The sequence below is a fragment of the Macrococcus sp. CoH-51_TC_04 genome (assembly GCF_058188655.1).
The window spans coordinates 1-57,447 of the sequence record NZ_JBVGOY010000010.1 but is presented as its reverse complement, the minus strand read 5'-3'; the positions used below and the strand labels follow the sequence as shown (position 1 = coordinate 57,447).

General features: G+C 40.2%; 59 protein-coding genes (1 of these 59 only partly in view). 45 read left to right on the top strand and 14 right to left on the bottom strand.

Annotated elements, in window-relative coordinates:
* The 10 genes in view from purK to purD are tightly spaced (at most 11 nt apart) and all read left to right on the top strand, a layout consistent with a single transcriptional unit that may run on beyond the window.
* A protein-coding gene (gene purK / locus ACZ2V4_RS09520) for a 5-(carboxyamino)imidazole ribonucleotide synthase (protein WP_133421618.1) crosses the window boundary here: on the top strand, window positions 1-191 show its end. Its footprint begins 928 nt before the window's first position; only the last 191 of its 1,119 coding nucleotides appear in the window; its start codon lies off the left edge, out of view; its stop codon occupies window positions 189-191.
* Window positions 188-889 (top strand): phosphoribosylaminoimidazolesuccinocarboxamide synthase, encoded by a 702-nt coding sequence (purC, locus tag ACZ2V4_RS09515; protein ID WP_419895483.1) that lies wholly within the window; start codon window positions 188-190, stop codon window positions 887-889. The genes purK and purC overlap by 4 nt, the downstream gene beginning before the upstream one ends.
* 1 nt (window position 890) lies before the next feature.
* Window positions 891-1,151: a phosphoribosylformylglycinamidine synthase subunit PurS gene (gene purS, locus ACZ2V4_RS09510; RefSeq protein ID WP_490514780.1), complete on the top strand. Its 261-nt coding sequence runs from the start codon at window positions 891-893 to the stop codon at window positions 1,149-1,151.
* On the top strand, window positions 1,151-1,813 hold the full coding sequence (gene purQ / locus ACZ2V4_RS09505; RefSeq protein ID WP_133421616.1) for a phosphoribosylformylglycinamidine synthase subunit PurQ: 663 nt from the start codon (window positions 1,151-1,153) through the stop codon (window positions 1,811-1,813). The genes purS and purQ overlap by 1 nt, the downstream gene beginning before the upstream one ends.
* 2 nt (window positions 1,814-1,815) lie before the next feature.
* Window positions 1,816-4,002 (top strand): phosphoribosylformylglycinamidine synthase subunit PurL, encoded by a 2,187-nt coding sequence (gene purL / locus ACZ2V4_RS09500; RefSeq protein WP_490514779.1) that lies wholly within the window; start codon window positions 1,816-1,818, stop codon window positions 4,000-4,002.
* Entirely contained in the window at window positions 3,981-5,399 is a 1,419-nt protein-coding gene (purF, locus tag ACZ2V4_RS09495; RefSeq protein WP_420496485.1) for an amidophosphoribosyltransferase, read from the top strand. Before purL ends, purF begins: the two co-directional genes overlap by 22 nt.
* Window positions 5,400-5,401: 2 nt before the next feature.
* Window positions 5,402-6,433, top strand: a complete 1,032-nt coding sequence (purM, locus tag ACZ2V4_RS09490) for a phosphoribosylformylglycinamidine cyclo-ligase (RefSeq protein WP_490514778.1) — start codon at window positions 5,402-5,404, stop codon at window positions 6,431-6,433.
* On the top strand, window positions 6,426-6,992 hold the full coding sequence (purN, locus tag ACZ2V4_RS09485) for a phosphoribosylglycinamide formyltransferase (RefSeq protein WP_490514777.1): 567 nt from the start codon (window positions 6,426-6,428) through the stop codon (window positions 6,990-6,992). Before purM ends, purN begins: the two co-directional genes overlap by 8 nt.
* An 11-nt stretch (window positions 6,993-7,003) precedes the next feature.
* Window positions 7,004-8,482, top strand: coding sequence for a bifunctional phosphoribosylaminoimidazolecarboxamide formyltransferase/IMP cyclohydrolase (gene purH / locus ACZ2V4_RS09480; protein WP_490514776.1), 1,479 nt, complete (start codon window positions 7,004-7,006; stop codon window positions 8,480-8,482).
* 9 nt (window positions 8,483-8,491) lie between these two features.
* Entirely contained in the window at window positions 8,492-9,727 is a 1,236-nt protein-coding gene (purD, locus tag ACZ2V4_RS09475; protein ID WP_490514775.1) for a phosphoribosylamine--glycine ligase, read from the top strand.
* Between the two features lie 78 nt (window positions 9,728-9,805).
* On the opposite strand, the gene ACZ2V4_RS09470 is transcribed toward purD, so the two are convergent.
* Complete coding sequence (locus ACZ2V4_RS09470) at window positions 9,806-9,934, bottom strand: hypothetical protein (RefSeq protein WP_256447899.1); 129 nt, start codon at window positions 9,932-9,934, stop codon at window positions 9,806-9,808.
* Between the two features lie 139 nt (window positions 9,935-10,073).
* On the opposite strand from ACZ2V4_RS09470, the gene auxA reads away from it, so the two are divergent.
* From auxA to ptsP, 5 genes are all read left to right on the top strand, one after another.
* Window positions 10,074-11,336, top strand: a complete 1,263-nt coding sequence (gene auxA / locus ACZ2V4_RS09465; protein WP_219494404.1) for a lipoteichoic acid stability factor AuxA — start codon at window positions 10,074-10,076, stop codon at window positions 11,334-11,336.
* A 191-nt stretch (window positions 11,337-11,527) separates the two neighbouring features.
* Complete coding sequence (locus ACZ2V4_RS09460) at window positions 11,528-12,694, top strand: class I SAM-dependent rRNA methyltransferase (protein ID WP_420496490.1); 1,167 nt, start codon at window positions 11,528-11,530, stop codon at window positions 12,692-12,694.
* Between the two features lie 59 nt (window positions 12,695-12,753).
* A complete protein-coding gene (locus ACZ2V4_RS09455) occupies window positions 12,754-13,281 on the top strand; it encodes a DUF697 domain-containing protein (protein ID WP_490514774.1) in 528 nt (175 codons plus the stop codon).
* A 156-nt stretch (window positions 13,282-13,437) separates the two neighbouring features.
* Window positions 13,438-13,704: a phosphocarrier protein HPr gene (locus ACZ2V4_RS09450; protein WP_099482422.1), complete on the top strand. Its 267-nt coding sequence runs from the start codon at window positions 13,438-13,440 to the stop codon at window positions 13,702-13,704.
* Window positions 13,704-15,413, top strand: a complete 1,710-nt coding sequence (gene ptsP / locus ACZ2V4_RS09445) for a phosphoenolpyruvate--protein phosphotransferase (RefSeq protein ID WP_413474379.1) — start codon at window positions 13,704-13,706, stop codon at window positions 15,411-15,413. The genes ACZ2V4_RS09450 and ptsP overlap by 1 nt, the downstream gene beginning before the upstream one ends.
* A gap of 88 nt (window positions 15,414-15,501) precedes the next feature.
* Here the strand turns inward: ptsP and ACZ2V4_RS09440 are convergent, their stop codons facing one another.
* The gene (locus ACZ2V4_RS09440) at window positions 15,502-16,329 is read right to left on the bottom strand and encodes a metallophosphoesterase (protein ID WP_490514773.1); all 828 of its coding nucleotides are present in this window, start codon (window positions 16,327-16,329) and stop codon (window positions 15,502-15,504) included.
* A complete protein-coding gene (locus ACZ2V4_RS09435) occupies window positions 16,322-16,546 on the bottom strand; it encodes a glutaredoxin family protein (protein ID WP_283721675.1) in 225 nt (74 codons plus the stop codon). The genes ACZ2V4_RS09440 and ACZ2V4_RS09435 overlap by 8 nt, the downstream gene beginning before the upstream one ends.
* A 139-nt stretch (window positions 16,547-16,685) precedes the next feature.
* Here ACZ2V4_RS09435 and ACZ2V4_RS09430 point away from each other — a divergent pair, with 139 nt between their 5' ends.
* The 3 genes from ACZ2V4_RS09430 to ACZ2V4_RS09420 are packed head-to-tail and all read left to right on the top strand — an operon-like array spanning window position 16,686 to window position 19,735.
* A complete protein-coding gene (locus tag ACZ2V4_RS09430; RefSeq protein ID WP_490514772.1) occupies window positions 16,686-18,038 on the top strand; it encodes a cytochrome ubiquinol oxidase subunit I in 1,353 nt (450 codons plus the stop codon).
* Complete coding sequence (locus tag ACZ2V4_RS09425; protein ID WP_490514771.1) at window positions 18,038-19,057, top strand: cytochrome d ubiquinol oxidase subunit II; 1,020 nt, start codon at window positions 18,038-18,040, stop codon at window positions 19,055-19,057. The genes ACZ2V4_RS09430 and ACZ2V4_RS09425 overlap by 1 nt, the downstream gene beginning before the upstream one ends.
* 15 nt (window positions 19,058-19,072) lie before the next feature.
* Window positions 19,073-19,735 carry a potassium channel family protein gene (locus ACZ2V4_RS09420; RefSeq protein WP_219494417.1) on the top strand — a complete coding sequence of 221 codons (663 nt, stop codon included), beginning with the start codon at window positions 19,073-19,075 and terminating at the stop codon, window positions 19,733-19,735.
* Window positions 19,736-19,807: 72 nt separating this feature from the next.
* Here the strand turns inward: ACZ2V4_RS09420 and rnjA are convergent, their stop codons facing one another.
* Both rnjA and ACZ2V4_RS09410 read right to left on the bottom strand, forming a co-directional pair.
* On the bottom strand, window positions 19,808-21,496 hold the full coding sequence (gene rnjA, locus ACZ2V4_RS09415; RefSeq protein ID WP_219494419.1) for a ribonuclease J1: 1,689 nt from the start codon (window positions 21,494-21,496) through the stop codon (window positions 19,808-19,810).
* Window positions 21,496-21,708, bottom strand: a complete 213-nt coding sequence (locus tag ACZ2V4_RS09410; protein WP_219494421.1) for a DNA-dependent RNA polymerase subunit epsilon — start codon at window positions 21,706-21,708, stop codon at window positions 21,496-21,498. Before ACZ2V4_RS09410 ends, rnjA begins: the two co-directional genes overlap by 1 nt.
* A gap of 208 nt (window positions 21,709-21,916) precedes the next feature.
* Between ACZ2V4_RS09410 and ACZ2V4_RS09405 the strand changes: the two genes are divergently transcribed.
* Both ACZ2V4_RS09405 and ACZ2V4_RS09400 read left to right on the top strand, forming a co-directional pair.
* Window positions 21,917-22,696 carry a Cof-type HAD-IIB family hydrolase gene (locus ACZ2V4_RS09405; RefSeq protein ID WP_490514770.1) on the top strand — a complete coding sequence of 260 codons (780 nt, stop codon included), beginning with the start codon at window positions 21,917-21,919 and terminating at the stop codon, window positions 22,694-22,696.
* 5 nt (window positions 22,697-22,701) lie between these two features.
* Window positions 22,702-22,959, top strand: a complete 258-nt coding sequence (locus ACZ2V4_RS09400; RefSeq protein WP_219494425.1) for a hypothetical protein — start codon at window positions 22,702-22,704, stop codon at window positions 22,957-22,959.
* A 26-nt stretch (window positions 22,960-22,985) separates the two neighbouring features.
* On the opposite strand, the gene def is transcribed toward ACZ2V4_RS09400, so the two are convergent.
* Window positions 22,986-23,540: a peptide deformylase gene (gene def, locus ACZ2V4_RS09395; RefSeq protein ID WP_283721673.1), complete on the bottom strand. Its 555-nt coding sequence runs from the start codon at window positions 23,538-23,540 to the stop codon at window positions 22,986-22,988.
* A gap of 109 nt (window positions 23,541-23,649) precedes the next feature.
* Between def and ACZ2V4_RS09390 the strand changes: the two genes are divergently transcribed.
* From ACZ2V4_RS09390 to ACZ2V4_RS09335, 12 genes are all read left to right on the top strand, one after another.
* Window positions 23,650-24,282, top strand: a complete 633-nt coding sequence (locus tag ACZ2V4_RS09390; RefSeq protein WP_219494428.1) for a YkyA family protein — start codon at window positions 23,650-23,652, stop codon at window positions 24,280-24,282.
* Window positions 24,283-24,457: 175 nt separating this feature from the next.
* Window positions 24,458-25,573: a pyruvate dehydrogenase (acetyl-transferring) E1 component subunit alpha gene (pdhA, locus tag ACZ2V4_RS09385; protein ID WP_012656618.1), complete on the top strand. Its 1,116-nt coding sequence runs from the start codon at window positions 24,458-24,460 to the stop codon at window positions 25,571-25,573.
* Window positions 25,574-25,576: 3 nt separating this feature from the next.
* Window positions 25,577-26,554 carry an alpha-ketoacid dehydrogenase subunit beta gene (locus ACZ2V4_RS09380; protein WP_219494430.1) on the top strand — a complete coding sequence of 326 codons (978 nt, stop codon included), beginning with the start codon at window positions 25,577-25,579 and terminating at the stop codon, window positions 26,552-26,554.
* A gap of 93 nt (window positions 26,555-26,647) precedes the next feature.
* On the top strand, window positions 26,648-27,934 hold the full coding sequence (locus ACZ2V4_RS09375) for a dihydrolipoamide acetyltransferase family protein (RefSeq protein WP_283721671.1): 1,287 nt from the start codon (window positions 26,648-26,650) through the stop codon (window positions 27,932-27,934).
* Between the two features lie 4 nt (window positions 27,935-27,938).
* Entirely contained in the window at window positions 27,939-29,345 is a 1,407-nt protein-coding gene (gene lpdA / locus ACZ2V4_RS09370) for a dihydrolipoyl dehydrogenase (protein ID WP_219494434.1), read from the top strand.
* A 67-nt stretch (window positions 29,346-29,412) separates the two neighbouring features.
* Window positions 29,413-29,691, top strand: a complete 279-nt coding sequence (locus ACZ2V4_RS09365; protein ID WP_490514769.1) for a UPF0223 family protein — start codon at window positions 29,413-29,415, stop codon at window positions 29,689-29,691.
* A 95-nt stretch (window positions 29,692-29,786) separates the two neighbouring features.
* Complete coding sequence (locus tag ACZ2V4_RS09360) at window positions 29,787-30,329, top strand: helix-turn-helix domain-containing protein (protein WP_099482090.1); 543 nt, start codon at window positions 29,787-29,789, stop codon at window positions 30,327-30,329.
* 9 nt (window positions 30,330-30,338) lie between these two features.
* The gene (locus tag ACZ2V4_RS09355; RefSeq protein ID WP_219494438.1) at window positions 30,339-31,421 is read left to right on the top strand and encodes an ABC transporter ATP-binding protein; all 1,083 of its coding nucleotides are present in this window, start codon (window positions 30,339-30,341) and stop codon (window positions 31,419-31,421) included.
* Window position 31,422: 1 nt separating this feature from the next.
* Window positions 31,423-32,229, top strand: a complete 807-nt coding sequence (locus ACZ2V4_RS09350) for an ABC transporter permease (protein WP_219494439.1) — start codon at window positions 31,423-31,425, stop codon at window positions 32,227-32,229.
* The gene (locus ACZ2V4_RS09345; RefSeq protein ID WP_012656625.1) at window positions 32,226-33,035 is read left to right on the top strand and encodes an ABC transporter permease; all 810 of its coding nucleotides are present in this window, start codon (window positions 32,226-32,228) and stop codon (window positions 33,033-33,035) included. Before ACZ2V4_RS09350 ends, ACZ2V4_RS09345 begins: the two co-directional genes overlap by 4 nt.
* A complete protein-coding gene (locus ACZ2V4_RS09340) occupies window positions 33,032-34,105 on the top strand; it encodes an ABC transporter substrate-binding protein (RefSeq protein ID WP_490514768.1) in 1,074 nt (357 codons plus the stop codon). The genes ACZ2V4_RS09345 and ACZ2V4_RS09340 overlap by 4 nt, the downstream gene beginning before the upstream one ends.
* Before the next feature lie 92 nt (window positions 34,106-34,197).
* Entirely contained in the window at window positions 34,198-34,965 is a 768-nt protein-coding gene (locus ACZ2V4_RS09335) for a DUF4064 domain-containing protein (protein WP_219494445.1), read from the top strand.
* A 77-nt stretch (window positions 34,966-35,042) separates the two neighbouring features.
* Here the strand turns inward: ACZ2V4_RS09335 and ACZ2V4_RS09330 are convergent, their stop codons facing one another.
* The 3 genes from ACZ2V4_RS09330 to ACZ2V4_RS09320 all read right to left on the bottom strand — a co-directional run bounded on the left by ACZ2V4_RS09330 (window position 35,043) and on the right by ACZ2V4_RS09320 (window position 39,468).
* Window positions 35,043-35,711, bottom strand: coding sequence for a helical membrane plugin domain-containing protein (locus ACZ2V4_RS09330; RefSeq protein WP_490514767.1), 669 nt, complete (start codon window positions 35,709-35,711; stop codon window positions 35,043-35,045).
* Window positions 35,711-38,677, bottom strand: a complete 2,967-nt coding sequence (gene fdhF, locus ACZ2V4_RS09325) for a formate dehydrogenase subunit alpha (RefSeq protein ID WP_490514766.1) — start codon at window positions 38,675-38,677, stop codon at window positions 35,711-35,713. The genes ACZ2V4_RS09330 and fdhF overlap by 1 nt, the downstream gene beginning before the upstream one ends.
* 179 nt (window positions 38,678-38,856) lie before the next feature.
* A complete protein-coding gene (locus tag ACZ2V4_RS09320) occupies window positions 38,857-39,468 on the bottom strand; it encodes a YktB family protein (RefSeq protein ID WP_490514765.1) in 612 nt (203 codons plus the stop codon).
* Between the two features lie 103 nt (window positions 39,469-39,571).
* Between ACZ2V4_RS09320 and ACZ2V4_RS09315 the strand changes: the two genes are divergently transcribed.
* Window positions 39,572-40,393, top strand: coding sequence for an inositol monophosphatase family protein (locus tag ACZ2V4_RS09315; protein ID WP_219494453.1), 822 nt, complete (start codon window positions 39,572-39,574; stop codon window positions 40,391-40,393).
* Here the strand turns inward: ACZ2V4_RS09315 and ACZ2V4_RS09310 are convergent.
* From ACZ2V4_RS09310 to ACZ2V4_RS09300, 3 genes are all read right to left on the bottom strand, one after another.
* Window positions 40,390-40,560, bottom strand: coding sequence for a hypothetical protein (locus ACZ2V4_RS09310; protein WP_490514764.1), 171 nt, complete (start codon window positions 40,558-40,560; stop codon window positions 40,390-40,392). The genes ACZ2V4_RS09315 and ACZ2V4_RS09310 overlap by 4 nt on opposite strands.
* Window positions 40,561-40,706: 146 nt before the next feature.
* Window positions 40,707-41,261 (bottom strand): hypothetical protein, encoded by a 555-nt coding sequence (locus ACZ2V4_RS09305; RefSeq protein WP_490514763.1) that lies wholly within the window; start codon window positions 41,259-41,261, stop codon window positions 40,707-40,709.
* 191 nt (window positions 41,262-41,452) lie between these two features.
* A complete protein-coding gene (locus ACZ2V4_RS09300; protein WP_283721664.1) occupies window positions 41,453-41,638 on the bottom strand; it encodes a DUF5325 family protein in 186 nt (61 codons plus the stop codon).
* Between the two features lie 115 nt (window positions 41,639-41,753).
* On the opposite strand from ACZ2V4_RS09300, the gene typA reads away from it, so the two are divergent.
* Together typA and ACZ2V4_RS09290 are read left to right on the top strand one after the other, a co-directional pair.
* Window positions 41,754-43,598, top strand: a complete 1,845-nt coding sequence (gene typA / locus ACZ2V4_RS09295; protein WP_219494460.1) for a translational GTPase TypA — start codon at window positions 41,754-41,756, stop codon at window positions 43,596-43,598.
* 10 nt (window positions 43,599-43,608) lie between these two features.
* A complete protein-coding gene (locus tag ACZ2V4_RS09290) occupies window positions 43,609-43,953 on the top strand; it encodes a YlaH-like family protein (RefSeq protein WP_219494461.1) in 345 nt (114 codons plus the stop codon).
* Window positions 43,954-43,980: 27 nt separating this feature from the next.
* Here ACZ2V4_RS09290 and ACZ2V4_RS09285 read toward each other — a convergent pair whose 3' ends face one another.
* Window positions 43,981-44,457: a hypothetical protein gene (locus ACZ2V4_RS09285; RefSeq protein ID WP_241427508.1), complete on the bottom strand. Its 477-nt coding sequence runs from the start codon at window positions 44,455-44,457 to the stop codon at window positions 43,981-43,983.
* Window positions 44,458-44,577: 120 nt separating this feature from the next.
* Here ACZ2V4_RS09285 and ACZ2V4_RS09280 point away from each other — a divergent pair, with 120 nt between their 5' ends.
* From ACZ2V4_RS09280 to ACZ2V4_RS09270, 3 genes are all read left to right on the top strand, one after another.
* Window positions 44,578-44,853, top strand: a complete 276-nt coding sequence (locus ACZ2V4_RS09280) for an Fpa/YlaN family protein (RefSeq protein ID WP_133420356.1) — start codon at window positions 44,578-44,580, stop codon at window positions 44,851-44,853.
* Between the two features lie 47 nt (window positions 44,854-44,900).
* Window positions 44,901-46,100 carry an FtsW/RodA/SpoVE family cell cycle protein gene (locus ACZ2V4_RS09275; protein ID WP_219494466.1) on the top strand — a complete coding sequence of 400 codons (1,200 nt, stop codon included), beginning with the start codon at window positions 44,901-44,903 and terminating at the stop codon, window positions 46,098-46,100.
* A 166-nt stretch (window positions 46,101-46,266) separates the two neighbouring features.
* Window positions 46,267-49,689, top strand: coding sequence for a pyruvate carboxylase (locus tag ACZ2V4_RS09270; protein WP_219494468.1), 3,423 nt, complete (start codon window positions 46,267-46,269; stop codon window positions 49,687-49,689).
* Window positions 49,690-49,747: 58 nt separating this feature from the next.
* Here the strand turns inward: ACZ2V4_RS09270 and ACZ2V4_RS09265 are convergent, their stop codons facing one another.
* Entirely contained in the window at window positions 49,748-50,650 is a 903-nt protein-coding gene (locus tag ACZ2V4_RS09265) for a COX15/CtaA family protein (protein WP_219494469.1), read from the bottom strand.
* A gap of 249 nt (window positions 50,651-50,899) precedes the next feature.
* On the opposite strand from ACZ2V4_RS09265, the gene cyoE reads away from it, so the two are divergent.
* The 7 genes from cyoE to ACZ2V4_RS09230 all read left to right on the top strand — a co-directional run bounded on the left by cyoE (window position 50,900) and on the right by ACZ2V4_RS09230 (window position 57,351).
* Entirely contained in the window at window positions 50,900-51,820 is a 921-nt protein-coding gene (gene cyoE / locus ACZ2V4_RS09260; protein WP_219494471.1) for a heme o synthase, read from the top strand.
* Window positions 51,821-51,851: 31 nt separating this feature from the next.
* Window positions 51,852-52,913 carry a cytochrome c oxidase subunit II gene (gene coxB, locus ACZ2V4_RS09255; RefSeq protein WP_490514762.1) on the top strand — a complete coding sequence of 354 codons (1,062 nt, stop codon included), beginning with the start codon at window positions 51,852-51,854 and terminating at the stop codon, window positions 52,911-52,913.
* 52 nt (window positions 52,914-52,965) lie between these two features.
* Entirely contained in the window at window positions 52,966-54,828 is a 1,863-nt protein-coding gene (locus ACZ2V4_RS09250; RefSeq protein WP_490514792.1) for a cytochrome c oxidase subunit I, read from the top strand.
* Window positions 54,828-55,457, top strand: a complete 630-nt coding sequence (locus ACZ2V4_RS09245; protein ID WP_012656642.1) for a cytochrome c oxidase subunit 3 — start codon at window positions 54,828-54,830, stop codon at window positions 55,455-55,457. The genes ACZ2V4_RS09250 and ACZ2V4_RS09245 overlap by 1 nt, the downstream gene beginning before the upstream one ends.
* Entirely contained in the window at window positions 55,457-55,804 is a 348-nt protein-coding gene (locus tag ACZ2V4_RS09240; protein WP_490514761.1) for a cytochrome C oxidase subunit IV family protein, read from the top strand. Before ACZ2V4_RS09245 ends, ACZ2V4_RS09240 begins: the two co-directional genes overlap by 1 nt.
* 122 nt (window positions 55,805-55,926) lie before the next feature.
* Window positions 55,927-56,880: a cytochrome c oxidase assembly factor CtaG gene (gene ctaG, locus ACZ2V4_RS09235; RefSeq protein WP_232618429.1), complete on the top strand. Its 954-nt coding sequence runs from the start codon at window positions 55,927-55,929 to the stop codon at window positions 56,878-56,880.
* A gap of 9 nt (window positions 56,881-56,889) precedes the next feature.
* On the top strand, window positions 56,890-57,351 hold the full coding sequence (locus ACZ2V4_RS09230) for a DUF420 domain-containing protein (RefSeq protein WP_012656645.1): 462 nt from the start codon (window positions 56,890-56,892) through the stop codon (window positions 57,349-57,351).
* The last annotated feature ends 96 nt before the right edge of the window (window positions 57,352-57,447 follow it).

The following is a 57,447-nucleotide window of genomic DNA, read 5'->3' as shown; positions in this document are numbered from 1 at the left end:
CTGTGATGTATAATCTGCTCGGCCAGGATCTAGACTTGATGGAACATCTCTTCCCAGAACATCCAGAATGGCATGTCCATGTATATGGTAAAGAGGCAAGGAAAGAAAATAGGAAGATGGGACATATTACCCTATTGTTAGGCGATGATACGGATACTTATTATCCTATATATAAGGAGCTGATGAAATGACTTTAGTTTATGAAGGAAAAGCAAAGCGTGTATACAGTACGGATGAGGACCATGTGTTCCGCATCGAATATAAAGATGAAGTAACAGCGGGGAACGGTGCAAAGAAAGATAGTATGGCTGGTAAAGGTCGGCTGAACAACTTGATTACAAGCTATTTCTTCGAGCGCCTTGCACAAGAAGGGCTGGAGTCTCACTTTATCAAGAAGTTAAGCGACACTGAACAGCTGGTTAAAGCAGTTACGATTATTCCGCTTGAAGTTGTTGTCAGAAACTATGCTGCAGGTTCAATTGTTAGGCGTCTCGGCTTTGATAAAGGCACGCAGTTCAAATCACCGCTTGTTGAGTTCTATTATAAGGAAGATGCACTGAACGATCCGATTATTACAGATGACCATGTGAAGTTACTGGGTATCGCAGATGATCAAGACATCGCTGAACTGAAGCGCCAGGCGTTAATCATCAATGACATGCTCGTTAAGATGATGGATGAGATGAACTTACAGCTCATTGATTTCAAGATTGAGTTTGGTAAGGATCAGGACGGTAATATCCTGCTTGCAGACGAAATTTCACCGGATACTTGCCGCATCTGGGATAAGGACACGAAAGAAAACTTTGATAAAGACGTATACAGAGAAGACACAGGTTCACTGATTGATACTTATACTCAATTCTATAATAAACTGGAGGCGTTATAAAATGACTAAAATCGAACTATACATCACATTACAACCACAGGTATTAGACACACAAGGACAAACGTTAACACGTGCGGTACATGATCTGGGCTACACTCAAGTCAACGATATTCGCGTAGGTAAAGTGCTATATATGATAGTTGACGAAGCGAGCGAACAGGCCGTTGCGAACATAGTCAATACATTAAGTGAGAAATTATTTGCGAATACTGTAATCGAAGAATACAGCTACAAAATTGTTGAAGATGAGGAGACGAAATAATGAAATTTGCTGTGATTGAATTTCCAGGTTCAAACTGTGATCGCGATATGTTCAATGCAGCTTTGAATACTGGCTTTGAAGCGGAATATGTAGATTATCGTAAGACGTCACTTGAAGGTTTTGATGGTGTGTTAATTCCAGGAGGATTCTCATTTGGTGACTACCTGCGCTGTGGTGCGATGGCACGTGTTGCGCCCATCGTTCCTGAAGTAAAGCGTTTAGCTGCTGAAGGTAAGCCTGTGCTTGGTGTATGTAATGGATTCCAGATCCTGACGGAGATCGGGTTATTACCAGGTGCGCTAATGCATAATACGAAGCATCAGTTTATCTGTCAGAATGCGCCACTTAAGATCGTCAATAACGACACGAAGTTTACGCATAAGTATGATAAAGATGAAACAGTGATCTATCCGATTGCGCACGGCGAAGGAAATTACTACTGCTCAGATGAAACGTTAGCTGAACTGAAAGCAAACAATCAGATTATCTTAACGTATCATGACAATCCGAACGGCTCGATCGAAGATATCGCAGGAATCGTGAATCAAGCAGGCAACGTATGTGGTATGATGCCTCACCCGGAACGTGCGATGGAAGCATTGCTTGGTACGGATGACGGTGTGAAATTATTCGAATCCATTTTAGAAAGCTGGGGGAAATAATCATGGTCAAGTTTCTAGAACCAACTGCAAATGAAATTAAAGAGAATAAATTATACCAGGATATGGGGCTTTCAGATAAAGAGTATGACAAAGTTGTCGATATTCTAGGACGTATGCCAAACTATACTGAAATCGGAATCTTCTCAGTAATGTGGAGTGAACACTGTTCATACAAACATTCTAAACCTTTCTTAAAGCAGTTCCCGACGACAGGTGAACGTGTATTGATGGGACCGGGTGAAGGCGCAGGTGTCGTGGATATCGGTGATAACCAGGCCGTTGTATTCAAGGTTGAATCCCATAACCATCCTTCTGCCATTGAACCGTACCAAGGTGCGGCGACAGGTATCGGCGGTATCGTCCGTGATATCGTATCCATCGGTGCACGTCCAATCCAGTTACTTAACAGCTTACGTTTCGGTGAACTAACAGAGAAGCATAACCAGCGTCTATTCAAAGGGGTCGTTGCAGGTATCGGCGGCTACGGTAACTGTATCGGTATTCCGACAGTTGCAGGTGAAATCGAGTTTGACCGTCAGTACGAAGGCAACCCCCTCGTCAATGCGATGTGCGTCGGTATTATCGACCATGACAAGATCCAAAAGGGAACAGCGAAAGGCGAAGGCAATCCTGTTATCTACGTGGGACTTAAGACGGGTCGTGACGGGATTCACGGTGCAACATTCGCTTCTGAGGAGTTAAGTGAAGAAAGCGAATCTAAACGTCCATCAGTGCAGATCGGCGATCCATTTGTCGGTAAGAAGCTGATGGAAGCGACACTTAAAGCCATCACCTTCCCTGAATTAGTCGGTATCCAGGATATGGGTGCGGCAGGTCTGACATCATCAAGTTCTGAAATGGCGGCGAAAGGTGGCAGCGGTATCCATCTTGAACTCGAGAAAGTACCAACGCGTGAAGCGGGTATCTCACCATATGAGATGATGTTATCTGAAACACAGGAACGCATGCTACTTGTTGTTGAAAGAGGGACGGAACAGAAATTCTTAGAGTTATTCGACCATTACGAATTGGATAATGCAGTGATCGGTGAAGTAACAAATACAGATCGCTTCGTATTGACGTATGAAGGTGAAGTATTTGCAGATATTCCGGTTCAGCCATTATCTGACGAAGCGCCGGTGTACGTACTAGAAGGTCGTGCAGCGCAGTTTGATGATGTTCATCACGACTACTCTAATATCGATGCACAGGATACATTGATGAGGTTATTATCTCACCCGACGATGGCTTCTAAGAACTGGGCATATTCACAGTACGATCAGCAGGTCGGTGCAAACACAATCATTAAACCAGGACTATCAGCAGGTGTAACACGTGTTGAAGGTACGAAAAAAGCCATCGCTGCAACCTTAGACGGTGAAGCACGTTACGTATATAACAACCCGTACGAAGGCGGTAAGATGGTCGTTGCAGAAGCATACCGTAACCTAGTAGCTGTCGGCAGTTTACCCCTTGCGATGACGGACTGCTTAAACTACGGTAACCCTGAAAAACCTGAAATCTATCAGCAGTTAGCAGACTCTACACGTGGTATGGCTGAAGCGTGTGGTGCACTGAATACACCTGTTGTTTCAGGTAACGTCAGCCTATACAATGAAACGAAAGGTGACGCAATCTTCCCGACACCAGTAGTGGGTATGGTTGGATTGATTGAAGATGTTGATTACCTAGTAGATTTCAAACCGTCTAAAGGCGATACAATCTATTTCGTTGGTGATATTAAGGCAGACTTCGGTGGCAGCCAGATAGAGAAGCTATTATTCAATGAAGTCGCACATACTGATGTAACGATCGACCTCGAGCAGGAAGTAGCACGCGGTGAAGCGATTCGTCAGCATATTATCGACGGTAAGCTTGGTCATGTTCAAGCGGTCGGTAAAGGTGGGGTCGGTGTGAAACTTGCACAGATTGCAGCATACTTCAATACAGGTCTTGAAGCGCAGCTTGATGTGAATGATGCAGAACTGTTTGCTGAAACACAGGGGAACTACATTGTGATTGCGAAACAAGGTATGGAAATTAATATCGAAGGTGCACAAGCAGTCGGTACATTCGGTACAGAATCATTTAAATTATCTACGAACCAAGGGGAAGTTACATTAGACGTGAATCGTATGACGGAGGCTTGGAAAGGGGCAGTTCACGCATGTATGACATCAGAGGTCTAAACGAAGAGTGTGGTGTATTCGGTATCTGGGGTCACCCAAATGCCGCGGAACTCACTTATATGGCACTGCATTCATTACAGCATCGTGGTCAGGAAGGTGCAGGTATCGTATGTTCCGACGAGAAGAATATTTATGGCGCGCGCGGCATGGGATTATTACCTGAAGCGATCAGTGAGGTGAAACTCGAGTCATTAAGCCACTTTCATCACGCAATCGGTCATGTACGCTATGCAACGACGGGTGCATCTGAACTGTCTAACGTTCAGCCATTTATCTTCAAGCATTCTAAAGGCGACATTGGCCTTGCACATAACGGAAATTTGACAAACGCTGAGCAGATTAGGCTTGCACTGGAATCTGAAGGTGCAATCTTCCAGACGTCCAGCGACTCAGAAGTGTTAGGACATCTGCTGTTAAAGGCGAAATCAGATAATAAGCTGAATAACTTGAAAGCATCATTAAATCAGATTAAAGGTGCATTCTCATTTCTCGTGTTACATCCTGAAAAGCTCTTCGTAGCACGTGATGCACACGGTGTACGTCCGCTGATGCTCGGTAAGGTTGACGGTGCATACTGTGTGGCAAGTGAAACGTGTGCGTTTACAGCGGTCGGTGCAGAATATATTCGTGATATCGAACCTGGTGAAGTGCTTACCCTATCCCATGAGGGTCTGGCAGAAGATGCCTATACGATGAATACACAGTCCAATATGTGTTCTATGGAATATGTCTACTTCGCACGTCCGGATTCAGAATTCCGTAAGCATTCATTATATGAAATACGTAAAGCTTTAGGGCGTAAACTCTATGAGGAGATGAATATCGAAGCGGACGTTGTAATCGGTGTACCGGACTCTTCATTACAGGCAGCGAAAGGTTTCTCTCTTGCAAGTGGGATTCCGAACGAACAAGGTCTGCTCAAGAACCGCTACATCGGCAGAACATTTATCTCGCCGGATCAGAAGATGCGCGAACGTGCGGTCCGTATGAAACATTCACCGATTCGTGACGTCATTGAGGGTAAACGTGTCGTCGTTATCGATGATTCGATCGTACGTGGTACGACGAGCAAGTTTATCGTGAAGACATTGAAGCAGGCAGGTGCGAAAGAAGTGCATATGGCAATCTCTAGTCCACCGCTCATTCATCCGTGTTATTACGGTATCGACGTATCAACGCACGCAGAACTCATCGCGGCAAATAAGAGCATTGCTGAAATCGAAGCAGAGCTGGAAGTAGATTCACTTACATATTTATCGGTGGATGGTATGCACGAAGTATTCCGTTCATTTGACTCAAAAGGTGAATGTAATGCCTGCTTTACAGGGAACTACCCGATTGAAATCGTGGATCATGTATTACCGGAAGAAAAAGAGAAGAAGAAGAAGGGAGTATAATTATGGCTGAAAGTTATAAACAATCAGGCGTTGATATCCATGCAGGATATGAAGCGGTTGAACGCATGAAAAAGCATGTGAATAAGACGATGCGTAAAGAAGTGCTTGGAGGGCTCGGCAGTTTCGGTGCGGCATTCGACTTATCACAGCTGAACATGAAAGCACCTGTTCTCGTTTCAGGTACTGATGGGGTAGGTACGAAATTACGTCTTGCAATCGATAGTGATCGTCATGACACAATTGGAATCGATGCAGTGGCAATGTGTGTGAACGATATTTTAACGACAGGTGCGATGCCGTTATACTTCCTTGATTACTTAGCATTAAATAAAGTAGACCCTGTAATCGTCGAACAGATCGTTAAAGGTGTTGCTGAGGGCTGTGCTGAAAGTGAATGTGCACTGATCGGCGGAGAAACTGCAGAGATGGGCGATATGTATCATACAGGTGATTATGATATCGCTGGATTTGCTGTCGGTGCTGTTGAGAAGGATGCATATATTACAGGTGAACGTATTGCTGAAGGTGACGTGATATTAGGACTTGCTTCAAGCGGTATTCACTCAAACGGTTACAGCTTAGTCCGTAAAATCATTAAAGATAACAATCTCGATCTAGATGCTGAATTTGATAATGGTAAGACATTACTGGATGCCGTGTTAGAACCGACACGTCTATATGTCAAGCATGCAAAGGCAATCTTGGATGCAGCGGACGTACACGGTATGTGTCATGTGACCGGTGGCGGCTTTATTGAGAACGTTCCGCGTGTCTTTGTGAATGACGGATTATATCCTGAAATCGATGTCACAAACATTCCGCGTCAGAAGATCTTTGACTTATTACAGGAAAAAGGCAGCATCGACAAATTGGAAATGTACAATATCTTTAATATGGGTATCGGATTTATCTTTATCGTACCGGCTGATGCAGTTGAAAAAGTGCGTGCAGCCGTTAACGAAGAAGTGTTTGAAATCGGACGCGTCGTACGTGGGGATAAAGCAATCGACATCAAAGGTGTGGAATATGATTAAGGTCGCGATATTTGCTTCAGGTAATGGTTCGAATTACGAGAAGATTATGGAGCATATTCAGGCAGGATTCCTGGATCATATTGAAGTGACAGGCCTCTATACAGATAAACATAGCGCGTTCGCAATTGAGCGCGCCCGTCGTTTTGATACGCCTGTACATGTCTATGAACTGAGAGCATTCGACGATAAAGCGGCATATGAGACAGCGATACTGGAACAGCTAAAGCGTGATGGTGTGGAATGGGTCATTCTTGCCGGTTATATGAAGCTTGTTGGCAAGACGCTGCTCGATGCGTATGAAGGAAAGATGATCAACATCCATCCATCGATATTACCGAGCTTTCCTGGTGTTAACGCTGTCGGACAGGCGCTGGATTATGGCTGCCGTGTCAGTGGCGCTACTGTCCATTACGTTGATAGCGGTATGGATACAGGTAAGATCATCGACCAGATGAGCTGTCCGATCTACGAAGAAGATACAGAGGAAACATTGCAATTACGTATTCAGAATCTAGAGTACGAACTCTATCCACGCGTCATCAAGAAAATTATTCGATAAGGAGTCTACTTATGAGAAAAGCATTACTAAGTGTGTCAGATAAAACAGGTATTATCCCATTTGCCAAAAGTTTAACAGAACTTGACTTTGAACTTTATTCAACAGGTGGTACGAAAAAGGCATTAGAAGACAATAATATTGCGGTAAAGTCAGTCAGTGAACTAACAAACTTTCCTGAAATTATGGACGGACGTGTGAAGACATTACACCCAAACATTCACGGTGGGATATTAGCGGACCGCAGCAACCCTGAGCACGTAAAAGCAATGGAGACTCACGGTATTCAGCCGTTAGATTTAGTGGTCGTGAATCTCTATCCGTTTGAAGCGACAGTTGCAAATCCAGACGTTACTGAAATGGATGCCATCGAGAATATCGATATCGGTGGGCCGACAATGTTACGTTCATCAGCAAAGAACTTCAAGCATGTCATCACTGTTGTAGACCCGGCAGATTACGAGGAAGTCATCGAAAAATTAAAAGCCGATACTTTAGACGAGACATTCCGTAAACAGCTGATGATCAAGGTGTTCACACACACAAATAAATACGATTCAGCAATTGTTAACTTCTTCAGCGATAATACATCAACGCTGCGTTACGGTGAAAATCCGCATCAGAAGGCGCGTTTCATCAAGACAGATACAAAACCGAACACTTTAGCTGGTGCACGCATTCTGCACGGCAAGCCGCTGAGCTTTAACAATATTAAAGATGCAGATGCAACACTGTTCTTAGTGAAGCAGTTTGATATGCCTGCTGCAGTTGCTGTGAAGCATATGAATCCTTGTGGTGTCGGAACAGGCGAAGTCGTCAGCGAAGCATTCCAGAATGCATATGATGCTGACAGCCAGAGTATCTTCGGAGGAATCGTCGCATTAAACCGTGAAGTGGATAAAGCAACAGCTGAAAAGATGCACGCCATCTTCCTGGAAGTAATCATCGCGCCGAAGTTCAGCGACGAGGCACTTGAAATCTTGACGGCGAAGAAAAACATTCGACTGCTTGAAATTGATATGGATACAGATAAAGATGAAGAAGAGTTCGTATCTGTTTCTGGGGGCTATCTCGTTCAGGATAAAGATCTGCTGAACGTAACGCGTGAGGATATGCGTGTCGTAACAGAGACAGAACCGACAGAAGCACAATGGAAAGCAATTGAGCTTGGCTGGAAAGTCGTTAAAAGCGTGAAGAGTAACGCCATCGTCCTTGCAAACGATAAGCAGACAGTAGGAATCGGTGCAGGTCAGATGAATCGTGTCGGTGCAGCGAAGATTGCCATCGAACGTGCCATTGAAATGAATGATGATGTCATCCTTGCAAGTGATGGCTTCTTCCCGATGTCTGATACGGTTGAAACTGCATATGCCGCAGGTATTAAATGTATCGTTCAGCCAGGGGGCTCTATTAAGGATCAGGATTCAATCGACAAAGCGAATGAATGCGGCATCGCAATGGTGATGACAGATGTCAGACACTTTAAACATTAGGAGGCAGCTATGAATATATTAGTAATCGGTAGTGGGGGTCGTGAGCATGCACTGGCGAGAAAGTTCGCACAGTCACCACGTGTCACGGAAATATTCGTTATTAAAGGCAATGATGCGATGGCCCGCGTGGCAACGCTTGTAGATATCGCTGAAGATGATCATGATGCTATCGTACAGTTTGCGCAAGATAACACGGTTGAACTTGTCGTTGTCGGCCCAGAGCAACCATTGATCGATGGCTTAAGCGATCGATTAAGTGAAGCAGGCATTAAAGTGTTTGGTCCGAACAAGAAGGCTGCCCAGGTGGAAGGCTCTAAAGACTTTGCGAAAGCATTGATGAAAAAATACGACATCCCGACTGCAAGCTATGAAACGATTGATAATAAAGCAGATGCACTAAAATACTTAGATGAGAAAGGGACACCGATCGTCATTAAATACGACGGGCTTGCTGCTGGTAAAGGTGTCGTCGTTGCAATGAACCGTGATATGGCGGTTGATGCCATCAATGATTTCTATGCTGAAGCAGGCGCGAAAGTGGTCTTTGAAGAGTATCTTGAAGGGGAAGAATATTCACTTATGGTAATCGTCAATGATGATTTCTGTATCCCGTTTGATACGATCGCACAAGACCATAAACGTGCTTTTGACAATGATGAAGGTCCGAACACTGGTGGTATGGGTGCATATTGTCCAGTAAATCATATCTCTCAAGATGTCCTTAAGACAACATATGATACAATCGTCTATCCGACAGTGCGCGCAATACATGAAGAAGGTCTGAACTACTTCGGCGTACTCTATGTTGGTGCAATCCTCACAGCTGAGGGACCGAAAGTTATTGAATTTAACGCACGTTTCGGGGATCCAGAAGCGCAAGTGCTATTAAGACGTTTAGAGACAGATCTCGTAGCGTTGATTGAAGCTGCTCATAATAAGACTGAACTAGACTTAGTATGGCGTAACAAGGCGATATGTGGTGTCGTGCTGGCATCGAATGGTTATCCGGGCAGTTACGATAAAGGTGCAGTCGTAGAAGGCTATGATTATCAGGATGACTATATTGTGAGTGCGTTGAAACGCGTTGATGACACGTGGGTAACGAGCGGAGGACGTGTGATGCTTGCATTGGGTGAAGGTGATAACCTTCAACAGGCACAGCAAGCAGCATATGAAAATGTTAAGAAAATTAAGAGTGACGGTCTATTCTACAGAACAGATATTGGAAATAAAGGTCTGAAATAAAATGCACAAGAGAGGCTGGGACATTTGTCCCAGCCTCTCTTGTATTAAACGGCGGAACACTTTTGTCCCAGCCTCTATTTATTCAAATGTTTTTTGTACGTCTTCTTTAGTCTGTTCCTGACCTTCTGAATTACTATCTTGTTTTTTCTCTTCTTGTTCTTTAGCTTCTTCTGCATTATTCTTTAACTCTTCGTATTTTTCTGTCATGATAATTCCTCCTAAAAGTTGTTATAGTTTAGTTTACCCCTCTTCTCGATCATTAAACATCTCAGTCTTAAGCATGATTTTATTGAAATGCTAGGACATTTCTCATAAAACACATTATAATATGGAATGAGGTGGAATTATGAACTGGATTAAAAAACATTTCGAGATTCTGATTGGATATCTATTAGGTACCATGAATATGATTCTTGGAATATTTGTCATTGTGAATCACAAACAGATTTCACATTTTAAAGATGTCGATATCAATAAGATGCATATGTATAGTTTCTTTGATTTTATCAATATTTATTCGTTTGAGCTGATCAAGCTGCTGAGTCATTATATTAATCAGTTTACACTCTTGTCTGGTGTGCTATTTATTGTCATTGGAGGGGCATTCTTCTATGTATCACGCAAGCTCAGACAGACGACACTTTATGATAAGGTGATTGCTCAAGTCTACCTTTTGTTCGGTGGATTACTGTATATCATCACATCGATTCTTATTTTTGAGATGTATGGCTTCTATGCACTGCTATATCTGCTTTTCTTCATCAGCGTCGTCTACTATACTTTGAACAGAAAGCGTCTGAATACGCATTTTAGAAAGCTGCATATCAATATTCTTATATTCATCTATGCGCTTGCATATTTTATGACACAGCTTGCGGTCTATGATAATTTGAATGAAGAGAAGGTGACACCGCTCGATGTGATGACCCTCAACTTCTTCTTTATCCTGCTTGTGCTTTTAGCAACATTATGTCTTGTTAACTATGTATTCTTGAAGCGTACGCTCGTTAAAGCATCCGATCACATGAAACGTACTGAGAAGAAGCGGGATTCTAAGATCAGCCGAATGATCCGTGAGAATACGAACATGACGATCAATAGGTTATCTGAAGAGTCGCTGAAATTAGATGAAAAGGTCGTCCTTATGATGCAGAGATGCTCTCTAAGAAAGCTCATCAACCTACAGGATGAGGATATCCCGTCGTGGTTTAAGTATCCGCGCTGGATCAAAGCATTTCATATCGAACTGCTGCTGAGCAGTCTGCTGTTTATCATTACAGTAATCGAACTGAATAACCGCAACATGCTGTTTGAAGCGACGAAGTTCAATGTTGTGAAGATGCAGTATTTCTACGAATGGATTAATTTATTCGGAATGCTTTTAATCATAATTATGTACATCTATTTTACATTGATGATTCATTTTAGATCTCGCGGTTACTTCGGGCAGTTATTTACAATCTCATTTTTAATGATTAAAGTGATTGTTAGTTTCTACTTGATGCTATTTAAAGGAATCAACTTATCCCTATTCATCCCTCCGATACTTATATTACTGCTGTTAATACAGTTACCGCTGTATATAATCCATTTGCAGAAAAGGTACTGATAATTTCAACTGAATGTTTTTCTGAAATTCTATTGTGGAAAACTGGGATTCACGATATAATCATTATGGAAACGTTACCATGGGGATGGGAGAAATTTCCGTGAATCAAATAATGAACGTGGAATAGACATCTGATAGAGATGTCTATTTTTTATGGTATAGTTAATGTATTAAATTTTAAGGAGAAATGTATGAAAAATGTAACGATTAAACGTAGTAAGCAGCAGAAATTTACCCATGGTTATGTCCTGCTGGAGACAGATGATGTGTATCAGACAGACCAGATTGAAGAAGGGGAGCTGTTCACCGTTAAGACAGAGCAAGGTGAACTTATCGGTACATTCTATTCAGGATTGCAGCATAAAGGTCTTGGATGGAAGGTAAGTGATGCATATTTACAGTTTATCGATGCTTCATATTTTATTAACCTCTTTGAAACCGCGAATGCAGAACGTGCCTCTCTATATAATAGTACAGATACGAACGCTTTCAGATTGTATAATGGTGAAGGCGACGGACTTGGTGGCTTTACGATTGATTCATACGATGGACACCTGTTGATCACGTGGTATTCAAAGGGTATCTATCATTTTAAGCAGGACATAATTGAAGCGGTGAAAGCTGTATTTCAGTATAAGACAATCTATGAGAAGCTACGCTATGATAAGAATGTGCCGACCAATCAGGTAAGCGATGAAGGTACGGAATTTCCAATCATAATTAAAGAGAACAATCTGCATTATATGATCGATCTGACGGACGGTGCGATGACCGGTCTGTTCTTAGATCAGCGCGATGTAAGAAAGAAGCTGCTCCATATGGATACGAAGCATCATGATATGCTCAATCTGTTTGCGTACTCAGGTGGTTTCTCTGTAGCAGTGGGCAGTAATGGCTACAAGACAACCAATGTAGATATTGCGAAACGTTCGATTGAACTGATGCAGCAGAACTTTGCATTAAACGAGATGAATCTGGATGACCAGACATTTATCACGATGGACGCATTTGATGCGCTCGCTTATTTTACACGTCACCTAAAGACATTTGATATCATCGTAATCGACCCGCCGAGCTTCTCACGTCATAAGAAGAAGGTATTTACAGTTAAGGATAACTATCATGAACTGATTACACAGGCGCTGCCGCTCGTCAATTACGGCGGATATCTGGTACTGTCGACAAATGCGTCGAATGTATCACTTAAACAGTTCAGAGCAATGATAGAAGAGACGCTGACAGACCGTGCCGACTATGAGATTGAGCAGATCATGGGTCTACCAAAAGACTTCAAGACGACAGACAAGTATAAGGCATCTAAATATTTGAAGGTCGTGTTTGTAAAGATTAAAGGATGATTAAACAATAGCTATTCTGGGAATAAAGCTTTAGATATTTATTTTAGGAGGAATCTATTATGGGATTATTAGATACTGCCATTAATATGGCGGCAAAACAATTTACGAATAAAGAAGTGAAGACCCTCAGCTTACCGCAAAGTGAAGCGGATATTATAGAACGCCGTAAACGCGCAGAAAGTATGCTGCACAATAAATCACTTATGTCGTCTGCTGCAGCCGTCGTGCCAATACCAGGGCTTGATGTGACAGCAGACTTAAAGCTGATGACTGATATTATCGAGAATATCAATAAAGAGTATGGCTTAAGTCATAAGCAGGTTAGTGGTTATGCAGATGATATTAAACAGAAGATCGTCTTTTCAGCTGCGAAGTCTGGAAGTGACTTCATCGGCAAGAAAGTTACAAAAGGCTTTGTTGCTGTGGTATTCAAGATGATGCTACGTCGTGAAGCACTGAAACAGTCAAAATGGGTGCCAGTTATCGGCCAGGCGGTCAGCGGTACAATCAGCTATTATATGATGAAGAAGCTCGGTGAGCAGCATATCGACAAATGCGAACGTGTCGCACGTGACCTTATCGTTTAAATGCTTTGTGAACATTTTAACAGAAATATTTGACAGCTTGTTGCTCTGTATCCAAATGATTGAGTTTCGTCAAAAAATTTGGTATATTGAAAGCGTATAGACAAGTAGTTTATATATTAAATTAATGCATAATGCAGCCAAAAGGAGATTATTATTATGGAACAAAAATCTTATGTAATTATTGACGAAACAGGAATCCATGCACGTCCAGCAACAATGTTAGTTCAAACTGCAAGTAAATTTGAATCTGATATTCAATTAGAATATAATGCGAAGAAAGTAAACTTAAAATCAATCATGGGTGTTATGAGTCTAGGTGTGGGTAAAGACGCAGAAATTACAATCTATGCTGAAGGTAGCGATGAGAAAGAAGCAATCGATGCAATCAGTGAAGTATTAGTTAAAGAAGGTTTAAGCAAATAATGACAACTTTAAAAGGTATCGGTGCATCAGATGGCATTGCAATTGCCAAAGCATACCTTCTGGTTGAACCTGATCTGTCTTTTAACAATGAAAAAGTAACAGATGTAGATGCAGAAGTTGAGAAATTCAAAGCTGCCATCAATCAATCAAAGGTAGAGTTGACACAGATTCGTAACAATGCAGAAGTAGCGCTTGGGCCAGATAAGGCAGCAATCTTTGATGCACATCTGCTTGTACTTGAAGACCCTGAACTTATTAATCCGATTGAAGATAACATTCGAAATAATCAGATGAATGCAGCAACAAGCCTCTCTGAAGTTTCAACGAACTTTATCACAATATTTGAATCGATGGATAATGAATATATGAAAGAACGTGCAGCAGATATTAAAGATGTATCTAAACGCGTATTGTCGCATATTCTTGGTGTGTCACTACCAAATCCAACGATGATTGATGAGCCTGTTGTCATCATTGCAGAAGACTTAACACCTTCTGATACGGCGCAGCTGAACAAGAAGTTTGTTCAAGGATTTGCGACAAATATCGGTGGGCGTACAAGCCATTCAGCGATTATGAGCCGTTCATTAGAAATTCCAGCGGTTGTTGGTACTAAAAATATTACCGGTGCTGTGCAGCAAGGAGATTTTGTAATTGTTGACGGTATTTCAGGAGAAGTCATCATCAATCCAGATGAGCAGACGATTACGGGGTATAAAGCACGACAATCTGCTTTCTTGCAAGAGAAAGAAGAATTAAAGCAGCTGGTTAACGATAAGACGGTCACTAAAGAAGGTAAGCACGTAGAGCTTGCTGCGAACATCGGTACACCGAATGATCTTGAAGGCGTTAAGAATAATGGTGCAGAAGGTATCGGGCTCTATCGTACAGAGTTCCTTTATATGGGACGCGATACCATGCCTTCTGAAGACGAACAGTTTGAAGCATACAAGAAGGTGCTATCTGAGATGGACGGTAAACGTGTTGTTGTGCGTACATTAGATATCGGTGGAGATAAAGAGCTTCCGTACTTAAACTTACCGAAAGAGATGAACCCGTTCCTTGGATACCGTGCGATTCGACTTTGTCTGGATCAGCAGGATATCTTTAGAACGCAGCTTCGTGCGTTACTGCGTGCATCCATCCACGGTAAACTGAGCATCATGTTCCCGATGATTGCGACAATTAACGAATTCCGTGAGGCGAAAGCAATCTTAGAAGAAGAGAAAGCGAGTTTAACTGCAGATAAAGTTAAAGTTGCTGACGATATCGAGCTTGGAATCATGGTAGAGATTCCTTCTACAGCAGCAATGGCCGATATCTTTGCGAAAGAGGTTGACTTCTTTAGTATCGGTACGAATGATCTTATTCAATATACGATGGCAGCAGACCGTATGAGCGAACGTGTCTCTTATCTTTACCAACCTTACAATCCAGCAATCTTAAGACTGATCAAGCAAGTTATTGATGCCAGTCATAAAGAAGGTAAATGGACAGGAATGTGTGGAGAAATGGCAGGAGATACGACAGCGATTCCGTTATTGCTAGGTCTAGGTCTTGATGAGTTCAGTATGAGTGCGACAAGTATCTTAGGTGCACGTCGCCAGATTAAGAACTTAAGTCAGCCAGAGATGGCGAAAGTAGCTGAGCAGGCTTTAAACTGTGCGACACAAGAAGAAGTTGTGCAGCTCGTAGATGCATATCTATAATCTGAATTAAATTTAAGTTGAATCAATAAAACCCGAATAATAGGGGAAATGTAATTCATTTTCTCTATTATTCGGGTTATTTGTATAGTTATTTATTAATCTCGATCAGGGTGATCTCCGGTCGCACACCGATGCGTACTGGAAAATGGGTCGTTCCGAGCCCGGTTGAGGTATGTAGCTGCATCTTATGCTGCCTGTACTTTAATGTATAGAGTCCACGGTAATACTTTCTACCAAGCATCGGTCTCACTGGTGCACCGAGTATTGGCAGGGCGATCTGTCCGCCATGTGAATGTCCGGAGAGCTGCAGATCGACATCGAACCGTTTCGTGAAACGTGCAAAGTCAGGTTCGTGGATGAGTGCAATGGTATAGGCATGATGTGTCTTGTTGTAAAGCATCTGATCGATGTTACCGCCGCTATTGATGATATCGTCAGTCCCGCACATATAGATCGATTCATTATCATATGTAATATACTTTCCGTAGTTATTCAGGATCTCAATTTCTGCATGCTGCATCACGCGTTCCAGGTCATGTGTGCGATGTGCGCGCTGATCGTGATTGCCATATACGAAGAACTTGTGACGCGCCTGTATCGTCTTAAAGAGCGGTATATAGCGGTCAGAATTTTCTTTGAAACGGTCCAGATTATCAAATACATCTCCTGTGATACAGACGATATCAGGTTTCTGCTGATTCACCTGTTTGATTACATGGATAAGATCTTCATAATCAAACTGAAAACCGATATGCATATCTGAAAGATGGACAATCCGTAAGGGTCTATCATGCTTCTTATGGAGTCCTTTAAGTTTGATGTGGCTGAGCTTCAATTGATTGACGGGATTGGGCATCAAGGGAATCAGTCGTTCACCGAAATGGTCGATAAAGGCATACATCAATTGTTTAAGCATGAAGATACGCTTCAATCTTGTCGATATCCGGCTGATAGAAGAGCGCATCGTCAATCTTGATAAGCGGCGTGCTCATCGCATCGTAGTCTATCATCTCGATCTTATAGGGCATATGTGAAATATTTTTTTCGGTAAATGTATAACCTTTATTAGTGAAATATTGTTTTATAAATGTACATGGCGGACAATCGTCCTGTGTATAGATTTCAATATTCATAACAGTGCTCCTTTTTTTATAATGACATGATTATAACACAGATTTGTCATAAATAAGTGGTTCAATTACTTTAAAAAAGGAACAGAGTAATATACAATAAATGTTATGTGAGTATTATCACAAAAGGAGGATTTTATTAATGGATGGACTCGTTATGAGTAGAATTTTAACTGCGATGACTTTAGGTTTTCATATTATCTTCGCAACGATTGGCGTGGGTATGCCACTTATGATCATGATTGCTGAAGGTATCGGTATTAAGACAGGGAATATGAAATATATTGCACTTGCACGTCGTATGGCGAAAGCATTTACAATTACTGTCGCAGTGGGCGTTGTAACCGGTACAATTATCGGATTACAATTATCGTTACTTTGGCCGTCATTTATGAAGCTTGGAGGCCAGGTGATTGCATTACCATTATTTATGGAAACATTCGCGTTTTTCTTTGAAGCAATATTTTTAAGTATCTACCTTTATACGTGGGATCGTTTCAAAAATAAATGGATACACTGGATATTAAATATTCCGATCATCATCGGTTCGACATTAAGCGCATTATTTATCACAAGCGTCAACTCGTTTATGAATACACCACAAGGTTTCGATCTGAAGGACGGGGTACTGGTGAATATCGATCCGATTGCAGCGATGCTCAATCCTTCATTTTTCGTACGTGCATTCCATGTTGTAACAACAGGTGGCATGACGATTGCTTTCTGTGTGGCAAGTGTCGCGGCAGTGAAATTACTGAAGAATAAATTTGCTGAGGATAGACAATATCATAAATCAGCACTTAATATGGCGATGATTGTCGGTCTAATCTTCAGTTTATTGACCATTCTTGCAGGTGACCTTTCTGCGAAGTTCCTGCATAATGAACAGCCTGAGAAGCTTGCAGCGATGGAATGGCATTTCGAATCTGAGAAGCAAGCAGATCTTGTACTCTTCGGTGTACTAGATGAAAAGACACATGAAGTTAAAGGTGCGATCAAGATTCCTGGTGTCTTAAGTTTTCTGGCAGATAACAGCTTTAATACAGAAGTTAAAGGATTGAATGAGTTTAAAGCAGATGAACGTCCGCCATTAATTATTCATTATTTCTTTGATCTGATGGTATTTTTCGGGATGTTCTCGTTTGCTGTGAGTGTCCTTTATGTCATCTTGAAGAAAGTACGTACAAAGGTGAGTACGAGCAACTTTATGCTTTATTTAATGGCACTTACAGGTCCGTTATGTATGCTTGCGATAGAGTTCGGCTGGTTCTTAGCTGAGATGGGCAGACAGCCATGGTTACTCAGAGGATATATGAAAGTCGCTCAAGGCGTGACGCATGCAGAAGGTGTCAGCTTAGTGCTTGTAGGATTTGGGTTACTTTATCTCATAATCGGATTCAGCTGTAGTTATGTACTCATCAGAATGTTCAAGGATAAGCCTGCAGCACGAGATATTGAAACATATGAATCAACGTATAATGGGGGTAGAGTATAATGGACTATCAACATATTGGAATACTCGTACTGTGGACGTTCTTATTCGGTTATATTATTCTCGGTGCCATTGATTTTGGTGCAGGATTCTTTATACTGTATGCCAAGCTGACACATCAGGAGAACGATTTAAGAGACGTCATCAAACGTTACTTGAACCCGGTATGGGAAGTAACGAATGTCTTCTTAGTGTTCTTCTTTGTAGGAATTGTCGGATTCTTCCCGGACACTGCCTACTATTTTGGAACGACATTACTGATACCTGTAAGTATTGCACTCCTGTTGCTGACGATACGAGGTTCGTTCTATGCGTTTGAGACATACGGTAAGGACTCTAAACTTGCATGGGTTGCATTATATGGTATCAGTGGATTGCTGATTCCGGCATCATTCTCGACAGTTCTGACGATTTCTGAAGGTGGATTTATTCATGAAACCAAGAAGGGGATCGCACTCGACTGGCTTGAACTCCTGATGAGCCCATTTTCATGGAGCGTAGTGTTTCTATGCATCATTTCCGTGCTGTTTATCTCTGCAGCATTCTTGACGGTCTATGCAAAGCGTGCAAATGATATGAAGGCGTATGGAATCTTAAGAAAATGGTATTTAATATGGGCATTGCCGATGCTTGTCATCTGTCAGTTCACATTCTTAAGTTTAAGACAGCAGAACGTACTGCACTTTAACACAGCAGTAGGTGATTACTGGTGGCTCTTCGGACTCAGTATCGTATGCTTCTTAATTGCACTGGTGCTGTATTACTTAGAGAAATCACTTGATATCGCATTTATCTTTGTCGTGCTGCAGTTTGCGACAGCATTCTATGGTTACGGCATCAGTAAATTACCATATATCCTATACCCATATGTGAATATGGATAAAGCAGTCGTGAATGAGACGATGGCCTTTTATTTAGTCGTCGCATTTATTTTAGGTTTACTTTTACTGCTCCCTTCATTATATTTATTAATGAGATTGTTTATCTTTGATGCAGATTATGTCAAAGGGAAAAAGAAATAATAAGGGGTAGTCATTATGGAAAAAGAATTTGTTGTCATTGGGCTTGGCCGATTTGGTGGTAGTATCGTAAAAGAATTAAGTGCCCTTGATATGGACGTTATGGCGATTGACTCAGATGAAGCGCGTGTCAATGAGTATGCTGATATTGCGACACACGCAGTGATTGCAGATACGACGGATGAGAATGTACTGAAAAGCCTGGGTATCCGTAACTTCGATCATGTCATTGTCGCGATTGGGGATAATATACAGGCAAGCATCTTGACGACATTAATCTTAAAGGATCTTGGTGTTAAGAAGGTTACAGCGAAGGCGCAGAATGATTATCATGCGAAAGTACTGAACAAAATCGGTGCAGACACAGTGGTACATCCTGAACGAGATATGGGCCGACGCATTGCGCACAATGTTGCGAGCTCCTCTGTACTGGATTATCTTGAACTTTCTGATCAGCACTCGATTGTTGAGATCCGTGCAGGTGAAACATTGCAGGGACATACTATTCTTGACCTGGATATCCGTGCAAATTATGGTATCAATATTATCGCGGTTAAGCGTGGCAGAGAGATTATCGTGTCACCTGATCCGGCTGTCGCGATTGAGAATGGAGACATTCTTATAATGATCGGTCATGATAATGATCTAAACCGTTTTGAGAAGAAGATTATGAAAGAATAGAAGATAACCCCGAATGATTCTAGAATCATTCGGGGTTATTGTTATTTAAATATACAGTGACGAGGGTGTATATTATTCTTTCTTATCTTTATTAACATCCATGATCATCGGTAGGATCATTGGTTTACGTTTCGTCTTTTCGTAAAGGTATGGTGCAAGCGTTTCGCTGATGACATTCTTAATATGATGCCATTCAAGTTCTTCGCCAGAATTTAATTTCTCGATAACGCGTTTTTTAAGTAGTCTGCTCGCTTCATAGATCATATGTCCAGATTCGCGCATATATACAAAGCCGCGAGAGATGATGTCAGGACCACTAAGCAGCTGATTCTTTTCGAAATCCACGCTGACAACTACGATGACTAAGCCTTCTTCTGACAGCATCTTACGGTCTTTGATAACAACGTTGCCGATATCGCCGATACCACTACCATCAACAAGTACATTACCAGCCTGTACACGACCTGCATGACGTGCTGAGTCATGTGTTAATGCCAGTACGTCACCATTTTCGTGAATAAATACATTATCTGGGTTCACACCACAGTCGACACCGAGCTGTCCGTGCAGGCTCTGCATACGATACTCCCCATGAATCGGCATAAAATACTTCGGTTTCATAAGGCGCAGCATCAATTTCTGTTCTTCTTGAGAACCGTGTCCAGATGTATGGATATTTGATAATTTACCGTGGATAACATCAGCGCCTGCTTTGTAAAGGGCGTTGATCGTACGGTTTACGCTTAATGTATTCCCTGGAATAGGGGAAGAACTGAAGATTACTGTATCTTCAGGAATAATAGAAATCTGACGATGCGTGCCATTGGCGATACGTGACAGTGCTGCCATCGGTTCCCCTTGAGAGCCGGTACATAGAATCAGTAATTTATGTTTCGGTACTGTATTGATCTTATTCGCTTCGATAAATGTTTCAGGGGGTACTTTAATATAGCCTAGTTCTGTACCAATCTTAATATTGTTCTCCATAGAGCGTCCGAATATGACAATCTTACGGTCGAACTTCACGGCTGCCTCAATTGCTTGCTGCACACGATAGATGTTTGAAGCGAATGTTGCAAAGATAATACGACCTGTACACTTACGGAAAATTTGTTCGACGTTCTGTCCCACTTCACGTTCACTGATCGTAAAGTTCGGAATTTCAGCGTTTGTTGAATCTGATAATAGGCACAGCACACCTTCTTCGCCAAGACGTGCCATCTTAGCGATGTTGGCAGGTTCACCAACAGGTGTAAAGTCGAACTTAAAGTCGCCGGTATGCACGATCTTGCCTTCAGGTGTATCTACAATGACACCGTATGCTTCAGGTATAGAGTGTGTCGTTAAGTAGAAGGACACTTTCAAGTGTTTAAATTCAAAGATACTGTCTTCAGTTATTGGATTTAAACTTGCGGTCCTAAGCAAGCCATGCTCTTCTAATTTATTACGAATAAGGCCTAATGCTAATGGTCCGCCGTAAATTGGAACATTCAGCTGTTTCAGTAAGAAAGGCACGCCACCAATATGGTCTTCGTGTCCATGGGTTATAAATAAGCCTTTAATTCTCTCTTTGTTCTCAATGAGATACGTGTAGTCAGGAATGACATAATCGATACCAAGTAACTCGTCCTCTGGAAACTTAATACCTGCATCAATGACGACAATCTCATCCTGATACTCTATTGCGTAGGTGTTCTTACCGATTTCGCCCATACCTCCAAGCGCGAAGACACCTACTTCATTTTTGCTTAATTGTTTCATTAAATTTTCTCCACGCTGTAATTTTCAGCTTTTTGTTCATACTCAAGGTGTGCACCTTCAAGTTTCTGAACAAATTCGATGTTGTAAGGACGATCGATTAAATATCTTCTCACTTGTTCTTCGCTCACTGCGTCGAAAAATTTAACCTGTGTGTTTTCACGAATGATTACTTCTGCTTTGTCTTCTTGATATAATACTTTAAAAATTGCCATGTTTATTGCCTCCTATAATTTACATAAAGAATGCCCTAGAAGTCTAGGGCTTAAATAACCGTACAAGACATTATTAAAAATGTATGAGTACTACTATATTACATGATTTTTAATATAAGTGTAAAGCCTTATGAAGCGAATAATCATATTTATATGAAAATATACTGAAAACTGATAGTTTATAAATAAATATAGTAGGAGGACAATGATGGAACATAAATTAATATTATTTGATATTGACGGTACGCTTTATGATTACGACAAAAACATTCCAAATTCAACGATGGCTGCGATAAAGGCGTTGCAGACACAAGGGCATACTGTCGCGATTGCGACAGGACGTGCGCCATTTTTGGTGCAGCCAGTTCTGGAAGAGACAGGTATTAAGAACTATGTGTCATTTAATGGTCAGTATGTCTATGCGAATGGTAATGTCATCTATGAAAACCCACTCGATACTGAAAGCCTTAAAGCACTTGAACATGTTGCACATGGACATGATCATCCCGTGGTCTTCTTAACACATGATGACCTTGTAGCGAATATTGATTTCCACGAGTATATCAAGACAAGTCTGGATACGATGCATATGGCGCATCCACGTAAAGCTGATACTTTCTATATGCAGCACAAAATCTATCAGGCGCTGATATTTCATCAGCAAAGTGAGGATGGAATCTATGATGGGCAATTTGAATATCTGAAGTTTATACGATGGCATGAACTGAGTCGTGATGTCGTGCCTGCTAACGGCTCCAAGATGAGGGGGATAACGCACCTTGCAGCCTCGCTTGGATTTAATATTGAAGATACGATTGCGTTTGGTGATGGATTAAATGATATCGAGATGATCCAAGGTGCTGGCATTGGCGTTGTGATGGGCAACGGTGTTGATGAATTGAAACAGTATGCAGATTTCATTACAAAAGCAGTTGATGAAGATGGTATAATGTATGCAGTTAAAGCATTAAATTTAATTGAAGGATGATGACAATGAATACACATGCACAAGAAATGTTAAGAGAGTCAGAAAATAAAGCGATTCATCTTAAAATGATAGAATTTAATGTCAGAGGAAATGATGTCGTAGCTACATTCTTGTACGAAGACCTGTTTGAAGCAGAAGATGTACATTTGGCGCCGAGACCGAAAGATCCGATGTTTCTGCATGTTGATGAGCTTGATGAAGTCACACAGGTGCTGGGTGAAAAAGGGATTGCATACCAAGTTAGAAACGATGAATTTATTTAAAAAAACCGAAGCTTAAGCTTCGGTTTTTATTCAACTGCAATGGCATCCTTTTGTACTTTCATTGGATCTGCTTTATCGATATGATCATAGAACATGACACCGTTCAGATGATCGATTTCATGCTGAGCGACGATTGCACTGAAGTCCTTCAATCTAAGCTTCACTGCTTCGCCATCTGGGGTATACGCCTTGACGGTGATACGCGCATAGCGATGTACGATGCCCGGTACAGCTTCATCTACACTCAGGCAGCCTTCACCGGTCGGTAGATAGGATTTCTCGACACTATGGCTGATAATCTTCGGATTGATGAGCTGATGCGTCACATAATCGCCCTTTTTTTCGTCGTAGAAATGGATGACGAGCATGCGTTTCTTATAGTTCAGCTGTGGAGCGGCGATGCCGACACCACTTCTTAGTTGATACTTCCTGCTTTGTTCTTCATCCTGGCTCATCTTAAGAAACTCAAGCATATCATCGATCAGCTGTCTGTCTTCTGTTGATAGGGGGAGGGGAACTTCCTCAGCTTTCGCTCTTAATGTAGGATGTCCGTCCCGAATAATGTCTTTCATTGTTAGCATTGTCTTCACTCCTCAGAGTAAAATATATCAGATTATTAAGATATGTGCTATCGTTTGAAAATGATTTTGAAAAGATATAACATAAAGCCATAAATTAAGGAGGTTCAATATGAAGATAAGTAAATTAATATTTGCTTTGTTAATGGTTCTGTTATTAGCTGCCTGTCAAGGTAAGACAGAAGCGCTCGGCAATTTTGCCACACAGATCGACACTTCTGTAAAAGCGGAAGAACCTGTTAAGACAACAGGTGAAAAACTACAGAAACTAGAGAATGATAAAGTGAAAATCTTTAATCAGATCAATAAAGCGAAGCAAGGTGAAATTAAAGGCTACGCTGACCAGCTGCTTAAAAATGCTGACGACAGAAGAGACGCCATTCAAGAAGAAATAAAGGCAATGGACAAATCAAAAGGAATTTATGAAGATGCAAAAGCGATGACGAAAGATATCAAAGATGAAACACAGAAAAAGCAGGTCGCATCATTTATAGAGGTGAATGATAAAAAGTACACGCAGCACCAGCAGCTTATGAATAGCTATAAAGACATCCTTAAAACAGAGAAAGATGTATTTACATATTTGAAACAGCCACAGCCAAAATCTAAGGTGGTCAATGCCAAGATTGAAAATGTTACTAAGAAGTATGAACAGTTCAACAAAGATACTACGGCCTATGCCAACATGTTAAGAGCAGTCGAACAAGAGAAGACGAAAATGACAGATATCTTGAACGGTAAATAAGTGCTGCTATTACATTTTTGATATATAACAGGTTCATCGTTTACTATAACACAGCGTGAAATAATCCTTATTTCATGCTCTTTATATTGTCACAAACTTTTTCTTTAACAGTAATACAATTTTGTGATATTATGAACTTGTAACGTATAAAAACTAGAAAGGTTTGGTGAATTGAATGGCTCCGAAAAAGCAAGCTCCATTCGATGCAGTTTCGACTCTACAAGAGATCGAATCAAAATTTGAAGTAGTACAAGTATTAGATTTAGATGGCAATGTCGTTAATAAAGACTTTATGCCTGACTTAACGGATGAACAATTGGTTGAATTAATGGAGAGAATGGTCTGGACGCGTGTATTAGATCAACGTTCTATCTCTCTTAACCGCCAAGGACGTTTAGGATTCTATGCGCCGACTGCGGGTCAGGAAGCTTCTCAATTAGCTTCTCATTATGCTTTAGAGAAACAAGATTACATTTTACCGGGTTACCGTGACGTACCACAATTAATCTGGCACGGTTTACCACTTACAAAAGCTTTCTTATGGTCACGTGGACACTTTGTTGGGTCTCAAATGCCTGAAGGAATGAACGCTTTAGCACCACAAATCATCATCGGTGCACAATATGTTCAGACTGCAGGGGTAGCACTTGGTCTTAAGAAACGTGGTCAAGATGCAGTAGCAATTACTTATACAGGTGACGGTGGTTCTTCACAAGGTGACTTCTATGAAGGTATCAACTTCGCATCAGCATTTAAAGCACCTGCAATCTTCGTTATCCAAAATAATAACTATGCAATCTCAACACCACGTAGCAAACAAACAGCTGCGAAAACATTAGCACAAAAAGCAGTAGCGGTCGGTATCCCTGGTATCGTTGTTGATGGTATGGATGCTTTAGCAGTATATCAAGCAACGAAAGAAGCGCGTGACCGTGCAGTTGCTGGTGAAGGTCCAACATTAATCGAAACAATCACTTACCGTTATGGTCCACATACGATGGCTGGTGATGATCCTACACGTTACAGAACTTCAGATGAAGATGACGAGTGGGTGAAAAAAGATCCATTAGTACGTTTCCGTAAATTCTTAGAAGCAAAAGGATTATGGTCTGAAGAGAAAGAAAATGAAGTAATGGACAGAGCGAAAGAAGACATTAAAAACGCGATTAAAGAAGCGGATGCGACACCAAAACAAACTGTGACGCAATTAATGGAGATTATGTACTCTGATAACGTTCCTCAAAATATTAAGGAACAGATGGAAATTTATAAAGAGAAGGAGTCGAAATAAGTCATGGCACAAATGACAATGATTCAAGCGATTACAAATGCGCTTCAAACAGAACTAAAAAATGACGAAAACGTATTAGTTTTCGGAGAAGACGTTGGTGTCAACGGTGGGGTATTCCGTGCGACTGAAGGACTTCAAAAAGAATTCGGTGAAGATCGTGTATTCGATACACCACTTGCTGAGTCTGGTATCGGTGGTTTAGCGGTAGGTTTATCATTAACTGGTTTCCGTCCAGTAATGGAAATTCAGTTCTTCGGATTCGTATTCGAAGTATTCGATTCAATTGCAGCACAATTATCTCGTCAACACTTCCGTTCAGGTGGAACAAAAACTGCACCAGTTGTTATCCGTTCACCATTTGGTGGTGGGGTACATACACCAGAACTTCATGCAGATAACTTAGAAGGTCTAATGGCGCAAACACCTGGTGTTAAAGTTGTTATCCCATCAAACCCATATGATGCTAAAGGATTATTAATTTCAGCAATTCGTGATAACGATCCTGTTGTTTACTTAGAGCATATGAAATTATACCGTTCATTCCGTGAAGAAGTACCTGAAGAAGAGTATACGGTTGAAATCGGTAAAGCAGCAGTGAAACAAGAGGGTACTGATTTATCAATCATTACTTATGGTGCAATGGTTCAAGAATCTATGAAAGCAGCAGAAACGTTAGCGAAAGATGGACATTCAGTAGAGGTCATCGACTTACGTACTGTTCAACCACTTGATATTGAAACAATCGTTGCTTCAGTTGAGAAGACTGGTCGCGTTGTTGTTGTTCAAGAAGCGCAAAGACAAGCGGGTGTTGGTGCGAATGTCGTATCTGAAATTTCAGAGCGTGCGATTTTAAGCCTGGAAGCACCTATTGGACGTGTATCAGCCCCTGATACTGCTTATCCATTTACTCAAGCAGAAAACGTTTGGTTACCAAACAAAGAAGATATTATCGCAGTAGCGAAAAAGACGTTAGAATTCTAATCTAGAAGATAAACGTGTAAAATGAAAAGTAGCATCACGATGTTACTTTTCATTCATTTATTTTAATTCTTAATTCTTTAGGAGGAATTTATTGTGGCATTTGAATTTAAGTTACCTGCCCTTGGTGAAGGGATATTTGAAGGTGAAATCGTAAAGTGGTTCGTTAAGTCTGGCGACGAAGTACAAGAAGACGATATTTTGTTAGAAGTACAAAGTGATAAATCTGTAGTAGAAATTCCATCTCCAGTAACAGGAAAGATCAATACGATCGTGGCTGAAGAAGGAACTGTAGCAAATCTAGGTGAGGTTATCGTAACAATCGATTCTGATGACGCACACGCACAAAATGATGCTTCAGAATCAAAAGAAGAACCAAAAGAGGAAGCACAAGCTGAAACTACGGAAGCGCCTAAAGCAGAAGCACAAGCACCTGCACAAGACGTTGAAGTTGACGAAAACCGCCGTGTTATCGCAATGCCTTCAGTACGTAAATTAGCCCGTGATAAAGGGGTTAACATTAAAGCTGTTCAGGGTACTGGTAAAAACGGTCGTGTCTTAAAAGACGACGTTCTAGCGTATGCTGAAGGTGGACAAACAACTGCAAGTACACCTGAAGCACCAGCTCAAGAAACACCAGCACAAGCAGCACCTCAACCAGTTGCAGCACCAGAAGGTGACTTCCCAGAAACACGCGAGAAAATTCCGGCAATGCGTCGTGCAATTGCAAAAGCAATGGTGAACTCTAAACATACTGCACCACACGTAACATTAATGGATGAAGTAGAAGTACAGGCATTATGGGATCACCGTAAGAAATTTAAAGAAGTTGCAGCTGAACAAGGTACGAAATTAACATTCTTACCATACGTTGTAAAAGCATTAGTTTCAGCACTTAAAGCATATCCTGCTTTAAACACTTCATTAGATGATGCGACTGAAGAAATTGTACACAAACATTATTACAACATTGGTATCGCTGCTGATACTGAACGCGGTCTATTAGTACCTGTTGTAAAAAATGCAGATCGTAAATCAATCTTCGCGATTTCTGATGAAATCAATGAATTAGCAGTTAAAGCACGTGATGGCAAACTTTCTCCTAGCGAAATGAAGGGTGCTTCATGTACAATAAGTAATATCGGTTCAGCTGGTGGACAATGGTTCACTCCAGTTATTAACCATCCTGAAGTTGCAATTTTAGGTATTGGTCGTATCGCGCAAAAACCAATCGTTAAAGATGGAGAAATTGTTGCAGCACCAGTTCTTGCATTATCATTAAGTTTCGACCACCGTCAAATCGATGGCGCAACTGGACAAAGTGCAATGAACCATATTAAACGCTTGTTAAATAATCCAGAATTATTATTAATGGAGGGGTAAACAGATGGTAGTTGGAGATTTTCCTATTGAAACAGATACTATTGTAATTGGAGCAGGTCCTGGTGGATATGTTGCAGCGATTCGTGCAGCACAATTAGGACAAAAAGTAACAATCGTAGAAAAAGGAAACTTAGGGGGCGTTTGTTTAAACGTAGGTTGTATTCCTTCAAAAGCAATGCTTTCAGCTTCTCATAAATACGAAACAGCGAAACATTCTGAAGAATATGGAATTAAAGCTGAAAACGTAACTTTAGATTTCTCTAAAGTTCAAGAATTCAAAAACAGTGTTGTTAATCGTTTAACTGGTGGCGTTGGTTCTTTACTTAAAGGCCGCAAAGTTGAAATCGTTCAAGGTGAAGCTTACTTCGTAGACCAAAACAACTTGAAAGTGATGACTGAAAAAGCTTCTCAGACTTACACATTCAAGAATGCGATTATCGCAACAGGTTCACGTCCAATCGAAATTCCAAACTTCAAATTCAACAAACGTGTTATCGATTCAACAGGTGCATTAGCACTTCCTGAAGTACCAGAACACTTAGTTGTTGTAGGTGGCGGATATATTGGTTCTGAATTAGGAACAGCTTACGCTAACTTCGGTTCAAAAGTTACAATTTTAGAAGGCGCTAAAGATATTTTAGGCGGATTCGAAAAACAAATGACACAAGTTGTTAAAAAAGGTCTTAAAGCTAAAGGTGTTGAAATCGTTACTGAAGCAATGGCGAAGTCAGCTGAAGAATCAGAAAACGGTGTTAAAGTCACTTATGAAGCTAAAGGCGAAACACATACAATCGAAGCGGACTACTGTTTAGTAACTGTAGGTCGTCGTCCAAATACTGATGAATTAGGTTTAGAAGGTTTAGGCATTAAAATGACTGATCGTGGTATCATTGAAGTTGACGCTCAAAGCCGTACTTCAGTTGAGAACATCTACGCAATCGGTGACATCGTTGCTGGACCACCACTTGCACACAAAGCTTCTTATGAAGGTAAAGTTGCAGCTGAAGCTATTTCAGGTGAAAAATCAGAAGTAGATTACTTAGGTATTCCTGCTGTATGTTTCACTGAACCTGAATTAGCGACAGTTGGTTACACTGAAGCAATGGCTAAAGAAGAAGGATTAGACTTTAAAGCGTCTAAATTCCCTTACGCTGCAAATGGCCGTGCATTATCAATCGGTGAGACTGACGGTTTCTTAAAACTCATCACACTTAAAGAAGACGGATTATTAATCGGTGCGCAAGTTGCCGGTGCTGGTGCATCTGACCTCATCGCGGAACTTGGTTTAGCAATTGAAACGGGCATGACTGCAGAAGATATTGCATTAACAATCCACGCTCACCCAACATTAGGTGAAATTACGATGGAAGCAGCAGAAGTTGCAATGGGTCACCCAATTCACACAATGTAATAAACTTTACAATTTCAAAGTACTATTCATATTATATGAATAGTACTTTTTTTATGGAGGAATGTATATGAACTATAGTTATCCAATCGATACAGAATGGTCACAAGATGAGATTATAGATGTTGTTAATTTTTTGAGCTTGATTGAAGATGCGTATGAACGTAGTGTGAATACCGAAGATTTTCTGACGCTTTATCGCGCTTTTAAACAAGTGGTACCGATGAAGTCGGAGGAGAATCGTATCTTAAAGTCCTTTGAACAAGTATCGACGTATTCTGGCTATCATGCTGTTAAGCGTGCACAACAAGCGAAAGAAAATAACGAAAAAGTATTTTCAATGAAGTAAATTTTTAATGAATATTGAAATGTACATCGATTTTTGATACATTTAATACATTATTAAACTATTTGTTTATAATTATTAAACTAAGGTGTGAATGTATGGATATCGGAAAAAAGATAAAAGATTTAAGGCGCCAGAAGAATTTGACACAAGAAGAGCTTGGCGAACGTACAGATCTCTCAAAAGGATATATTTCACAGCTGGAACGCAATCTATGTTCCCCTTCAATGGAAACATTCTTTAATATTTTGGAGGTCCTGGGCTCTAAGCCAAAAGATTTCTTCAGTGAACAGCAATATGAGCAGCGTATTCATTATCCAAAGTCAGAACAGACAATCTATGATGAGTATGATGATGGCTACATGATTAACTGGCTCGTTCCAGATTCTAATGAATTTGATATGGAACCGGTCATTATAACGATTGAACCCGGTAAGAAGTATAAAAAGTTTTTACCAAGCATGTCAGATAGTTTTATCTATGTGTTACAGGGTGAAGCGAGTATTCATATCGGTAGAAGAGATTATCATGCGCAATGTGGGGAATCGTTCTATTTTAAGGCGAACGAATCCCATCAATTATTTAATCGAACAGACAAAGTGGCACGCGTACTGATTGTGGCGACAGAGTCTTACTTATAGAGGTGAACAATGAAACAATTTATTCAGTTTAACCATGTGACAAAGGCATATGGAGACAATACGATTCTTAACGATATCAGCTTTGAAATTGAAAAGGGTAAGTTTTATACATTGCTTGGACCATCGGGTTGTGGGAAGACGACGATATTACGTCTGATTGCCGGCTTTGAGAAGGCATCAAGTGGCGATATATACTTTGATGAAGCGCGTATCAATGATGTACCGCCGAATAAGCGTAAAGTGAATACCGTCTTTCAGGACTACGCCTTATTTCCGCATTTAAATGTGTTTGAAAATGTGGCGTATGGTCTACGTATCAAGAAAGAAAATGAAGACAGCATTAAAACGAAGGTCCGAGAGGCGCTACAGCTTGTAAAACTTGCAGATTTTGAAAACCGTGATATTAAGGATATGAGTGGTGGACAACGTCAGCGTGTCGCGATTGCACGTGCCATCGTTAATGACCCGGAAGTGATATTACTTGATGAACCGTTAAGTGCCCTTGACTTAAAACTCAGAACAGAGATGCAGTATGAACTGCGAGAAATTCAAAATCGTCTCGGTAAAACCTTTATCTTTGTTACACATGACCAGGAAGAGGCGCTTGCAATGAGCGATTATATCTTTGTAATGAATAAGGGTAAAATTGAACAAAGTGGTACACCACTGGATATCTATGATGAACCTGTGAACCGTTATGTGGCGGACTTTATCGGAGAATCAAACATTGTAGACGGTATCATGGTCAAAGATTACGTCGTTGAGATGTACGGCAAGCGCTTTGCATGTGTCGATAAAGGATTTAAACCAGATGCAAAGGTGGACATTGTAATACGTCCAGAAGATATCGAAATCACTGCACCTGAAATGGGTAAAATTCATGCGCTTGTAGACTCTACACTGTTCCGTGGTGTGCATTACGAAATCTGCTGTATTGACGAAGCAGGAAATGAATGGATTATTCAGTCGACGAAACCAGCGACACCGGGTGAACGTGTAGGACTTACATTTACCGAGGAAGCAATACATATTATGCTGCCTGGTGAGACAGAAGAAGAATTCGATCGTCGTATTGAATCATACGAGGTGTAGTATGCAAAGAGCGAAAAACTTTTTCTTAGTCCCTTACATGCTCTGGATTATTCTGTTTATCGTAATGCCGCTCGTTATGATATTTTATACGTCGTTTACGAATCACGATGGGCAGTTTACATTTGAGAACTACCAGTCTTTTTTGACGCCGACATATTTAAAGATGACACTATCTTCCTTTATTTATGCATCGATTATTACCTTATTTTGCTTAATTATTGCATACCCGATTGCGCTCGTCTTAAAGCAGGCGAAACATAAGCAGCTATGGTTGCTGATCATTATCTTACCGACTTGGATCAATCTGTTATTAAAGACGTATGCGTTCATCGGTATATTCAGTAAACAAGGCACTATTAATGATGTGCTGCACTTCTTACATCTACCTGCAGCAAATCTGCTGTTTACAGATACAGCATTTATCTTTGTATCTATCTATATCTATATACCATTTATGATACTACCGATCTTTAATAGTATGAATGAAATTCCGGACAATTTAATCCAGGCATCACGCGATCTCGGTGCATCCGAGTGGATGACCTTTCGAAAGATCATCATGCCCTTATCACTTGAAGGGGTGAAAACAGGGATACAAGTTACATTTATCCCGGCTTTAAGCTTGTTCATGATTACCCGTCTGATTGCAGGGAATAAGGTTGTCAACTTAGGGACAGCAATTGAAGAACAGTTTTTAGTGACACAGAACTACGGAATGGGTTCGACGATTGCCGTATTCTTAATTTTAGCGATGGCATTTGTGATGATCATCACGAAATCTAAAAACGAAAGCGAGGATATAAAATGAAACTAAGAGGTAAATTATTTTTAGCGGTCGCACTTTTCATTTTATATTTCCCAATCTTCTATTTAATGTTTTATTCCTTTAATTCTGCTGGCAATATGAATCATTTTGAATCCTTTACGTTAGATCATTACAAGGCAGTGTTTGAGAATAAGCGCCTACTCGTTATTATCGTGAATACACTCGCTGTGGCACTTATTGCAGCAAGCATCTCTACAGTGATTGGTATCTGTGGGGCTATTGCGATACACTATATGCGCAATAAGAAGATTAAAATTGGACTATTGACATTAAACAATATATTGATGGTAAGTTCTGATGTAGTGATCGGGTCTTCGTTTTTAATCTTATTTACTGCGATTGGTCACTTTACAGGGCTTGGGCTTGGATTCTGGTCTGTACTTATATCACATATCGCATTCTGTGTGCCCATCGTGGTGCTGCTCGTATTACCAAAACTATATGATTTAAATACATCTCTTATTAATGCGAGCTATGACTTAGGTGCGAGCACATGGCAGACGATCAAAAATGTCATTATCCCGCATATACTCCCTGGTGCACTTGCTGGATTCTTTATGGCACTGACTTATAGTCTGGATGACTTTACAGTCAGTTTCTTCGTCACTGGAAATGGCTTTAGCGTATTATCTGTTGAAATCTACTCGATGGCACGTAAAGGCATTTCAATGGAAATCAATGCGATCAGCACATTAATGTTCTTAGTCGTGATGACAATCATTGCTATTTACTACGTATTAACAACAAATGCAGATAAGAAGAAGTTAAAGGCAGGTGCAAAATCATGAAACAACTGATGCAGCTAATCTTCATCTCACTTGCAGTTGCCGTATTATTATTATTCTCAAGCCGCTTTATCAATCCACCGCCATCAGGTGGAAAAGGGAATGTCCTCTATGTGTATAACTGGGGCGAATATATCGATCCTGATCTGCTTAAAAAGTTTGAGAAGGAAAAAGGGATTCGTGTCGTACTAGAGACGTTTGATTCCAATGAAGCGATGCTCGCAAAGATTAAGAATGGGGGGACAAGCTATGATATTGCTGTCCCTAGTGAATATGCGATTCAGAAGATGAAAAATGAAAAGTTATTGCTGCCCATCGATCATAATAAAATACCAAATCTAAAAAATATTAATAAAGATTTTATGGATCTCCCTTTTGATAAGAAAAATAAATACTCTATCCCATATTTCTGGGGTACTGTAGGCATTCTATACAATCCGGACACAACGAAAGACATTGATTTTTCGAGCTGGGATAGTTTATGGGATAAGCGCCTGAAAGACGACGTTCTTATTGTTGACGGTGCCCGTGAAGCACTTGGATTAGCGCTGAATAGTATGGGGGAATCTTTAAATGAGACTGACCCTGATAAATTACTTAAGGCTGAGCAGAAGCTTGAGAAACTTGCACCGAATGTAAAAGGTGTTGTAGCAGATGAAATTAATACGATGATGGTACAAAAAGAAGCGGATGTTGCGGTTGTATGGAGTGGCATGGGTGCTGATATCATGACAGAAAATGAAAATCTGGACTTTATTGTACCAAAAGAAGGATCGAATCTATGGTTCGATAATATCGTCATCCCAAAAACGGCACAAAATATTGAAGGGGCACATGAATTTATTAACTTTCTGCTTGATGCACAAAATGCAAAAAAGAATACGGAGTGGGTCGGATATGCGACACCAAATAATGCGGCTTTAAGATTACTGGATAAAGAAACACGAGAAGATGAACGATTCTATCCAAATAAAGCAGTGCAGGAGAAGCTGGAAGTATATGAGGACCTTGGTTATGAAAATATAAAAAGATATAACGAACTCTTCCTTAAATTTAAGATGTCTTTGAGATAAGCGTATGTTGATTTCAGCCAATTTCAATATTTATGCATAAAATTTATTTGTGAGGGTACTATATAAGAAATATGTTTGAAGGAGATGGATATATGAGTCGTAGAGAATATACTCAAACAGTACAACCCGTAAGTCGAGTTCCTGAAAAAATCTTTGGGTGGTTAGCATGGTTACCACTATTAGCACTTTCATTATTTGGTCTTTATCAATTACTAGTTAACGGGAACAACCCAGAATTCATTCAGGCAATGAAAGATGGATTGAATGAAGAGATGCAGAAAAATAACCAAATGGCAGATGCCTTTAACCAAATGGGATTAACAGTTGAAGAAGCTGTACCATTATTTGTTAAGAGTTTCTGGTATTTCTTAGCTTATTCTTTAATCCCAATTATTTTAGGGTTAATCGGATTACTTAAAATGAAGAAGAGAATCTTTGCAGGAATAATGTTATTGCTTGCTGGATTGTTTACAACACCATTCTTCTTTACATTCATCTTAGGATTTATTCCATTATTCTTCTTTATTTCAGCAATACTTTTATTTGCGCGTAAAGATAAAGTAATTAAGAATAATGACTATTATGAAGACCCTGCACATGTTGAGCGTGAACAGCACGCTGCACCATCACATGTTGAACGCGATGCTCGTATCGAAGAAGAAAAGGATTTCACTTATGATGCAGACGACAAGCATGACGATGTCGTGGTAGATGATGTAGAACGTTCTACAGTTCGTGAAGACAGAGTAGATACACATTTCGATAACAATATCGATAGTGATTCAGATCGTGTAACTTACGTTGATAAAACAAAAGATGCAGTCGATGAACGTCGAGACAACTATAACAATAGAAGATAAGTAAAACTTAAGACCAATATAAAAACCAGAAACGATTGTTTCTGGTTTTTACTATGAGGACAGGATTACCTGTCCTTTTATTTTTTTAAGAGTAATGAACCGATTGAAAGTGCTGCGCCACCAAGCGCTGCAATCCCAACGTACTTTGAATTTGAAGTGCCGTGTCGCACTTCATCACGCTTAGATTTACTCGGAAGTTCTGTGTGATGTGCATGCGCTACATCACCCGTATTTGTATGTACAGGGTCAACGATGCCCTGCTCCTGTTTCAGCTGCTGGAAGGATGTACCGAAACCCTTAACAAACTTTGTCAGTACGATAGAACCTTCAACGAAATCTTTATTTGTTAATACTTTAAGTAATCCGGTCCACCCAAGTGGTGTGCTTTGATTATATTCAGTCGATAATTTCAGACCTTTATTGAACTTCAAGATCATCGGTTCGATATCATTGAAGTTAAACTTACCTAATCCTTGGACGAGTAAGAGTGCGTTACGAATCGCCTGGTCACTTTCAGTTTCATTGATGGCCTTTAACACACGCGTTAATATCGGATCGCTTTGAGAGAGCGCAGCATTGGCTGCATTTAATGCTTCATGCTCATCGAGCTGTTCGAGTAAACGGAATAATTTAAGTAACGTATCTTTATGCTGGATCAGCTGATCTTCTAATTCACGTAATTTCTTTTGTCGGAGTGCTTCAATATCTACTTCAGTCGGTTTAATTACACGTGTTGGTTGTGCCATTATCTATCACCTCTCATTTTAACGATATCGCCTGGATACACATAGTCATCTCGTCTCCATTTCGCTTCAACGTTAACGCCCATTTGTGGTACACGGTTCCCGAAGCGGAAGTTATTTTCTGGTAATGGTGATTTGTTGCCTTTATCTAAGATGATAAGCTTTGCCTTTGTTTCTTTGTAAGCTGGTGTTGATGTGTCTTTATCTGCGATAGAGCTTGAGAGCAGGTTAATCGCTGCATCGCCATTATCGTTCATCGGTAAGTAAACTTCTTTGCCGAATACACGGTCAGTAATTAATGCGCGTACATCAACCTTGCCGTAGGGTGACTGTAAGCGTACGAGGTTACCTGTTTGAATACCACGTTCGTCTGCAAGTTCCTGAGAAATTTCTAAGAATGCATCCGGTGTTTCCATTGCAAGACCTTTAACTCGATATGTCATATTACCTTCATGGAAATGCTCAAGCAATCGTCCGTTGTTAACATGAATATCATATTGTGCTTCATATTCAGTCGGCTCTGTCCAGTCAACAGGGAAGAAGTTCGCTTTCTTATCATCAAATGGGAAGCCTTCTGTAAATAATAATGGAGAATCTGTGCCGTCTTCTTTAACTGGCCATTGTAAGCTATTGAACCCTTCTAGTCGGTCATAAGATACACCTGAGTATATTGGTGTTAATGACGCGATTTCATCCATTACGTCACCTGGATGCGCATAATCCCAGTCTGCGCCCATATGCTGTGCAATCTCCTGAATAATCTTCCAGTCTGGTTTCGTACCTTCTAAAGGTTCCATTACTTGATAGAGACGCTGAATACGACGCTCTGTATTCGAGAATGTTCCTTCTTTTTCGAAACTTGGTGCTGCAGGTAGAATAACATCTGCATATTCAGCAGTTTTTGAGAAGAAGATGTCTTGTACAACGAAGAATTTCAGCTTTTCAAATCCTTCGCGGACGTAGTTGATGTTCGAATCAACGATACCCATATCTTCACCTTTTAAGTATAATACATCAAGCTCATCCGCATGCATTGCATCTACCATCTGGTGGTTATTCTGACCGACATTAGGGTTTAATGCTACACCCCATGCTTTGCTGAATTTTTCAAGCACCGCTTTGTCTGCAATCTTTTGGTAACCAGGAAGATGTGTTGGCATGCTTCCCATATCTGAAGCCCCTTGAACATTGTTGTGACCACGTAATGGATAAGATCCTGCACCTGGTTTCATATAGTTACCTGTTACTAGCAATAGGTTAGAGATCGCAGTAGAAGTATCACTACCCCCACGTTGCTGAGTCACACCCATCGCCCACATAACGGCTGTCGTTTTTGCTTCATGGATCATTTCTGCAATCTTGATAATTTCTTCTTTTGACATGCCAGTATGTTCTACAGCATAATCGATTGTGTATTTCTGTAGTCCTTCAACGAGGGCAGTGTAGTTGTTCACATGCTTATCGATGAATGCCTGGTCCTGCCAGTTATTGTCGATAATATATTTCGTTACTGCATTTAACCACACTAAGTCACTACCTGGATTCGGACGCACGAACATATCAGCACGTTCTGCCAGCTCATGTTTACGGATATCTGCTACAAGTAATTTAGAGCCGTGTAATTTCTGAGCACTCTTTACGCGCGTTGCGATAACAGGATGTGCTTCAGCTGTGTTTGTTCCGAGTCCAATAATCAGTTCTGCACGTGCGATATCTGTAATCGAACCTGAGTCTCCTCCGTAACCAACCGTACGCCATAATCCCATCGTTGCAGGAGACTGACAGTAACGTGAACAGTTATCTACGTTGTTCGTACCTACGACTTGACGGGCAAGCTTCTGCATTAAGTACGATTCTTCATTTGTACACTTAGAAGAAGTGATGAACGCTAATCTTTCAGGACCACGCGTAGCAATCGTCTCTTTAAATTTAGAAGAGATTAAGTCGAGTGCTTCTTCCCAGGTCGCTTCTCTAAAGCCATCCGCTTCACGAATTAATGGCTTCGTTAGACGTTCACCTGAATTTACGAAATCCCAGCCGAATTTACCTTTAACACATGTAGAAATCTGGTTCGCCGGTGCTTCAGGGCTTGGTTCTACTTTCAGCACTTCGCGACCTTTCGTCCATACTTCGAAAGAACATCCGACACCACAGTACGTACAAACTGTCTTAGTCTTCTTGATTCTATCCTTACGCATCTCTGCCTCAACGTCTGAGATAGCCATAAGCGGTGTGTACCCTGTTTCTACTGCTTTCGTAACTTCTACAGCCGGACGGAATGCGTCCTTAAGCATACCAGTTAAGAAACCAGCTTCACCAACCATGCCAACTTCCATCATTGCATTACATGGGCATACGGTAGAGCAGTGACCACAGTTGACACAAGAGGAATCATCGATATTTAAGTCCGTATTCCCATCCCAGATGACACGTGGACGTTCTAATTCCCAGTCAATCATCAATGTTTCATTGACCTGTACATTCTGACAGGCTTGCACACAGCGACCACAAAGTATACATTGATCTGGATCATAACGGTAGAACTTACCGATATTCTTTGGTGCGCCTTTAGGAGACTGGGCAGTAGCCTGATGATCTATCTTTAAATTCTTAACGGTATTATGTACTGTACAGTTTCCATTGTTAAAATCACATACTGTACAATAAAGTTCATGATTACGTAATATTCTGTCCATCGCAATCATCTGTGCTTCAAATGCTTCACTTGATCCTGTCTTGACAATGTCCCCGTCTTTAAGCTGTGTACTACATGAACGTACGAGCTCACCATTGACTTCAACGATACATGCATCACATGTTTCGATTGCACCAAGATCGGGGTGATAGCATAGTGCTGGAACATCAATGCCCTTAAACCTTAAGTAGTCGAGAATGCTTACATTGTTCGGAACTTCCATCGGTTTGCCGTTCAGCGTAATACTGACCGTTTGTGATGTTACATCATTCATAAAATTACCCCACTTCATATTTATTTTAAAAAATATATGCCCTAACCTAATTATAAATTATCTGAGTATTATTGCAATTTTATTATTGAATTGATTTCAGTAATGAATAGAAATAAAACAGATAAAAATATGAGACGAGAACAAATGATGCGTAATCATCTGCCCTCATCTCATACGTATTAAATATATAAAGGAAGTAATTTAAAAAACGTATCTTCTACCGCTGCTAAAAACTTTTTATCTGACATCAATCCATCATCATCAGGTAAGAATACTTTGCCGAATAATAGTTCTCCTTTTTTTACATTGATGAGACGATCGATATAACGTTTCAGCGCATCTTCATCTAGTGAATGAACTGCTTCATATGTCTTTTTCATATGATCGCCCTTAATGATAAAATCACGATCAAGTGCTAATATGTCATTAACTTGCTGCTGCCACTTTGCCGCCATGCGCTCTTTTTCAGGGGATTCATAGATAATACCAAAGAGTACGAAAACGTGGTCATCGAAGAGTCCAATCTGGAAGTGGGGCAGCATCTTGTAACCGCGTTTGTTTGTTGAAAATGCAACCCATGTATCGTTAGGTGGATTCGTTTTACGACGCAGATGTTTCGCTACATGTGGATAGAATGTTTCATCTGTATGCTGAGATAAATAGCTGCTAAAATATTCACTAAGTGCTTCTAGCTTCGGACGCGTTGTTTCGATCAATGCTTCCATACGCGGCTCTAAGCCTTCCACGTTAAAGACATTGAAATCTTTTGAAGTAAAATGATATTTTGCCATAGTTCACTCACCTTTTTCTTTTATATATACTATTATATACATAAAGTTGAAACAATTTTGCTTATGTTTAAGATATTGTATAATGATCCTAGGAGGAGATGCTATGGAATTATTTGAATTTATGAAACAGATTGTTTATCAGGCTGGCAGTAATATTAGAGCTCAACTTAATCAGCCGTTATTAATAGAAACGAAATCAAATCCAAATGATCTTGTCACGAATATGGATAAAGAAACCGAACAGCTGCTGTATGATGCAATAATGCAAGCTTACCCAATGCACCATATTATCGGTGAAGAAGGAAGCGGTACAGATATTACCTCTATGGAAGGTACGGTATGGATTATCGATCCGATTGATGGTACTTTGAACTTTGTACATCAGCAGGAAAACTTTGCGATTTCTGTCGGTGTATTTGTTGATGGGAAGAAGTATGCGGGTGTCATCTATGACGTCATGCGTGACACGATGTATAGCGCACGTGCAGGACACGGAGCATACAAGAATGAAGAGCCGATAGCACCACTTATTGATAGCGAACTGCATCAATCTATCATCTCGATGAACCCGAACTGGTTAACGAAAGATTATACGAAAGACATCTATAGTGACATCGTCATCAAAGCAAGAAGTGCAAGAAGCTATGGTTCAGCAGCGTTAGATTTCGCCTATGTTGCAACAGGCAAAGTGGATGCTTATATTACGCTCAGGCTCCATCCATGGGACTTTGCCGGTGGCGCCATCATCGCTGAGGAAGTGGGGGCAGTCGTTACGAACCAGCTGAATGAACCGCTGGATATGCTCCATGCGAATTCAATTATGGTGGCAAACAAAGCGCTCCACGATGAAATTTATACACAGTATTTGAAACCACATTCAGCTGCTCTTGATAGCATCCATCAAGAGAGGTTCCATCGCCGTTAAATATAATAGGCACCTTTAGTTGTGCCGAACTTCTGGAAGTGTTTATTCAGCAGCTTCGTGAGTATAAAAGATGGGAAGTAATGCGCTGTAAATTCAGCGAAATTACGTCTCGTCAGTCTTTGTTCGGATAATATCGCTTTAAACTGTGAAATATTATGATTGAACAAGCTTTCTGAATCGATGATTGCATTACAATGTGTGCAGTAATTCAGAGATTTGAAGCGGTTGAGTGTATTCAGCGCTAAGCAGTCAGGACAGCTGACACCCTTTTTGTAGTCGGGGAGATGGATTTCATGTATTACAGAAGTATCGACTAAGACAGTGCTAATGGTGCTGTTTTTTTTTTTGAGCAGATACTCATGCGCTCAAGATAGGGTAAAATCTGATCCTTTAGCAGAATATCGCCCGGGTGACTATGGATATCAAGCATGAAGGTCTCATTGAACATCACACATTTTGTATACACGGGCAGTTGCGTTGAAGTTTCAGGCATCACATTGATAACAGAATACTTCATACAATGCAGTTCGGAAATATCGGCGTGTGTGGTATAAGTTGTGCTATTTATAAGCATACCGTCACCGTCAATATGATGTAAACCGCTATAATCATTGAACTTAAATAAATGTACTGCATTATCAGTGATAATAATCAGGTTGATATAGATATTGTGATGCGTCTGATACTGCCATATGCACTCAAAGTGTGTATGGTCAATCTGATTTAAAAGCGCCATAAAGGCATGCTCAAGCTGATAACGTTTATTCAGCTCATGTAGCTGTGCGGCGCAGTGCGTATTGGATGTACGATGGACAAGCGATTCCAGTGCAGTTAATGTATGAGGTTTGCTTAATGGTTTAACGTGCATATCAGTTCTCCTTTACGTTGATGATTTTAATATAGCGACTCAATTGGAGATATTCAAATTGCTATATTTAAAAAATTACAAAAAAATCACACTAAAATTTAAAAATTTTAGTGTGATTAATTAAAAATAGTATGAAAGATTAAAAAATAGTGTCTCAAAATTAAAAAGCGGTAAATCGATAAAAAATTTTTTTAAAGCTCACCATTTTCACGAAACTTCTTCTTGAAAGTGAAGCCTACGCCAAAAGTGGCGATAAATAATATCACTGCTATACCCATAAGTAATAAGTTACCTTCAGCAAGCCCGATACTAAAGAGGATAAGCATCAGTACTGCGAAACAAGCAAGTGCGAATTGTATAATTGTACTTTTCTTCATATAAATTTACTCCTTTTTGCTTTCTATAAATTCCATGATATATTAATATCGTATTATATGATATAATATCACAGTTACATAAAAACTGTAAGTTGATTAAGAAGGGAAAGACCACATGACTAAATTAAGAGAAGATGTACGTAATATTGCAATTATAGCCCACGTCGACCATGGGAAAACGACTTTAGTAGATGAATTATTAAAGCAATCGGGAACATTCCGTGAGAACGAGCAGGTTGATGAACGTGCAATGGATTCAAATGATATCGAAAGAGAACGTGGTATCACGATTTTAGCAAAGAATACAGCGATAGACTATAAAGGAACGCGTATCAACATTCTGGACACACCAGGACACGCCGATTTCGGTGGAGAAGTGGAACGTATCATGAAAATGGTAGATGGTGTTATTCTTGTTGTTGATGCATACGAAGGAACAATGCCACAGACGCGTTTCGTATTAAAGAAAGCGTTAGAACAAAACTTAAAGCCAGTTGTTGTAGTAAATAAAATAGATAAACCTTCAGCAAGACCTGAAGAAGTTTTAGACGAAGTATATGATTTATTTATTGAATTAGAAGCAAATGATGAGCAGCTCGATTTCCCTGTAGTGTATGCTTCAGCAATCAATGGAACTGCAAGTTTAGATGCAGCGACACAAGATGAGAACATGCAGAGCTTATACGAAACAATTATCGATTACGTCCCTGCACCGATTGATAACCGTGATGAGGATCTGCAGTTCCAGGTTGCATTACTTGATTACAATGACTATGTTGGTCGTATTGGTATCGGTCGCGTATTCCGTGGAACGATGGAAGTGGGTCAACAAGTATCATTGATTAAATTAGATGGTACAATCAAGAATTTCCGTGTGACGAAGATCTTCGGTTTCTTCGGATTAAAACGTGTTGAAATCGAAAAAGCATATGCAGGAGACTTAATCGCAGTCTCTGGTATGGAAGATATTAACGTAGGAGAAACTGTGGCGCCAGTTGACAATCCTGAAGCGTTACCTGTTCTGCGCATCGATGAGCCGACTTTACAGATGACATTCTCTGTAAATAACTCACCATTTGCAGGTAAGGAAGGGAAATTCGTTACAGCACGTAATATTCAAGACCGTCTTGAATCACAGCTTGAAACAGACGTATCATTACGTGTTGAATCTGTAGGTCCGGATAGCTGGACTGTATCTGGTCGTGGGGAACTGCATTTATCCATCTTAATCGAGAATATGCGTCGTGAAGGTTTCGAACTTCAAGTATCAAAGCCTGAAGTTATCGTAAAAGAAATCGACGGTAAGAAATATGAGCCGTATGAGCGTGTACAAATTGATGTACCGGAAGAACATACAGGTTCTGTTATAGAATCTCTTGGAGTACGTAAAGGTGAAATGGTGGATATGGTTAATGGTGGTAATGGCCATACACGTCTTATCTTTAACGTGCCTGCACGTGGACTAATTGGATACCGTACGGAATTTATGTCGATGACACGTGGTTACGGTATTTTAAACCATACCTTTGATGAATATCGTCCATTACTTAAAGGACGTATCGGTGGCCGTCGTAACGGTGTTCTTGTGTCTATCGATAAAGGGGTAGCAAGTACGTATGCCATCTTAGCGCTGGAAGACCGTGGTGTAAACTTCATGGAACCAGGAACTGAAGTATATGAAGGCATGATCGTTGGTGAAAACTCACGTGATAATGACTTAACGGTTAACATTACGAAAGTGAAAGCAGCAAACAACATTCGTTCTGCGACAAAAGAACAGACAACAACGATGAAGAAACCGAGAATCTTAACACTTGAAGAAGCGTTAGAATACTTAAACGATGATGAGTTAGTGGAAGTTACACCAGAATCTATTCGTCTAAGAAAGAAAACATTAGATAAATCGCAACGTGAAAGAGAACAGAAGAAAGCTAAAGCTGCATTACAGGAAGAAGAATAGGAGTGATTAAATGAACTTTCTTATAGGGAACGTAAGCACGGATCCTGAACAAAGAATGTCATTTCTCGCAAAACTGTTTGCAGTAGATAAAAATCCAGAAGCTGGCATGTGGTATTTACTTATCGCAATCTTTATACTAAGTGCAATCGTCTATAATCTAGGCTTTGCACGTAAGTTAAAGCTATGGCAGAATGTAGTGATCTATATCATGCTATTTTTAGGATGCATCATACTTAACTTCCTTGCGGTATTTCTACCGGTAGGGGAAAGCCTGATCATCGCAGCCATCGTTTTAGGATTATATCGCTATCGACTGCATAAAGAACGTAATCAGAAAATAGAAAACAGAGATTAGGCAGCAGCCTGATCTCTGTTTTTATGTCTATATAATTTCAATTCCCGTTACATGGGCAAGTTTCAAATTTAGTGTATCTTCCAGTAAATAGGCATCGACCATCCCGTCATCATATAGACGTTTACCATCTTTAGAAAACTGAACATAAAAATTCGGTAACGCATCTAATTGAATCTCAGCACTTTCAGTTTCGTTAGTCAGCCTTATACGTGTAGCATCCTGATGAGGCTCGGCATTCCTAATAAATGGTTCGAGGTTCATTAAGAATGTCCCTTCAAGCAGTTGCTGCTTCTTGTATTTCTTTTCTGAAACAAGTGTCGGAGGCTTTGAACCGCCTTCTAATATCTCTCGATTCCATTCATAATTATCCTGAAATGAAATGGTATCATCATCAAGTTTAATCGTTTTCTTGATTGTATCCATCTCAACTTTACGATCATCAAAGATAAAAGTTGAAGGATCCAGTGTAATATTAAAATTTACTTTTCCCTTAATTTGAATTATCATCACAATCACCCTTTCAATCATATTATGATATACATTGGTCGATTAGTAAATGCTTGATTTTTAAAGGCTCGTGCTATAGAATTTTAAAGTATAGAATATGAAATGAGGGAGTATGCTATGCAGGGGAATAATGATTACAAACAAAAGGCATATGACCAGCTTAATCAAGATGCAGACAAGATTCTGCAGCTGATTAAAGTCCAGATGGATAACTTAACGATGCCTCAATGTCCACTTTATGAGGAAGTTTTAGATACACAGATGTTCGGGTTAAGCCGTGAAGTTGATTTTGCAGTGAAGATAGGACTTGTGGACGCCGATGAAGGGAAAGCATTACTTGTGACGCTTGAGAAAGAATTATCTAAGCTCCATGATGCGTTTACCAATATTTAAGTCTAAAGCGCATGCTTTAGACTATTTTTTAGAAATGAGCGGATTTGATGAATTACTTGAAAGAATTTTTTGATTATGTTAAGCACAATACTAAATATGTGGATTTTCCGTTGCTGATTACATATGTTGTACTTACGCTTACAGGGCTTGTGATGATCTACAGTGCGAGTATGGTTGCGGCGACACGTGGGACATTGACCGGTGGTATACCTGTCAATGCAAACTATTTCTATGTTAGACAGTTGTTTGCAATTATCCTTAGCTTCGGTATCGTTTTTGTAATGACTTATTTTATGTCGATTAATCTGTTGTACAACAAGAGATTACAGCAGTTTGCAATCTTTGGTGTCATGGCGCTGCTTATTCTCACCCGAATTTTCGGACGTGAGGTCAATGGTGCGAAGAGCTGGCTGAACTTAGGATTTATGCAGCTACAGACTTCTGAGCTGCTGAAGATTGTGGTGATCATCTACCTGGCATATATCTATAACAAGAAACGTAATCTTGATAAACTGAGTACGGATATCATCGCACCACTAATTCTCGTAGGACTTTGTTCTGGTTTAGTACTGATGCAGAATGATTTCGGCTCCACAGCACTGATCCTGATGATTGTTGGCAGTATCTTCTTATATTCAGGTATTGCTATTAAGACGGTACTTAAGATGGGGGCATTAGTCGCTGTGAGTCTAGCGACCGTTACATTATTTTCTCTAGGCACGGGCCTTACAAACTTTCTCGGTGCCCATCAGAAACAGCGTTTTGAAGTACTTGCAAATCCCTTCAAAGATGAAAGTGGGGCAGGATATCACCTATCCAACTCACTGCTTGCTATCGGTAATGGGGGATTCTTCGGTAAAGGATTAGGTAACGGGGTGATGAAGCTTGGGTATCTGCCTGAGCCGCATACCGATTTCATCTTTGCCGTGATTGCTGAAGAACTGGGGCTGCTCGGTGTGATTGTCATCATCAGTCTGCTCTTTTATATTGTGTTTAAAGGGTTTGTCTATGCAGCAAGCGCGCGTACAATGTTTCATAAGCTGATCTGTGTCGGCGTATCCAGCTATATCGGAATCCAGACATTTATTAATCTCGGTGGGATCTCCGGATTAATTCCTTTAACTGGAGTGCCGTTACCATTTTTAAGTTATGGTGGATCGAGTTTGATGAGTTTATCTATTGCAATCGGATTACTGCTTATGACATCGAAGGATATTAAGCGAGATAATGAACGAAGAAAAGTATAGAAATAAATTAGAGACTGGATGATTAATGCCTTTCTCTTTTTTTCTACTACCATGTGAAAACGGTAACAATATGACGAGTTCGTGTCAATTATGGCTAAAAGCAGAATGTTCTTAACAATTATAATATAATGTATAAGAAATGAAATGAACTGAGTGGAGGCTGTATATGAAAACGATTAAGAAATTACTTGTCGCTAACCGTGGTGAAATTGCAATACGTATTTTTAGGGCTGCTACAGAACTACATATTCCGACTGTTGCAATCTATTCTAAAGAAGACAAAGGTGCACTTCACCGATATAAGGCAGATGAGGCTTATATCATTGAAGGCGCAAGTCCGTCTGATTGCTATCTTGACATTGAAGCGATTATAGAGACTGCAAAATCATGTGGTGCAAATGCAATTCATCCGGGGTATGGTTTCTTAAGTGAAAATCAGCAGTTTGCAGTGCGCTGTGCACAAGAGAATATCATCTTCATCGGTCCGGAAGTCCGTCATCTCGATATGTTTGGTGACAAGATAAAAGCACGTAATACAGCAATCCAGGCTGGACTTCCGGTGATACCCGGAACAAAGGATGCAATTAAAGGTTTAGATGAAGCGGTGCAGTTTGCACATGATAAGTATCCGGTTATGATAAAAGCACTGTCTGGTGGCGGTGGAAAGGGCATGCGTATCGTGCGCAATGCTGAAGAACTGGAAGAAGCCATTTCACGCGCACAATCAGAGGCAATGAAATCCTTTGGAAGCAGCGAAATTTATATTGAACAGTACATAGATGCGCCGAAGCATATTGAAGTTCAGATCATTGGAGATAAGTTCGGCAATATTGTTCATCTCTTTGAACGAGATTGTTCAGTACAACGTCGACACCAGAAAGTAGTTGAAGTTGCGCCATCAGTCGGATTAAGTGATACCGTAAGAATGAACATCTGCAATGCTGCGGTTGATCTGATGCAGCAGATTTCATATGTCAACGCCGGAACGGTAGAATTTTTAGTTCAGGGAGAGAATTTTTATTTTATAGAAGTAAACCCGCGTGTTCAAGTAGAACATACGATTACAGAGATGGTCACAGGGATAGATATCGTTAAGTCACAACTACTGATAGCTGATGGGGCAAAGTTAAGTGATGAACGTATCGCGATTCCACAGCAGCACGAGATTGTGACACACGGCTATGCGATTCAATGTCGAATTACGACAGAAGATCCTGCTAATAACTTTTTACCGGACACAGGTCGTATCACAGCGTATCGCTCAAGTGGCGGGTTTGGTGTGCGTCTTGACGCAGGTGATGGCTTCCAGGGCGCTGAAATCTCTCCTTACTATGATTCACTGCTCGTTAAATTGTCTACGCATGCTCTTACCTTCAAGCAGGCTGAAGAAAAGATGGTACGTTCATTAAAAGAAATGAGGATCCGCGGTATTAAGACGAACTTACAGTTCCTTCTGAACGTAGTTCAGCACCCTATGTTTACTGCAGGTAATTACAATACGCGTTTCCTGGAACTTTATCCTGAATTATTTGACATAGAAGCCCCTAAAGATAGAGGGACGAAGACGTTAGCATATATCGCTGATATTACTGTGAACGGTTTTCCGGGTATTAAAAAGACCGAGAAACCTGACTTTGAACTTCCGCTTACCAAGACCTTTAAAGCCACTGGTTTATCAGGAACGAAGCAGCTGCTTGATGAACATGGGCCATCTTATGTCAGCGACTGGATCAAAGCGCAACAAGAAGTACTGATTACTGATACAACATTTCGAGATGCGCATCAGTCATTGCTGGCAACACGTGTGCGTACTAAAGATATGCTTGCAATCGCATCACAGACCAATCATCACCTAATTGATAGCTTCTCATTAGAAATGTGGGGCGGTGCAACATTTGATGTAGCATATAACTTTCTGAAAGAAGATCCGTGGGAGAGGCTCAGAAAGTTACGAACGGCTGTACCAAACATACTATTTCAAATGCTCTTAAGAGCATCGAATGCTGTCGGTTATAAGAACTATCCAGATAACGTTGTGCAGCAGTTCATCCGAGCGGCAAGTGATAATGGTATCGATGTCTTTAGAATATTTGATTCGCTTAACTGGCTCGATCAGATGAAAGTAGCCAATGAAGCGGTACTGAATGCAGGTAAAATTTCTGAAGGGACCATCTGTTATACCGGCGATATATTAAATCCAAAGCGTTCAGATGTCTATACGCTAGACTATTATTTAAAGATGGCTAAAGCGATGGAACGAGAAGGATTCCATATCCTAGCGATAAAAGATATGGCTGGCCTGTTGAAACCTGAAGCAGCTTATATATTAATTCAGGCATTAAAAGCAGAAGTATCATTACCAATTCATCTGCATACACACGATACGAGTGGTAATGGTATTATGACGTACAATAGAGCAATCGATGCGGGTGTTGATATTATTGATACAGCGATTTCCAGTATGAGTGGACTGACAAGTCAGCCTTCGTTGAACAGTCTCTATTACAGTTTAGAAGGAAAAGACAGACAGGTACGTGCAGATATAGAAGGACTTGAAGCACTTTCACATTACTGGTCAGTGGTGCGCAAGTTCTATCATAACTTCGAAAGTGATATACAGTCACCAAACACTGAAATATACCAGCATGAAATGCCAGGAGGACAATACTCGAACATTGAACAGCAGGCGAAAAGCCTAGGTCTTGGCGATCAGTTTGAAGCGGTTAAAGATATGTATAAAAGAGTGAATATGATGTTCGGTGATATTGTTAAAGTTACACCATCTTCCAAAGTCGTCGGGGACATGGCATTATACATGGTGCAGAACAACCTTGATGAACAGACAGTTATAGAACGCGGAGAAAGCCTTGACTTCCCGGATTCCGTCGTATCCTTCTTTAAAGGAGAGATTGGACAACCGTCAAATGGCTTTCCTGAAAGATTGCAAAACGTCGTATTAAAGGGAAAAGAACCGCTTACTGTACGACCTGGGGAAGCATTAGCACATGTAGATTTCAATGAACTGCAGCAGACGCTTACAGAACGTTTTCAAGATGTCGCTGAGGAAGATGTCCTCAGTTATGCACTATATCCGAAAGTATTTGAAGTATATAAAGAGACAGAAGCGCGATATGGCAATATTTCATTGCTCGACACCCCGACATTCTTCTATGGTATGCGCAAAAGTGAAACTGTAGAAATAGATATCGATGCCGGCAAAACGCTGATTGTGAAACTACTGAGCATTGGACATGTGCATGAAGATGGATATCGTACGTTATATTTTGAACTTAACGGGATGCCAAGACAAGTACGTGTGAAAGATAATGCGGCTGAAGTAAGTGTCAATACATTACTTAAAGCAGATGCTAAGAATAACAAGCATATTGGAGCGCAGATGCCAGGTACGGTTGGAGAAATTAAAGTGTCAGCAGGAGCGCACGTTCGTGCGGGTCAAACGTTGATGATTACTGAAGCGATGAAGATGGAGACAAGTGTACAGGCGCCTGTAGATGCGGTGGTGAAACACATCCATGTAGCAACTGGAACAGCTATCCAGACAGGCGATTTGTTAGTCGAGTTTGAATAAAATAAAATAAGCGTTGGCAATGATTACATTGCCGACGCTTGTTTTTATGTGAAATCATTTATTTTGCTCTGCTAATAAGCAGGATAAAGTAACATAACAGGCCAAAGAGTAAAGTTATAAACAAGGCATGGAGTAGCGCGATGTAGAGATTAACTGCTGTAAATATCGTTAATGCACCAGTTGTTACTTGTAAACAGATTAATATGAAAGCAATCATATAACCGTATTTAATAACACGGTACTGCGCGTAGTTCTGCATAGCATGAAAGGCAACATAAGTCAGCCATATAAATAGAATGAAAGCAAGCGTTCTATGGCTCATCTGCACCCATTCATAGAAATTCTGAGGCAGTGTAAACGCACCCTTACGACAGAGCGGCCAGCTGGAGCAGGCGAGGCTTGCTTTCTCATGGCGTACGAGTGCACCACTATAGATAACAAAATAGATAAAGCTTGTGAGCCCGATCGTATGACGTCTAAGCTTCGGCTGTAATGTGAGTTTAGTTGCATCAAATTTCTGATCGACTTCAAAGATAAGCAGTGTAAGTAGAAATACAGCACTGAAGCTAATCAGTGATATTCCGAAGTGAAGCGCAAGTACAAAACCATTCTGCTGCCACATCACTGCCGCCGCACCGATCAAAGCCTGTGCAAAGATAAATCCGATGCTCATATAGCAAAGGAACTTTGTTTCTTTCTTATGACCAATATATTTTATGCTGAGTATTACAAGCCATGTCACAGATAATAATGCGAGACCTGAGACGCCACGGTGAGCAAGCTCAATCAAGGTCTCTTTCGGAATATGAGTCGGAACAAACTTTCCGTGACAAAGTGGCCAGCTACTACCACAGCCATCTGCAGATCCTGTCTTTGTTACGAGTGCACCACCAATCTGAACAAATAGCATGAGCACGGTCGTAAACAATGATAACCATTTTAAATTCTTTTCTTTTAACAACAAAAACACCTCTATCTATATTCTTAACATCTATAAATAATGTCATTTTATCTCATTTCTAAATAGTATATACTTAAGTTATAGTATATCAATCATAGGGATAAGTAAATGTGTCACATTCGTGAACAATTGAAATTACTTGTAAAAAAGAAAAATGTCACAATTTAATTTCGAAAATGTATAGAAAATGTGACAGTTTTCATATATTATTGTTATTATATGCGTTAGTATTGTAAAAGGAGGGTGAAAATGCAGAATGAACACATTTTAAAAGGTGTTAAACCAGTTGAACGGCGTCTGACTTTTAAAGATGTAAAAGCGATTGTGAAGCTTGGACTCGTACAAGGCAATTTAATACCGGCGTTTGCAGGTGCGTTTATTGCAATTATGTTAAGCGATCGTTCATTTTTAAGTAGTATACCTGAACTTTTAACGATGCTTTTCGGCACTACACTAATTATGGCAGGAAGTTGTGCACTGAATAACTTTTATGACCAGGATATTGACAGTATTATGCCAAGTAAGCAAAATCGACCATCTGTAACCGGTAAAGTTTCTACAGCTTCGATTCTACAGCTCAGTCTTGTGCTTATGGTCGTCGGAGAAATACTTTTGTTCATGATTAACATCGAGACAGGAATCATCGGATTTCTTGGCATCTTTGGCTATGTTGTCTTATATTCAGTCTGGTCTAAACGACATCTTGTGTCCAACACAGTAATAGGAAGTTTTCCAGGTGCGATTCCGCCGCTTGTTGGCTATGCAGCGATTGAACCATCTCTTAGCAGCACAGCGTGGATGCTTTTCATCATTATGTTTATATGGCAGCCTGCACATTTCTATGCGCTTGCGATTAAACGTAGTGAAGAATATGCACTTGCTAGCATACCGATGCTACCTTCAGTTAAAGGGTTTAAACGTACAAGGCTTTCCATGTTGTTTTGGGTGCTGCTTTTGTTACCGACACCATTTTTTATGCAGGAACTCGGCACGGTATTTATCGTACTTGCTTCGGTACTAAATCTAGGATGGCTGTTATTAGCGATTTCTGGATTTAAATCAAATGTTAAAGAAAATAAATGGGCAATGACAATGTTTGTTTATTCTTTAAACTATTTGATGATATTTTTTGTTATGATAGTAGTAGTTACATTAATTCAAACGATTTGATTATGAATGGTGAAAGAGGGGTTAGAATTTAATGAAGAACAATTTAAAAAATGTAAAGCTGATCGGTTTATTTTCATTAATGTTAATGACCTTAGCGGGTTGTGGTAAAAATGAACTGTCTGCTTTACGTCCTGCAGGGGAAGTTGCAAAGGATCAATTTAATTTAATGATGCTTGCGGTAGGTATTATGGTTTTCGTTATTATTGTAGTAGTAGTTATCTTTATTTTAGCTGTATTTAAATTCCGTCGCGGCAAAGTCGGTGAAGACTTTGTACCGAAAGATGTTCATGGGAACCATAAGTTAGAAGTGATCTGGACAACGATTCCAATCATCTTACTTATCATCTTAGCGATACCAACTGTTATGTTAACATTTAAACTAGCAGATACGAAAGCAATGGATAAGGTTGATGCTAAAGGTAAGAATAAAGAAATGATTGTTGATGTAACTGCAAATCTGTACTGGTGGGAATTTGAGTACCCTAACGAAGGTATCGTAACAAGTCAGGAACTTGTTGTTCCTACAGATACAAAAGTTTACTTCCGTCTGCATTCAGCTGACGTAAAACACTCATTCTGGATTCCGGCAGTGGGTGGTAAGATGGATACAAACGTTGAAAACATCAATAAATTCTACTTAGTGTTTGATGATAAGAAAGCGCAAGACGCGAAAAACATGTTCTACGGAAAATGTGCGGAATTATGCGGACCATCTCACGCATTGATGGACTTCAAAGTTAAAACAATGGATAAAGACCAGTTCAAAACTTGGGTATCTGATATGAAAGCTATCAAAAACCCTGTAGCAACAACAGATGCTAAAGAGGGCGAAAAAGTATTCAAGCAGTCTTGTCAAGGTTGTCATGCTGTAACACCAACTGGTAAAGGTGCTAAAGGTCCAAACTTAACAACATTTGGTGACCGTAACCGCGTTGCTGGTGTTATGGATCATAATGAAGAAAACCTTAAAAAATGGATCAAAGATCCTGAATCAGTAAAACCTGGTAACAAAATGACAGGTGCTTACAAAGTTTCAGATAGTGAAATTGATGCGCTAGCTAAATACTTAATGGAACGTAAAGTTGAAAAGTAGTAAATAAAGGGAGGTTACACATTTGGCTACACAAAAAAAGCGTGGTTTACTAATGGAGTACTTAACGACAGTAGACCATAAAAAAATTGCAATTCTTTATTTAATCATGGGTGGATTGTTCTTCGCCATGGGTGGTATCGAAGCGATGATCATTCGTATTCAGCTTGCAGTTCCTGAAAATGATTTCGTCTCTGCGGGATTATTCAATGAAATGATTACGATGCACGGTACTACAATGATTTTCTTGGCAGCAATGCCATTACTGTTTGCATATATGAACGCAACAGTACCGTTACAAATTGGTGCACGTGACGTTGCATTCCCATTCCTAAATGCATTAGGGTTCTGGTTATTCTTCTTCGGAGGTGTATTCTTAAACTTATCTTGGATTTTAGGTGGCGCACCAGATGCAGGGTGGACTTCATATGCTTCACTGTCACTTGCATCAGAAGGGCATGGGATTGACTTCTATGCATTAGGTTTACAAATTTCAGGTGCTGGTACTTTAATTGCAGGGATTAACTTCCTTGTTACCATTATTAATATGCGTGCTCCTGGTATGACATTTATGCGTATGCCATTAATGACTTGGACAACATTAGTTGCTTCAGCTTTAATCGTATTCGCATTCCCTCCACTGACTATCGGATTATTCTTGCTTATTTTCGATAGAATGTTTGGAACAGGATTCTTTGTAGTATCACAAGGGGGTAACACAATTATCTGGGAACACTTATTCTGGATTTTCGGTCACCCTGAAGTATACATTTTAGTATTACCAGCATTCGGTATTTTCTCTGAAATATTTGCAACATTCTCTAGAAAACGTTTGTTCGGTTATTCTGCAATGGTATTTGCAACAGTATTAATCGGTTTCTTAGGCTTCATGGTTTGGGCACACCACATGTTCACTGTAGGTCTAGGTCCAACAGCGAACGCTATTTTCGCAGTAGCGACAATGGCAATCGCCGTACCAACTGGTGTGAAGATCTTCAACTGGTTGCTTACTATCTGGGGTGGTAGTATCGAATTTACGACGCCGATGTTATATGCATTAGCGTTCATCCCTACATTCGTAATGGGTGGTGTTACTGGTGTAATGCAGGCATCAGCACCAGCTGACTATCAGTACCATGATTCATACTTTATCGTAGCGCATTTCCACTACGTAATCGTTGGTGGGGTAGTATTCGCGTTACTTGCAGGGTTGCATTTCTACTGGCCATTAATGTTCGGTAAGATGTTAAGTGAGAAATTAGGTAAAGTTTCCTTCGCACTATTCTTTATCGGTTTCCATCTAACATTCTTCCTACAACATTTCTTAGGATTAATGGGTATGCCACGTCGTGTATTCACTTACTTACCTGGTCAAGGTTATGACACATTTAACTTAATCTCTACTATCGGTGCTTTAACGATGGCCGTAGCAGTCATTATTTTATTGATAAATATTATCTTAACTACAGTGAAAGGTCCTAAAGTAGGACGTGACGCTTGGGGCGATGGCCGTACGTTAGAATGGTCATTACCAATCCCAGTACCATTTTATAACTTTGCACAAACACCACTTGTGCGTGGATTAGATGCATTTGATCTTGAGAAGAAACAAGGTAATGGTGAAATCTTACCAGCTGAGTCATTAGGTGATATTCATATGCCAAATAACTCAATCTTACCATTCGTTCAGTCATTAGGATTATTCGTTGCAGCATTTGGTGCTTTATACTTAGCAGATGGACAAAAATGGGCACTTGATGCAGTTAAAGATTTACCGGTTCAACCATGGGCTCCATTTGTATTAGTTTTAGGTTTAGCGATTACAGCAGGAGCAATGATTGCACGTTCAGTAGTTGATGATCACGGTTATCACATTACTAAAGAAGAGCTTATCGAGTACGAAAGAGGTGTTAAATAATGGCACATCATGAAGAACAGATGACGGTTGAGAGATGGCCGAGTCATCCTGAGACAGCTTCATTAGAAGGTAAGAACAAATTATTAGGATTCTGGATTTTCTTAGGTGGAGAAACAGCACTATTCGCATCATTGTTTGCAACTTATTTAGCACTTAAAGATCATGTTCCTAGCGAAGATCATCTTTTAGCGAAAGATTTATTCCATTTACCGCTTGCATTTGTAATGACGATGTTACTTTTAACTTCGTCACTTACAAGTGTGTATGCACTGTATCACATGAAGAACTATGATTTTAAAAAGATGATTACTTGGTTAATTATCACAGTACTTCTCGGGTTAGGATTCTTAGGACTTGAAATTTATGAGTTTGTTGAATATGTTCATAAAGGTCATACTTTCCGTTCAAGTGCTTTCGGTTCAGCTTTCTACTTCTTAGTAGGAACACACGGATTCCACGTTATCATCGGATTAACTTGGATTATTCTGTTAATCGTACGTAATATGAAGCGTGGTTTAAGCGTATATAATGCAGCGAAATTTAATACAGCAGCATTATACTGGCACTTTATCGACGTAGTCTGGGTATTCATCTTTACAGTAGTTTACTTGTTAGGGGTGTTAGGATAATGTCAAATGAATTAAATCATACGAAATTTAATCAAGAACGCTATGAATTCGAGAAACGTTCAAGAACAGAAGAAATGAGAATGCAGGTAACAACTTTTGCGATCATGATCTTCTTAACCTTTGTTGCTTTTGCAATGGTTGCAGCAGGATTAAGCAAAGAATTCGTTATCCCAGCAGTCTTATTACTCGCACTTATTCAAGTTATTCTTCAATTCTATTACTTTATGCATATGAAACATAAAGGACATGGAACAGCTCAGTTATTCATGTTAACTGGATTGTTTATCGCAGGTAGTTTTATTGTCATGGCACTTTACCTAACTTGGTTAGGTGACCCATTAAAATAAGAGTGAACCCGGAGCAATCCGGGTTTTTATTTTTGCCACAAATTAGTTGAAATATTGTGCTTTATTCTTCAAATTGTACGCTATAATAGAAATGAATGAAGTATAAATTTTGGAGTGATTTTATGGGTAGTATAAGTTCTATCAGGATATTCGGATTTTTAGCGAACTGGAGTCCTTTCTTTTTAGTTGCCATTATTTTCACGACTATCGTGTTTTTCTTGATAACAGGGAGATGGCGTCATGATATTCCTGGCAATCGACCGTTAAAACGTTCAGAAGCAGTTACATTTATTATATGTATGTTTTTACTGTATGCAATGAAAGGTGCGCCAGTTGACTTGCTCAGTCATATTATCTTTAGCTTCCATATGTTACAGATGGCCATCCTTTATTTACTTATAGTGCCCCTGTTATTCTTTGCGATACCGGAATATTTAATTGATTATTGTATTAAACTGCCTATTTTTGAACGTGTCTTTAATTTTCTGACGCGTCCGATTATAGCGCTGATTACGTTTAATGGACTGTTCTCAATCTATCATATTCCAGCTATACTGGATGGTTTAAAGCAGAATGCGACGTTACACTCATTGTTTACAATTCTTTTGTTTATTACTGCATTTTTTATGTGGTATCCAATATTTAATAAGACAGCGCTTGAGCGTAAGCAGCTGTCAGGTCTTGTGAAGATTGGCTATATCTTCGCAATCGGTGTACTTTTGACGCCGGCGTGTGGTCTGATTATCTTTGCCAGTCATGCAATGTATAAGACATATACAGATCCAGCGGCATGGATGAGTGCTATGAGCCTTTGTGTACCTACCGGAACTTTACAGGATATCGTTCAAAATTCGAGTATTAGTGGTCCGCAGTATTTCACAAATATGACACCAAAAGAAGATCAGCAGACCGGTGGCGTGATTATGAAGGTGCTGCAGGAAATATTCTTTGGCTTCATGCTGTTCCATGTTTTCTTTAGATGGTCAAGAGAAGAAAGAATGAGTTCTGAAGAAATAACACAGAGAAGTTTGGATGAAAAGTTACAGCAAGATGCTTATTTTAATCAATTCAGATAGGAGAAGAATATGAATTTACCAATTTTACCTACAATCAGTACGACATTTATCGTTATCAGTGCCATACTGGTAGCAATCGGATGGTTCAAAATCGCACGAAGAGATATCGAAGGACATAAGAAGACGATGCTATTAGCAGGTGCAGCGGCCCTTACATTCTTTATTATCTATGCTACTAGAACAGTGTTCATTGGAAATACAGCATTTGGCGGTCCTGATAATATCAAAAAGTACTACACGATCTTTCTGATTTTCCATATCACACTTGCAACTACCGGTGGGGTACTTGGATTAATCAACATTATTACGGGTCTTAAAGATAATTTAAAGATTCATCGTAGATTAGGACCGATTGCCTCTATTATCTGGTTCTTCACAGCGATCACAGGTGTAGCTGTATATTTACTGCTCTATGTATTCTATGAAGGCGGAGAGACAACATCGGTTATTAAAGCGATTATAGGTGGCTAAAAAAACGATCAGACACAATGGGCACTGCACCCTTACTAAGGGAGCTCAATAAAAACACTATTTTCTAGGCTGCTAATTTCCTATATTCTATAGGGG

What these genes read in the sequence shown, in the direction of transcription:
- ACZ2V4_RS09245 (WP_012656642.1), top strand. Translation starts at nt 54,828, where the DNA reads ATGGCACATCATGAAGAACAGATGACGGTTGAGAGATGGCCGAGTCAT.
- ACZ2V4_RS09340 (WP_490514768.1), top strand. Translation starts at nt 33,032, where the DNA reads ATGAAACAACTGATGCAGCTAATCTTCATCTCACTTGCAGTTGCCGTA.
- ACZ2V4_RS09280 (WP_133420356.1), top strand. Translation starts at nt 44,578, where the DNA reads ATGCAGGGGAATAATGATTACAAACAAAAGGCATATGACCAGCTTAAT.
- ACZ2V4_RS09300 (WP_283721664.1), bottom strand. Translation starts at nt 41,638, where the DNA reads ATGAAGAAAAGTACAATTATACAATTCGCACTTGCTTGTTTCGCAGTA.
- ACZ2V4_RS09440 (WP_490514773.1), bottom strand. Translation starts at nt 16,329, where the DNA reads ATGCTTAAACAATTGATGTATGCCTTTATCGACCATTTCGGTGAACGA.
- purH (WP_490514776.1), top strand. Translation starts at nt 7,004, where the DNA reads ATGAGAAAAGCATTACTAAGTGTGTCAGATAAAACAGGTATTATCCCA.
- ACZ2V4_RS09435 (WP_283721675.1), bottom strand. Translation starts at nt 16,546, where the DNA reads ATGAATATTGAAATCTATACACAGGACGATTGTCCGCCATGTACATTT.
- ACZ2V4_RS09355 (WP_219494438.1), top strand. Translation starts at nt 30,339, where the DNA reads ATGAAACAATTTATTCAGTTTAACCATGTGACAAAGGCATATGGAGAC.
- ACZ2V4_RS09320 (WP_490514765.1), bottom strand. Translation starts at nt 39,468, where the DNA reads ATGGCAAAATATCATTTTACTTCAAAAGATTTCAATGTCTTTAACGTG.
- ACZ2V4_RS09240 (WP_490514761.1), top strand. Translation starts at nt 55,457, where the DNA reads ATGTCAAATGAATTAAATCATACGAAATTTAATCAAGAACGCTATGAA.
- ACZ2V4_RS09455 (WP_490514774.1), top strand. Translation starts at nt 12,754, where the DNA reads ATGGGATTATTAGATACTGCCATTAATATGGCGGCAAAACAATTTACG.
- ACZ2V4_RS09275 (WP_219494466.1), top strand. Translation starts at nt 44,901, where the DNA reads ATGAATTACTTGAAAGAATTTTTTGATTATGTTAAGCACAATACTAAA.
- def (WP_283721673.1), bottom strand. Translation starts at nt 23,540, where the DNA reads ATGCTAACAATGAAAGACATTATTCGGGACGGACATCCTACATTAAGA.
- purC (WP_419895483.1), top strand. Translation starts at nt 188, where the DNA reads ATGACTTTAGTTTATGAAGGAAAAGCAAAGCGTGTATACAGTACGGAT.
- ACZ2V4_RS09420 (WP_219494417.1), top strand. Translation starts at nt 19,073, where the DNA reads ATGGAAAAAGAATTTGTTGTCATTGGGCTTGGCCGATTTGGTGGTAGT.
- purL (WP_490514779.1), top strand. Translation starts at nt 1,816, where the DNA reads ATGGTCAAGTTTCTAGAACCAACTGCAAATGAAATTAAAGAGAATAAA.
- purF (WP_420496485.1), top strand. Translation starts at nt 3,981, where the DNA reads ATGTATGACATCAGAGGTCTAAACGAAGAGTGTGGTGTATTCGGTATC.
- purD (WP_490514775.1), top strand. Translation starts at nt 8,492, where the DNA reads ATGAATATATTAGTAATCGGTAGTGGGGGTCGTGAGCATGCACTGGCG.
- ACZ2V4_RS09360 (WP_099482090.1), top strand. Translation starts at nt 29,787, where the DNA reads ATGGATATCGGAAAAAAGATAAAAGATTTAAGGCGCCAGAAGAATTTG.
- ACZ2V4_RS09410 (WP_219494421.1), bottom strand. Translation starts at nt 21,708, where the DNA reads ATGGCAATTTTTAAAGTATTATATCAAGAAGACAAAGCAGAAGTAATC.
- typA (WP_219494460.1), top strand. Translation starts at nt 41,754, where the DNA reads ATGACTAAATTAAGAGAAGATGTACGTAATATTGCAATTATAGCCCAC.
- auxA (WP_219494404.1), top strand. Translation starts at nt 10,074, where the DNA reads ATGAACTGGATTAAAAAACATTTCGAGATTCTGATTGGATATCTATTA.
- lpdA (WP_219494434.1), top strand. Translation starts at nt 27,939, where the DNA reads ATGGTAGTTGGAGATTTTCCTATTGAAACAGATACTATTGTAATTGGA.
- ACZ2V4_RS09230 (WP_012656645.1), top strand. Translation starts at nt 56,890, where the DNA reads ATGAATTTACCAATTTTACCTACAATCAGTACGACATTTATCGTTATC.
- cyoE (WP_219494471.1), top strand. Translation starts at nt 50,900, where the DNA reads ATGCAGAATGAACACATTTTAAAAGGTGTTAAACCAGTTGAACGGCGT.
- purN (WP_490514777.1), top strand. Translation starts at nt 6,426, where the DNA reads ATGATTAAGGTCGCGATATTTGCTTCAGGTAATGGTTCGAATTACGAG.
- ACZ2V4_RS09330 (WP_490514767.1), bottom strand. Translation starts at nt 35,711, where the DNA reads ATGGCACAACCAACACGTGTAATTAAACCGACTGAAGTAGATATTGAA.
- ACZ2V4_RS09460 (WP_420496490.1), top strand. Translation starts at nt 11,528, where the DNA reads ATGAAAAATGTAACGATTAAACGTAGTAAGCAGCAGAAATTTACCCAT.
- ACZ2V4_RS09470 (WP_256447899.1), bottom strand. Translation starts at nt 9,934, where the DNA reads ATGACAGAAAAATACGAAGAGTTAAAGAATAATGCAGAAGAAGCTAAA.
- fdhF (WP_490514766.1), bottom strand. Translation starts at nt 38,677, where the DNA reads ATGAATGATGTAACATCACAAACGGTCAGTATTACGCTGAACGGCAAA.
- ACZ2V4_RS09430 (WP_490514772.1), top strand. Translation starts at nt 16,686, where the DNA reads ATGGATGGACTCGTTATGAGTAGAATTTTAACTGCGATGACTTTAGGT.
- ptsP (WP_413474379.1), top strand. Translation starts at nt 13,704, where the DNA reads ATGACAACTTTAAAAGGTATCGGTGCATCAGATGGCATTGCAATTGCC.
- purM (WP_490514778.1), top strand. Translation starts at nt 5,402, where the DNA reads ATGGCTGAAAGTTATAAACAATCAGGCGTTGATATCCATGCAGGATAT.
- ACZ2V4_RS09380 (WP_219494430.1), top strand. Translation starts at nt 25,577, where the DNA reads ATGGCACAAATGACAATGATTCAAGCGATTACAAATGCGCTTCAAACA.
- ctaG (WP_232618429.1), top strand. Translation starts at nt 55,927, where the DNA reads ATGGGTAGTATAAGTTCTATCAGGATATTCGGATTTTTAGCGAACTGG.
- ACZ2V4_RS09345 (WP_012656625.1), top strand. Translation starts at nt 32,226, where the DNA reads ATGAAACTAAGAGGTAAATTATTTTTAGCGGTCGCACTTTTCATTTTA.
- ACZ2V4_RS09365 (WP_490514769.1), top strand. Translation starts at nt 29,413, where the DNA reads ATGAACTATAGTTATCCAATCGATACAGAATGGTCACAAGATGAGATT.
- purQ (WP_133421616.1), top strand. Translation starts at nt 1,151, where the DNA reads ATGAAATTTGCTGTGATTGAATTTCCAGGTTCAAACTGTGATCGCGAT.
- rnjA (WP_219494419.1), bottom strand. Translation starts at nt 21,496, where the DNA reads ATGAAACAATTAAGCAAAAATGAAGTAGGTGTCTTCGCGCTTGGAGGT.
- ACZ2V4_RS09425 (WP_490514771.1), top strand. Translation starts at nt 18,038, where the DNA reads ATGGACTATCAACATATTGGAATACTCGTACTGTGGACGTTCTTATTC.
- ACZ2V4_RS09400 (WP_219494425.1), top strand. Translation starts at nt 22,702, where the DNA reads ATGAATACACATGCACAAGAAATGTTAAGAGAGTCAGAAAATAAAGCG.
- coxB (WP_490514762.1), top strand. Translation starts at nt 51,852, where the DNA reads ATGAAGAACAATTTAAAAAATGTAAAGCTGATCGGTTTATTTTCATTA.
- ACZ2V4_RS09350 (WP_219494439.1), top strand. Translation starts at nt 31,423, where the DNA reads ATGCAAAGAGCGAAAAACTTTTTCTTAGTCCCTTACATGCTCTGGATT.
- purS (WP_490514780.1), top strand. Translation starts at nt 891, where the DNA reads ATGACTAAAATCGAACTATACATCACATTACAACCACAGGTATTAGAC.
- ACZ2V4_RS09290 (WP_219494461.1), top strand. Translation starts at nt 43,609, where the DNA reads ATGAACTTTCTTATAGGGAACGTAAGCACGGATCCTGAACAAAGAATG.
- ACZ2V4_RS09315 (WP_219494453.1), top strand. Translation starts at nt 39,572, where the DNA reads ATGGAATTATTTGAATTTATGAAACAGATTGTTTATCAGGCTGGCAGT.
- ACZ2V4_RS09405 (WP_490514770.1), top strand. Translation starts at nt 21,917, where the DNA reads ATGGAACATAAATTAATATTATTTGATATTGACGGTACGCTTTATGAT.
- ACZ2V4_RS09390 (WP_219494428.1), top strand. Translation starts at nt 23,650, where the DNA reads ATGAAGATAAGTAAATTAATATTTGCTTTGTTAATGGTTCTGTTATTA.
- ACZ2V4_RS09450 (WP_099482422.1), top strand. Translation starts at nt 13,438, where the DNA reads ATGGAACAAAAATCTTATGTAATTATTGACGAAACAGGAATCCATGCA.
- ACZ2V4_RS09250 (WP_490514792.1), top strand. Translation starts at nt 52,966, where the DNA reads ATGGAGTACTTAACGACAGTAGACCATAAAAAAATTGCAATTCTTTAT.
- ACZ2V4_RS09335 (WP_219494445.1), top strand. Translation starts at nt 34,198, where the DNA reads ATGAGTCGTAGAGAATATACTCAAACAGTACAACCCGTAAGTCGAGTT.
- pdhA (WP_012656618.1), top strand. Translation starts at nt 24,458, where the DNA reads ATGGCTCCGAAAAAGCAAGCTCCATTCGATGCAGTTTCGACTCTACAA.
- ACZ2V4_RS09305 (WP_490514763.1), bottom strand. Translation starts at nt 41,261, where the DNA reads ATGCACGTTAAACCATTAAGCAAACCTCATACATTAACTGCACTGGAA.
- ACZ2V4_RS09270 (WP_219494468.1), top strand. Translation starts at nt 46,267, where the DNA reads ATGAAAACGATTAAGAAATTACTTGTCGCTAACCGTGGTGAAATTGCA.